The sequence below is a fragment of the Burkholderia sp. LFS061 genome, assembly GCF_047978125.1.
Taxonomy (GTDB): domain Bacteria; phylum Pseudomonadota; class Gammaproteobacteria; order Burkholderiales; family Burkholderiaceae; genus Burkholderia; species Burkholderia pyrrocinia_C.
In genome coordinates, this window is sequence record NZ_JBFPFS010000005.1 from 56500 (window position 1) to 114170 (window position 57671).

Annotated in this window: 35 protein-coding genes and 2 pseudogenes (2 of these 37 only partly in view); 16 read left to right on the plus strand and 21 right to left on the minus strand. The window is 66.4% G+C overall.

The genetic code is table 11. The features are described from left to right. The 9 genes from ACNQQL_RS06115 to ACNQQL_RS06155 form a co-directional block, all read right to left on the minus strand. Positions 1 to 1189, minus strand: partial view of a glycoside hydrolase family 3 protein gene (locus ACNQQL_RS06115; RefSeq protein WP_347063566.1) — the 5' portion only. It extends 758 nt beyond the left edge of the window; the window shows 1189 of its 1947 coding nt (coding positions 1-1189); the start codon lies at positions 1187 to 1189; its stop codon lies off the left edge, out of view. A 155-nt stretch (positions 1190 to 1344) separates the two neighbouring features. Further along, positions 1345 to 2340, minus strand: coding sequence for a porin (locus tag ACNQQL_RS06120; RefSeq protein ID WP_347063567.1), 996 nt, complete (start codon positions 2338 to 2340; stop codon positions 1345 to 1347). A gap of 810 nt (positions 2341 to 3150) precedes the next feature. Next, positions 3151 to 4041, minus strand: coding sequence for an alpha/beta hydrolase (locus ACNQQL_RS06125; RefSeq protein ID WP_347063568.1), 891 nt, complete (start codon positions 4039 to 4041; stop codon positions 3151 to 3153). A gap of 61 nt (positions 4042 to 4102) precedes the next feature. Next, positions 4103 to 4993, minus strand: coding sequence for an alpha/beta fold hydrolase (locus ACNQQL_RS06130; protein ID WP_347063569.1), 891 nt, complete (start codon positions 4991 to 4993; stop codon positions 4103 to 4105). 32 nt (positions 4994 to 5025) lie between these two features. Next, the gene (locus ACNQQL_RS06135) at positions 5026 to 5811 is read right to left on the minus strand and encodes a substrate-binding domain-containing protein (protein WP_347063570.1); all 786 of its coding nucleotides are present in this window, start codon (positions 5809 to 5811) and stop codon (positions 5026 to 5028) included. Between the two features lie 79 nt (positions 5812 to 5890). After that, on the minus strand, positions 5891 to 6727 hold the full coding sequence (locus tag ACNQQL_RS06140) for an amidohydrolase family protein (protein ID WP_347063571.1): 837 nt from the start codon (positions 6725 to 6727) through the stop codon (positions 5891 to 5893). Next, positions 6727 to 7554, minus strand: coding sequence for an SDR family NAD(P)-dependent oxidoreductase (locus ACNQQL_RS06145; protein ID WP_347063572.1), 828 nt, complete (start codon positions 7552 to 7554; stop codon positions 6727 to 6729). Before ACNQQL_RS06145 ends, ACNQQL_RS06140 begins: the two co-directional genes overlap by 1 nt. A 13-nt stretch (positions 7555 to 7567) precedes the next feature. After that, positions 7568 to 8128: a carboxymuconolactone decarboxylase family protein gene (locus ACNQQL_RS06150; protein ID WP_347063573.1), complete on the minus strand. Its 561-nt coding sequence runs from the start codon at positions 8126 to 8128 to the stop codon at positions 7568 to 7570. Between the two features lie 23 nt (positions 8129 to 8151). Then, the gene (locus tag ACNQQL_RS06155) at positions 8152 to 9474 is read right to left on the minus strand and encodes a cation:dicarboxylate symporter family transporter (RefSeq protein ID WP_347063574.1); all 1323 of its coding nucleotides are present in this window, start codon (positions 9472 to 9474) and stop codon (positions 8152 to 8154) included. A gap of 262 nt (positions 9475 to 9736) precedes the next feature. Here ACNQQL_RS06155 and ACNQQL_RS06160 point away from each other — a divergent pair, with 262 nt between their 5' ends. Both ACNQQL_RS06160 and ACNQQL_RS06165 read left to right on the plus strand, forming a co-directional pair. Next, positions 9737 to 10681, plus strand: a complete 945-nt coding sequence (locus tag ACNQQL_RS06160) for a LysR family transcriptional regulator (RefSeq protein WP_347063575.1) — start codon at positions 9737 to 9739, stop codon at positions 10679 to 10681. A gap of 81 nt (positions 10682 to 10762) precedes the next feature. Continuing rightward, a complete protein-coding gene (locus tag ACNQQL_RS06165; RefSeq protein WP_347063576.1) occupies positions 10763 to 11569 on the plus strand; it encodes an IclR family transcriptional regulator in 807 nt (268 codons plus the stop codon). A 10-nt stretch (positions 11570 to 11579) separates the two neighbouring features. Here ACNQQL_RS06165 and ACNQQL_RS06170 read toward each other — a convergent pair whose 3' ends face one another. Beyond that, positions 11580 to 12911, minus strand: a complete 1332-nt coding sequence (locus ACNQQL_RS06170; protein ID WP_347063577.1) for an MFS transporter — start codon at positions 12909 to 12911, stop codon at positions 11580 to 11582. A 267-nt stretch (positions 12912 to 13178) separates the two neighbouring features. On the opposite strand from ACNQQL_RS06170, the gene ACNQQL_RS06175 reads away from it, so the two are divergent. After that, a complete protein-coding gene (locus tag ACNQQL_RS06175) occupies positions 13179 to 13955 on the plus strand; it encodes an enoyl-CoA hydratase/isomerase family protein (RefSeq protein ID WP_347063578.1) in 777 nt (258 codons plus the stop codon). Between the two features lie 12 nt (positions 13956 to 13967). Continuing rightward, positions 13968 to 16061 carry an acetate--CoA ligase family protein gene (locus ACNQQL_RS06180; RefSeq protein ID WP_347063579.1) on the plus strand — a complete coding sequence of 698 codons (2094 nt, stop codon included), beginning with the start codon at positions 13968 to 13970 and terminating at the stop codon, positions 16059 to 16061. A gap of 64 nt (positions 16062 to 16125) precedes the next feature. On the opposite strand, the gene scpA is transcribed toward ACNQQL_RS06180, so the two are convergent. The 10 genes from scpA to ACNQQL_RS06230 are packed head-to-tail and all read right to left on the minus strand — an operon-like array spanning position 16126 to position 26069. Next, the gene (gene scpA / locus ACNQQL_RS06185) at positions 16126 to 18267 is read right to left on the minus strand and encodes a methylmalonyl-CoA mutase (RefSeq protein ID WP_347063580.1); all 2142 of its coding nucleotides are present in this window, start codon (positions 18265 to 18267) and stop codon (positions 16126 to 16128) included. Next, on the minus strand, positions 18264 to 19097 hold the full coding sequence (locus ACNQQL_RS06190) for a Pnap_2097 family protein (protein ID WP_347063581.1): 834 nt from the start codon (positions 19095 to 19097) through the stop codon (positions 18264 to 18266). The genes scpA and ACNQQL_RS06190 overlap by 4 nt, the downstream gene beginning before the upstream one ends. A gap of 5 nt (positions 19098 to 19102) precedes the next feature. Further along, positions 19103 to 20404, minus strand: coding sequence for an MSMEG_0569 family flavin-dependent oxidoreductase (locus ACNQQL_RS06195; protein WP_347063582.1), 1302 nt, complete (start codon positions 20402 to 20404; stop codon positions 19103 to 19105). Between the two features lie 56 nt (positions 20405 to 20460). Continuing rightward, a complete protein-coding gene (locus tag ACNQQL_RS06200) occupies positions 20461 to 20745 on the minus strand; it encodes an MSMEG_0570 family nitrogen starvation response protein (RefSeq protein ID WP_175819247.1) in 285 nt (94 codons plus the stop codon). Positions 20746 to 20754: 9 nt separating this feature from the next. Next, the gene (locus tag ACNQQL_RS06205) at positions 20755 to 21939 is read right to left on the minus strand and encodes an MSMEG_0565 family glycosyltransferase (protein ID WP_347063677.1); all 1185 of its coding nucleotides are present in this window, start codon (positions 21937 to 21939) and stop codon (positions 20755 to 20757) included. Then, the gene (locus ACNQQL_RS06210; RefSeq protein ID WP_347063583.1) at positions 21936 to 22922 is read right to left on the minus strand and encodes a sll0787 family AIR synthase-like protein; all 987 of its coding nucleotides are present in this window, start codon (positions 22920 to 22922) and stop codon (positions 21936 to 21938) included. The genes ACNQQL_RS06205 and ACNQQL_RS06210 overlap by 4 nt, the downstream gene beginning before the upstream one ends. Then, complete coding sequence (locus ACNQQL_RS06215; RefSeq protein WP_347063678.1) at positions 22919 to 23479, minus strand: MSMEG_0567/Sll0786 family nitrogen starvation N-acetyltransferase; 561 nt, start codon at positions 23477 to 23479, stop codon at positions 22919 to 22921. The genes ACNQQL_RS06210 and ACNQQL_RS06215 overlap by 4 nt, the downstream gene beginning before the upstream one ends. A 2-nt stretch (positions 23480 to 23481) precedes the next feature. Next, entirely contained in the window at positions 23482 to 24552 is a 1071-nt protein-coding gene (locus tag ACNQQL_RS06220) for an MSMEG_0568 family radical SAM protein (RefSeq protein WP_347063679.1), read from the minus strand. Then, positions 24545 to 25567, minus strand: a complete 1023-nt coding sequence (locus tag ACNQQL_RS06225) for a Nit6803 family nitrilase (RefSeq protein ID WP_347063584.1) — start codon at positions 25565 to 25567, stop codon at positions 24545 to 24547. Before ACNQQL_RS06225 ends, ACNQQL_RS06220 begins: the two co-directional genes overlap by 8 nt. Before the next feature lie 19 nt (positions 25568 to 25586). Continuing rightward, positions 25587 to 26069, minus strand: coding sequence for an MSMEG_0572/Sll0783 family nitrogen starvation response protein (locus ACNQQL_RS06230; protein ID WP_059599615.1), 483 nt, complete (start codon positions 26067 to 26069; stop codon positions 25587 to 25589). Between the two features lie 381 nt (positions 26070 to 26450). Here ACNQQL_RS06230 and ACNQQL_RS06235 point away from each other — a divergent pair, with 381 nt between their 5' ends. Further along, complete coding sequence (locus ACNQQL_RS06235; protein WP_347063585.1) at positions 26451 to 27842, plus strand: PLP-dependent aminotransferase family protein; 1392 nt, start codon at positions 26451 to 26453, stop codon at positions 27840 to 27842. 326 nt (positions 27843 to 28168) lie between these two features. Then, positions 28169 to 28413, plus strand: a pseudogene (locus ACNQQL_RS06240) (helix-turn-helix domain-containing protein); the annotation flags it as partial. A 2-nt stretch (positions 28414 to 28415) separates the two neighbouring features. Here the strand turns inward: ACNQQL_RS06240 and ACNQQL_RS06245 are convergent. Next, a pseudogene (locus ACNQQL_RS06245) lies at positions 28416 to 28675 on the minus strand (transposase); the annotation flags it as partial. Between the two features lie 363 nt (positions 28676 to 29038). On the opposite strand from ACNQQL_RS06245, the gene ACNQQL_RS06250 reads away from it, so the two are divergent. The 10 genes from ACNQQL_RS06250 to ACNQQL_RS06295 form a co-directional block, all read left to right on the plus strand. Beyond that, a complete protein-coding gene (locus tag ACNQQL_RS06250; protein WP_347063586.1) occupies positions 29039 to 29311 on the plus strand; it encodes a hypothetical protein in 273 nt (90 codons plus the stop codon). After that, on the plus strand, positions 29302 to 30021 hold the full coding sequence (locus tag ACNQQL_RS06255; protein ID WP_347063587.1) for a thioesterase II family protein: 720 nt from the start codon (positions 29302 to 29304) through the stop codon (positions 30019 to 30021). Before ACNQQL_RS06250 ends, ACNQQL_RS06255 begins: the two co-directional genes overlap by 10 nt. Before the next feature lie 153 nt (positions 30022 to 30174). Continuing rightward, on the plus strand, positions 30175 to 31125 hold the full coding sequence (locus ACNQQL_RS06260; RefSeq protein ID WP_347063588.1) for a UDP-glucuronic acid decarboxylase family protein: 951 nt from the start codon (positions 30175 to 30177) through the stop codon (positions 31123 to 31125). A gap of 198 nt (positions 31126 to 31323) precedes the next feature. Then, positions 31324 to 32634: a diaminobutyrate--2-oxoglutarate transaminase family protein gene (locus ACNQQL_RS06265; RefSeq protein WP_347063589.1), complete on the plus strand. Its 1311-nt coding sequence runs from the start codon at positions 31324 to 31326 to the stop codon at positions 32632 to 32634. 77 nt (positions 32635 to 32711) lie between these two features. After that, a complete protein-coding gene (locus ACNQQL_RS06270; protein ID WP_347063590.1) occupies positions 32712 to 33698 on the plus strand; it encodes a TauD/TfdA family dioxygenase in 987 nt (328 codons plus the stop codon). A 196-nt stretch (positions 33699 to 33894) separates the two neighbouring features. Then, positions 33895 to 38310: a beta-ketoacyl synthase N-terminal-like domain-containing protein gene (locus tag ACNQQL_RS06275; protein WP_347063591.1), complete on the plus strand. Its 4416-nt coding sequence runs from the start codon at positions 33895 to 33897 to the stop codon at positions 38308 to 38310. After that, positions 38307 to 41630 (plus strand): type I polyketide synthase, encoded by a 3324-nt coding sequence (locus ACNQQL_RS06280; RefSeq protein ID WP_347063592.1) that lies wholly within the window; start codon positions 38307 to 38309, stop codon positions 41628 to 41630. The genes ACNQQL_RS06275 and ACNQQL_RS06280 overlap by 4 nt, the downstream gene beginning before the upstream one ends. After that, entirely contained in the window at positions 41627 to 55030 is a 13404-nt protein-coding gene (locus tag ACNQQL_RS06285; RefSeq protein WP_347063680.1) for a non-ribosomal peptide synthetase/type I polyketide synthase, read from the plus strand. The genes ACNQQL_RS06280 and ACNQQL_RS06285 overlap by 4 nt, the downstream gene beginning before the upstream one ends. A 10-nt stretch (positions 55031 to 55040) precedes the next feature. Then, a complete protein-coding gene (locus ACNQQL_RS06290; RefSeq protein ID WP_347063593.1) occupies positions 55041 to 56657 on the plus strand; it encodes an MBL fold metallo-hydrolase in 1617 nt (538 codons plus the stop codon). Next, positions 56645 to 57671, plus strand: partial view of an amino acid adenylation domain-containing protein gene (locus ACNQQL_RS06295; protein WP_347063594.1) — the start only. 2888 nt of this gene lie beyond the right edge of the window; only the first 1027 of its 3915 coding nucleotides appear in the window; the start codon lies at positions 56645 to 56647; its stop codon lies beyond the right edge, outside the window. Before ACNQQL_RS06290 ends, ACNQQL_RS06295 begins: the two co-directional genes overlap by 13 nt.

Sequence of the window (57671 nt, forward strand, 5' to 3'; positions counted from 1 at the left end):
GCCCGGCCTTGTCGAGCGCTTCGACACCCCACGGCATCGCAATGTCGGAGAACTGCGGCTTCTCGCCGGGACTCGCGCCGTTCCGGCATACCCGCGTGCAGTCGTCGGTGATCTGCCAGTCGGACAGTACGACGCCGTCGAACCCCATGCGGCCGCGCAATACATCGGTCAACATGGCTCGGTTGAATCCCATGCCAACCGGATCGACCGGTTCGGCGCTGCCGCGCACGCGAAATGGCGCCGCAGGCATCCCGTACGAAGGCATCACCGCGCCGACCCGCGCGGCGAATGCGCCGGTAAACGGCATAATGTGCCGCTCGATGTTCGCCCCGTCGATATCGAGCAGGCGTCCGTAGTAGTTATGTGCGTCCGCCCCGTCGTTCATCGTCGCGCCATAGCCGACCCAGTGCTTGATGACCGACACGACGCTGCTCCGGTGAATCCCGGATTCGCCGTCCTGCATGCCGGTCACATAGGCGCGAACGAATCGCGCTGACGCCGCCGGATCGCTTCCAAACGTTCCGCTGCTGCGATGCCAGCGCGGATTGGCGGCCAGGTCGGCTTGCGGCGACAACGCCATCCGGATGCCGACTGCCAGGTATTCCCGGCGCACGCTGTCGGCGAACCGACGGACCAGTTCCGGATCGCCCGTCGCCGCCATGCCGGCGGGATCCGGCCATTTCGTGAAGGCGCCGGCGTCGACGCTTACACCCTGTGCATACGAGAACTGGCTGCGCGGATCGCTGCTGATCGTGACGGGGATCCCGAGGCGCCCCTGCTCTGCAATCGCCTGCAGCGCGTTTTGCTGATTCGCCAGGCTCGCCGGGTCGGCTTTGAGCCGGTTCAGAAAGAACGTCACGTGACGGTCGAGCACGAGGCGGCCGACGGCAGCCGTGTCCCATGCCGAGCCGGCTCCCGGCACGCCCGCCGCCTCTTTCGCCGGTGGATTCGCGTGCATCATCGCGCCGGCCTTTTCCTCGAGCGTCATTCTTGAAACGAGATCGGCAGCCCGCACCGCAGCGGGCCGGCGCCAATCCTTGTACGGCTCCAGCACGCCGCTGCGGTCCAGATCGCGGAACAGCAATCCGTCGGCGTGGATCAGCGGAATTGCACCGCCGGCGAGTTTGACCTGCTTCGAGGATTCCGGGCGCGAGGTTCCGCACCCGGCCACTGCCAGAATGGAGAGCAACAGTACGCCGACTACACCAGAGATGGATCTCGATCGAATCACCTGGGTTTCATCCTTTTCCGAAAGGTACTGAAGGAGAAATTCGCCGAAGTGAACTGCAACCTGCCAGTCGCTCCGGCACGATATGCGCCGCCTTTACAATCGATCGCCGTACTTCAGAAGCGATGGCTGACGCCGAGCTCCGCACCGACGAGCAGGCGCCCAACCGGCTGCGTGCCGAAGCCGAATGCATCGCCGCCCTTGTTGCTCAGTCGCACGACCGTTCCATACGTGCTCGTCCTCTTGGAAAGCGCGTACGTGTAGCCCACTGCGACCTGGGTGGCGTGATTTGCATCGATCGAGGTCTTGCCCAATGCACCGGATTCACTCACACGCGTGAAGTTGGCGCGAAAGGAAAGAAACGGATTAACGGGTACGATCACCCCGGCTTGCGCTATCAGCCGGGACGCTTCCAGATACTGGTTGCGCACCGCCGACCCCAGTAATGTCAGGTACTTGAGGTCATAGCTGACCGCAAAGCCGGTGCGCTTGAGCGGCCCCTGCAGACCGTCGAATACGCCGAATGCCGCCGTGACGTTGACGGCGTCGTTCGCATAGCCGACGCGGCCGCCTGCATACCGCTTCGCCCGCTCGCCTCCACCCAGCGCATAGGCAGCCTGCGCGTAAAATCCGCCGAGACGGGGCGGCGTGTAATACGCAATCATGTTGTCGGCACGAGCCCAAAGCCCGGTCGCCTCGATGCCACTGCCGAACGCCGTCGAATAGAATTTCCCCTGGTCGGCCAGACCGCTGACGCCGAACGTGTCGAACTCCCCGAACGACGTATAGCTCGGCGTCAGGTCGTGGCCCATTCGCAGTTCGCCATAGCGGTCGATCACGCTCAACGTCGAACGCCGGTTCCAGTAGCGGGACGGATTGCCCGTGCCGTCATTGAAGTTCACCGTGCCCTCCAGCCAGGCGCGCACCTTCGTTCCTCCTCCGATATCCTCGTCCGCCCGAAAGCCGAGCCGGCTCGCGGCAAGTCCCCCGCTTCCGATCGAATAGGCGGCATCCGCCCCGTTGCCTATCCGCCTGACCGACGCGTCTGCCACGCCGAAAAGTGTCGCACTGGATTGTGCGGCGGCAGCTCCTGAAATCATCAGCAGTCCCATTATCTCGATCCTTCGACTTCTCATCGACCATCCCCAGAAATTCGTATCGTTGTACTTATTGATCTGAGATCGCCAGCAGACATTTGAGGTCCGTGTGCCGACCCTGACCGGCCATGCCACTGCACCTGAGAGCGCAAGGGACATGCCATCTGCGCCCCATCGAATCCGATCACCATGCGATCAGGCCGGTGTCGCGCAGTTGCCGGCGCAAGCATCGAACTCTGCCGAAACGTCGCTCGCCCCTGCTCGTCGACTGCGTGCCCGTTCATGGTGCGACATCGGTTTCCGGAACGCCCGCTCCGCACCGCAATCCACCGAGATACCGGCGCGCAGCATATCTACAGTCCGCGGACGATACTCATGTCGAACTCGAACTGCATTTGCTGACAACCGCGGCACGAGTCAGAACGATAAACGATCCCTTATTTCTCTCAATGGTGCAGTTTCATTCCTTGAAACAACGGCATTGACTATTATGTAGTTGCGTAAATTAATCGGCGCCATGCGCACATCGCCGTCGCTTGCGCGTTCGACACACGAGATCAATGGCGACGCACGACATTCGATATGGAGACTTGACGGTGCTCCGCAGTGCCGCCCAAGGTCCGGCATCGCGCAACGTGACGACGCGGCGTCCCTGTCTCGGCAACAATCGAAATTAAGGAGGGGCAGCGTGACATGACACGCGAGGTCGTGTCGGGATGCGCATACGGACAGGTCCGCACACGTCAGGTGGAAAGCTTGCGGGGGAGCACGGCGCACTCCCCTCGATCATGCACGGCGGCTCGATGGAGCCGCCGTGCATGATCATCACTGCGCGGTCTTGATCTTCCGCGCAAAGGCTGCGATGGCGTCAGCCATTGCGGCCGGCTGTTCGGGTGCAAGCGCGTGGCCGGCATCCGGAATCCTCACGATCGTCACGCGATCGCCGAGCATCGACTTCAGCACGTTCGAGAACCGGCGGGGCGCAACGGCGTCGTGTTCGGCCTGCAGGTCGAGGATCGGCGCGGTGCCGGCCGCGAAATACGCGTCGACCGGCGTCGTCTCGCGCGCATGCGATTCGGCGTCGTGCGTGGCGGCATGCCAGCCGTCGAGCCAGACCCGCGGATCGTTGCCTGGTGCGAAGAATGCCTTCTTCAGGTATTCGATCCGCTTGGCTTCCGGCAGCGACAGGTCCCCGGCGCCGTCGATCGCCTGCCGAATCTCCGCGCTGATCGGCTTTTCCGTCGAACCGGGCGGCACCTTGCCCGCGGACGCGGCCGCGAGCACGACCCCGCGAACGAGATCGGGCCGATCGACGGCCAGCATGCGCGCGGGGAAATTCCCCCAAGCGTGGCCGACGACGATCGCCGGTCCGCGATGCTCGTTCTCGATCACCGTTGCTACGTCCGCCGCGAAATCATGGACCGACAAGTTTTCCATCGGCCCCTTGCTCTGCCCGATACCGCGCGGCTCGGGGCGCAGCACGCGAAAGCCGTCGGCCACGAGCCGCGCGGCGACGGCGTCGTAATCCCGGCCCGAGCGTCCGAGTGACGGCAGGATCACGATCAGCGGTCCTTGCCCCTGGCGCATCACCTCGATCTGCACATCGCCATGCCGGACGATTTCCCGATCGACCGCGGGGGCGGCGGACGATGCAAAGGCGGACGCCGCCCACCACAATACGCATGCGGCGACGATGCCGCGTTTCGATACCTTCATGTTCTGGACTCCAGATTGATTGAAAGACGCATTCATTTCTCTCGGCGCGTTCCGCGGCTGATCAGCTCGTGCCGTAGACCTTGCGCGCAAAGGATGCGATCGCATCGCTCATCGCGCGCGGCTGCTCGGGCGCCATTGCGTGACCGGCGTTCGGGACAACCTGCACGATCACGCGATCGCCGAGCCATGGCTTGAACACGTTCGGCACGACGACGGCGTCGTACTGCGCCTGCAGATCGAGCATCGGCACCGTGCCGCCACCGAAATACGCATCGATCGGCGTGACATTGCGCGCATGTGCCTGTGCCGTGTGTACCGCCGGATACCAGCCGGTCAACCATGCACTCGGGTCGTGCCCCGGTGCGAAGAACGCCTGCCGCAGGTAGGTCAGCCGCTGCGCTTCCGGCACCCGAGGATCGCCTGCGCCGTCGATCGCTTCGCGCAGGCGGCCATACGGTTTCTCGGTCGATCCGGGCGGCAACTTGCCCGCCGAAGCCGCGGCCATCACGAGGCCGCGCACGAGATCGGGGCGGTCGACCGCGAGCATGCGGGCGGGCTGGCTGCCCCACGCATGGCCGACGATCACGACGGGCCCCGTGTGCTCGTGATCGAGCACGAGCGCAACATCGGATGCGAATGCATGCAGGTCGAGGTCGCGCATCGGCCCCGTGCTGCGGCCGATGCCTCTCGGTTGCGGCCGCAATACACGAAATCCGTCGTGCGCGAGCATGCGCGCGACTTCGTCGTAATCTTCCGCGCCGCGTGCGAGCGACGGCAGGATCACGATCACCGGCCCGCGCCCTTGCGCAAGCGTTTCGATCTGGACATCGCCCTTCGAGACGAGCGTGCGTTGAACCGCGTTCGCGTCGGCAGGGGGTGCGGAGCAGGCGGCAACCGAGGTTGCCAGTGCGGCGGCAAGCACGAGCCGCGCCAGGATCTGGTTTGCTTTCATTGTCTCCTCATGAGTCGATACGGACCGTCGCCTCAAAGCGGATCGAGGCCGGTTTTCTGCAGAACGGCCACGGCGGGCGCCGTCTTCAGGAAAGCCGCGAACGCGCGCGATGCATCGGCGGCTTGCGCATTCACGGCGATCGCCGACGAGATCACGCTGGTCTTCTGCACGTCGGCAGGCAGCGGCCCCGCGAAGTCGATGCCCGGCGTCACCTTCAGTTCGCTGATCTGCTGCAGCCCCAGTTCGGCGTCGCCGCGCGCGAGTGCGGTGCCGACCAGTTCCTTGCCGCGAATGAGCACGCTCTTCGATTTCATCTGCTCGGCGATGCCGAGCCGCTTGAACAGCGTGCCGACGATATAGGTGCCGCTCGCCCCCTCGGAGAAAGCAACCGATTTGGCCGAGAGCAACGCGCGACGCAGCGCGTCGTCCGTACTGACGTCGGGCACGGCGATACCCTTGCGTACCGCGACGCCGATTCCGCTGGCGGCGATATCCGACAGCGTGGCCCGGTCGAATCGGCCGCCGTCGACTTCCTGCTGAAGCGCCGGCTTGATCATGAAGCAGATGTCGACCTTCTCGCCGTTGCGCAGGCGCATCGGCAATGACTCGTCCGACGTGCCGTACGACGGCCCCCAGGCAATCTCGAGACGATGTCCCGACGACTTTTCAAACATCGGCACCAGTTGTCCGAACGCGCCGTGCAGCGCGCCGGTTGCCAGCACGTGAATGTCGTCGGCATGCGCGCCCGGCGACGCCGCGCACAGCGTTACCCATGCCGCGGCGGCCACGCAAGCCCGCCAGCTCGATTTTTCCTTCATGTCTCCTCCTCGAGGTTCACCGCAAGTCGAATGCGTTTTTCGTTGGTCCGCCGGGCAGCGATTCGCCGACGGTTTCGGCTCAGCCATAGAGCCGCAGCGGATTGCCGGCCAGCACGGCATCGGCAAGCACATCGTCGCCGCACAGGCCGCGAACGAACGTCAGCAGTGCGAAGTCGTCCGGCGGCGCGCCTTCGATGTTCGGATGCGGCCAGTCCGATCCCCAGATCGACCGGTCCGGCGCGGCATCGAGCAGCCGGCGCGCGAGCGGCCGCGCATCGGGCCATGCGCGCGCGTCACCGCCTGCGAACCGATCCACTCCGGACAGCTTGATCCAGCGATAGGGATCGCCGAGATGCGCGAGCAACGCGTCGCGTTCGTCGTCGGTCCACGGTGTGTGCAACGACGGGCGCGCCATGTGGTCGATCACCATCGGAATGTCGACCCCGGCCCACTGGTCGAGCACCGGCAGCAGTTCGGCGAGCCGGCCGTGCAGCAGCACGTGCCAGCCGAGCGCCGCCACGCGCTCCGCGGTGCGCAGCAGCTTGTCCGTGTCGCGCTCGCCGGGCAGGTGCCCCATGAAGTTGAACCGGATACCGCGTACGCCGCCTTCATGAAGCTCGCGCAGCGTCCCGTCGTCCATCGTGTCGTCGACGAGCGCGACGCCGCGATAGGTGCCGCCGGTCGCGGCGATCGCCGCCAGCAACGCGGTGTGATCGTGCCGATAGCACGCGGCCTGGACGATCACGCCATGCGTGACGCCGAGCCGTTCGTGCAGCGCGAGCAGGCGTTTCATCGGCGCTGCCTCGGGCTGGTACGCGGCGTCGGCAGGCAACGGAAACCATTCCCACGGCCCGTAGACGTGCGTGTGGCAATCCCATGCGCTGCCTGCCGGGCGGCCATGTCGAGCTTGCTCCATCAATCGCACCGTGCCGTCATGCCGCCGTCCACGACGATTTCCGTCCCGGTGATGAAGCGTGCTTCGTCGGAGGCCAGGAACAGCGCGGCGTTCGCCGTGTCGCGGCCGTCGCCCATGAAGCCGAGCGGAATGCGGGCGAGCCGGCTTTCGAGCAGCTTGTCGACATCGCCGCCGGAGCGTTGTCCGGCGAGACGCGCCTCGACCATCGGCGTATGCAGCTGGCCCGGCACGACCGTGTTGACGCGGATGCCCTTCTTCGCGTATTCGACGGCCACCACCTTCGACAGCTGGATCACGCCGGCCTTGCAGGCGGCGTACGCGACCTGCGCGGAGCCGGTCCAGCGGATGCCGGAGGTCGACGCGGTGTTGACGATCGCGCCGGCGCCCTGCTGCTCCATCACCGGCAGCACGTGCTTGCAGGTCAGGTAGACGCTCTTCAGGTTGAACGCGACCTGCTTGTCCCATGCCTCTTCCGACAGCGCGACCGGGCCACCCGCAGACGAACCGCCAACGTTGTTGACGAGGATGTCCACTCGACCATAGGTTTCGCGGCATGCTTCGACCATCGCCGCGACGGCACCACTGTTCGTGACGTCGCACGTATGCGCGGTGATTTCGCCGCCGAGCTCGGTGACGCGACGTACCGTTTCCGCCATCGCGTCCATGTTGATGTCGACGGCGAAGATCTTCGCGCCCGCGGCGGCAAACAGCGCGGCAACCGCGCGGCCGTTACCCCAGCCGGGGCCGACGCAGCCCGCGCCGGTCACGATCGCGACCTTGCCTTGTAGGCGGCCTGCGCCTGCTTCATTGATGGATGTGTCGTTCATGATGTGGATGGATTCAACCGTGTGTTGCGGGAAGTTCGGGTGCCACGCCGGCCGGCGGCGGCACGTTGAAAACCTTGATCGTCATCGAGATCAGCGTGTAGTAGCCGGCAATGCCGACGAGATCCACGACCGCGCCTTCGCCCAGCGTGTCGACGAGCGCCGCATACAATGCGTCGTCGATCGCGTGCCGTTCATGCAGTTGCGTCACGAACGTGTGGACGAGCTTCTCGTCGTCGCGGACGAACGGCGGCTCGACGCCGTCGCGAATCGCATCGATCACGTCGATCGAGAGCCCGGCCTCCAGCGCGAACGGCTTGTGCGCGGCCCATTCGTACTCGGCCAGCCAGTGACGCCCCATCGACAGGATGACCAGCTCGGAGAGTCGCGGCGGCACGCTGCTGTCATATCGGCAGTACTGGCCGAGGGCCTGCGCGCAGCCGGCGAGCTTCGGGCGATGCAGCCAGACGGCCAGCGGACCGCGCACGCCTTTGCGGGGCCCGCTGGCGATCGCGTCGTACACCTGGCGCTGTTCGTCGGACAGTTGCTCGGGGGCGAGCGAAGAAATACGTTGCATGAATGAAATCACCTCGACAGAATTCAGTTCGCTTCGGCCGCGCCGCATTGTCCGGTTCGTGCATCGGCGGGCACGACGCGCGAGCGCAGCATCGAACGTCGCGCCGTGCGCCCGGTTTCGCGGTTGAACGCCGCGGCATCGAACAGCCCTTCCCAGCGGGCGATCGCGAATACCGCCATCGTGTTGCCGACCACGTTCACGAGTGCCGTCGCGGTCGCCATGATCCGGTCGATGCCGAACAGCAGACCGAGCCCGGCGAGCGGCAGTGAGCGGACCGACTGCAGCGTGGCGGCAAGCTTGACGAACGCGCCGCCGGCCACGGTCGTGCCGCCCTTGGACGTCAGGCTCAGAATCGCGAGCAGGCCCAGCTGCTGCCAGAGCGAGAACGGCGTATCGGTCGCCTGGGCGATGAAGCCGATCGCGATCGCCATGTAGATCGCGGTGCCGTCGAGATTGAAGCTGTAGCCGGCCGGCAGCACGAACCCGACCACGACCTCGTCGCAGCCGGCGCGCTTCATCTTTTCGACGAGGCGCGGAAACACCACTTCGCTCGATGCCGTACCGAGCGTCAGCAAGAGCTCGTCGCGAATCAGCCGCATGATCCCGGCGAACGGCAGGCCGATCGACCAGCTGATCGCGCCGAGCACACCGAACACGAAGATCGCGGACGTCGCGTAGTAGAGAACGATGACCTTGAACAGGTACAGCAGCGTCACACCGCCGTAACTTCCGACCGCGGCCGCCATCGCGCCGAACGCACCGAGCGGCGCGAGGCGCATGATGAACGCGAGCATCCGGAACAGCACCTTCTGCGTCTCGTCGATCCCGCGCAGCACCACCGAATCGGCACCGACCGATACGTTCAGCGCGAGCCCGGCCAGGATCGAGATGATCAGGACCTGCACGATGTCGCCTTTCGCGAACGCATCGACCAGCGTATGCGGAATGAGGCTCAGCAAATACGTGACGGCCGAGATCTCGCCGGCGTTCGACGTCGTCTTCAGCGCTTCGGCGCTCTCGGCGATGTTGGCGGCATGGAGGCCCGCTCCCGGCGGGAACGCGTTGACCATCACGAAGCCCAGCACCATCGCGATCGTGCTGACCACTTCGAAGTACACGAGCGATTTCACGCCCATTCGCCCCAGCATCCTGAGGTCCTTCACATGGGCCATGCCCTGCACCAGCGTGCAGAAGATGATCGGCGCGAGCATCATCTTCAACAGCGCGATGAACCCCTGCCCGAACGGCTTCATCGCAATCGCGGTCCTGGGCGCCAGCAGGCCCAGTACGATCGCGCACGCCAGCGCGATCAATACCTGGACGTGAAGTTTCTTCAAGCTTTTCATCAGTATTCCTTCCTATGTCGTTGTCGATAATTCGTCGGGCGAGCGGGAAAACGCTCAGCAGCGGCGCGGCGAAGCGACGCGGCGCAGCCGCGAACGAGGCGAATGAGGAATGGAATGGATGCGAGAACGGGATGGCATGGTGTCTCCGGAATCGTTATAGGTCGATTTGCTATCTGTTCTCAGCATAGAATCGGCCGACTTCTTTGACAAAGACCTTATAAACATGTATTTCTATGCCACGACGGCATAGCTCAAAATCGACATGGACATTCGAGAACTGCGCAGCTTCATCCACGTCGCCCGCGCCGGCAGCTTCAGCCGCGCGGCCGCGGAGCTGTATATCGCGCAACCGGCGCTGAGTCGGCAGATCGCCAAGCTCGAGGAAGAAATCGGCGTGGCGCTCTTCACGCGCTATGGCCGCGGCGTACGTTTGACGGCCGCGGGCTCGCGCCTGCTCGAGCATGCCGAAATGATCACGCGGATGGTCAGCGAAACGGCGGACCACGTACGCGCCAGCGCCGACGCCGAGCGTGGCTATCTCGCCGTCGGGCTGCCGCCGACGATCGGCCGGCTGATCGGCACCGATCTCGTTCGCGACTTTCACGCGCACTGGCCCGGCGTATCGCTCCACGTTCGCGAGGGGCTCAGCAACTCGCTGCAGGAATGGGTGCTCGACCGGCGCGTCGATCTTGCGGTGGTCTACAACCAGCCGCCGCTCGATGCATTCGATATCGTCCCGCTCTTCAGCGAGCCGTTGATCGTCGTCGCGCCGCCCGATGCGCCACCCGCGCGAAAAGCGTTGCAGATTCGCGACCTCGCGAACGTACCGTTGATCCTGCCCGGCCTGCCGCACAGCAACCGGCGGCTGATCGACCAGGCCGCCGTTCAGCACGGCGTCCGGCTGCGCGTCGAGTTCGAGATCGACAGCGTCGCGCTGACCAAGCAGCTCGTCCGCGCGGGCGTCGGCTATTCGCTGCTCACCTACGTCGCGATCCAGGAAGAACTGGCGCGGGGCGAGCTGAAGGCGATCGCGATCGAGCGGCCGGCGATCCGCTCGACCGTATCGATCAGCACGTTGCGCGAAAATCGTCAGTCGCGCCTCGTCGATGCGTGGATCCGCCTGCTCAAGGACACACTGTTCCGCTTTACGCGCGACCAGACCTGGAGCGATCAGGTCGTGTGGCTCGCGGCCGGCGTGGGCGAATAGCCCGCCCGACACGGTTGGACGGCCTTGCACGCGACACATTCGACACTCTCCCGATTCTCATCATCCCGAGCGACTGGAACCATGCGTGAACCTCGCCCCTCGCGTTCGTCCGACGCAACCGAACGCACCTCGACTTCGACGGTTTCGAACCGCTCCCTGGAGCGCGGGCTGGAATTGCTGCGCGCGTTCGGCTCCGGCGCGACCCTGCTCGGCAACGGCGACCTGGTCGAGTTGACCGGCCTGCCGAAGGCGACGGTCAGCCGGCTCGCGCGCACGCTCGTCGAAGCCGGCTATCTCGAACACGACGCCGTTCGGCGCGGCTATCGGCTCGGCCTGCCGGTGCTCGGCCTCGCGCAGGCCCTGCGGAGCAGCTCGACCGTGCTGCAGGCAGCCGCACCGCGCATCCGGGAAACGGCTCAGGCGCTGCATATCAACGTCGGCATCGCCGGGCCGGACCGCGACGACATGGTGTATCTCGAATCGATCCGCTACAGCCCTCGCGCGTCGCTGCGCACGGTGGTGAGCGGGCAGCGCGTGCCGATGGCGTTGACGTCGCTCGGACGCGCGTATCTCGCGTCGTTGCCTGACCCGACCCGTTCGAAGCAGCTCGCCGCGCTCAAACGCCATCGCCAGTCGTGGCCGCAGATCCGGGCGGAAATCGACGACGCGGTCGCGTCGGTGCATGCGCGCGGCTTTTGCGTGGCGAGCTGGCAACCCGAGGTCGTCGCGCTGGCGACCCCGCTCGAGATTGCCGGCCACCGGCCGCTCGTGCTCAATTTCAGCGTACGCACGCCGGATGCGCCGTCGTCGGTCGCCGAGCGCCTGTCCGCGCGGCTGCTCGAACTGCGCGACGAGATCGTCGTCGCGACGCTCCAGCTCGACAGCTGAGCACGCCGCGTCAGCGTTCGCGAATCGCGCGAGCCGGGATGCCGAGCACGACCGCGAGCCCGCCGAGGATCGACACCGCCGCGACCGTATACAGGCCGATCGCACTGCTGCCGAAATGGGTCGACGTGTAGCCGATCACCGAAGGCGCCGCGATGCCGCCGAACTGGCCGAGACTGCTGATGAGGCCGATGCCGCTCGCGGCTACCGTGCTCGACAGATACGCGGGCGGGATCGTCCAGAACAACGACAGCATCCCGAGATAGCCGGCCGTGGCGATGCTGAGCAGCACGATCAGCGCAGCCGGTTGCGAGTGGGCGGCAGGCAACAGCGCGACGCCGAGCGCCGCCATGACGGCACTGCCCATGAAATGCCAGCGGCGTTCGAGCTTGCGATCGGAATGGCGTCCGAGCCAGTACATCGCGACGGCGCCGAACACGTAAGGAATGGCCGACAGCAGCCCGATGTACCAGAAGTTCGTGATGCCGCTCTTGCGGATCACGCTCGGCGCCCACACGTGCACGACGATGCTCGCCCACGGCACGCTGAAGTACGCGAACGTCAGGAAATAGAACCGCGGTTCCTTCAGCGCGTCCCAGATCGAGCCATGCGCGTGCGAAGCCTTGAGCGCCGCATCGTGTTCCAGTTCGCGGCGCAGCAGCGCCTTCTCGTCCGCGCTCAGCCATTTCGCGTGCTCCGGGCGATCGGTCAGATAAACATATGCGAACAAGCCGGCCACGACGGACGGCAGCCCTTCGATCACGAACAGCCATTGCCATCCCCGAAGCTGAAACATGCCCGACAAGTTGTTCAGGATGAAGCCGGAAACGGGGCCGCTGACGATGCCGGACACACAGATCGCCGTCATGAAGATCGCCGTCACGCGGGCGCGGCGCGCCGACGGGAACCAGTACGTGAAGTACAGGATGACGCCGGGAAAGAAGCCCGCCTCCGCAGCGCCGAGCAAAACCCGCGCGATATAGAACTGGGTCGGCGTCTGCACGAACGCAGTGCCCGCGGACACGAGCCCCCAGAGCGCCATGATCCGCATCAGCGTCTTGCGCACCCCGACACGTGCGAGCCACAGATTGCTCGGCACCTCGAAAATCATGTATCCGACGTAGAACAGTCCGACACCGAGGCCGAACGACGCTTCCGTCAGACCAATGTCGCGCGAGAACTGTAGATGTGCGAAGCCGATATTGGCGCGATCGATGTAAGCGAATACATAACAGATGAAGAGGAACGGCAGCAGCCGTTTCGTCACCTTGGCATAAACCGCGTCGAGTGCCGGCCGGTCGGCGCCGCTTCGCTCGAGCGATTCCGTTGCAATGGCGGGTTGCATCTTGTCTCCAGTCTTGTAGGTCGCGCCGCGGCATCCGTTCGGTCCATCCAACCGGTGGCGGTGAGATCGATTATCGACGGCTCGCGCTCGTCCGCAACCACGTTGTTTCACTGGATGGAACAACCGGCGCAAACCTGACAGTTTCATTCAATGAAACGGGGGCGATGGCACGCGCGACGCGGCACGCTACGCTACCTGTGACCGGAACGCCGTGCCGACCGCATGGCGAATACGCCGGGCCCATTGCCTTCGACGCAGGAACCGACCATGCAAACCATCGACGTCACGATCCAATCGAATATCGCGACCCTTACCCTGAATCGCCCCGACAAGCGCAACGCCGTGAGCGACGCGATGCGTACCGAACTGATCGACGCGCTCGATTCGCTGGCGCGCGCACCGGACGTTCGCGCCGTCATCGTCACCGGCAACGGCAAGGGCTTCTGCGCGGGCGGCGACATCGCCGGCATGGCGCAACGGATGGAAGCACCCGCCGACGAAGTGGCGTTCAACGGCTGGTCGCGCCAGCAGCGCGTCCATCATGCCGTCTCGCTGCTGCACACGATGCCGAAGCCGACGATCGCGGCCGTCAACGGCGCCGCGGCCGGTCTCGGTGCGGACATGGCGCTGTCGTGCGATTTCGTGGTTGCGTCCGAAGCAGCGACGTTCGTGTGGAGCTACATCAAGCGGGGGCTGGTTCCCGATGGCGGCGGCCTGTATTTCCTGCCGCGGCGCGTCGGACTGGCGGCGGCCAAGGACCTGATCTTCAGCGGTCGCAAGGTCGACGCCCGCGAGGCGCGCGAACTGGGCATCGCCGATCGGGTCAGTGCACCCGACACGCTGCTCGCCGACGCCACGGCCTGGGCGCAGGAACTGATCAAGGGCTCTCCCACCGCGCTCGCGCTCGGCAAGACGCTGCTGAACCAGAGTTACGAACTGTCGGCTGCTCAAATGCTGGCGCAAGGCAGCCAGGCGCAGGCCGTCTGCTACACGAGCCGCGAGCACCGCAGCGCCGTACGTGAATTTCTCGACAACACGCGCTGACAGGAGCCTTCGATGAATGCCATCGCCAAACTGATGCGCCCGGCCAGCGTCGCGGTCATCGGCGCATCCGCAGACGCCGCGAAAACGGCCGGACGTCCCATCGCGTATCTGCAGAAGCACGGATTCAAGGGCGCGATCTATCCGGTGAATCCGCGCTATCAGTCGATTGCCGGGCTGCCCTGCTACGCGGACGTCGATTCCCTGCCGGCCGCACCGGACGTCGGCATCGTGCTGCTCGGCGCCGATCGTGCCCACGTCGCCGTCGACGCGCTGGCCAGGCGCGGCGCGGCCGCCGCGATCGTGCTTGCGAGCGGTTATGCCGAAACCGGCGAGGCCGGCGCGCGCCGCCAGGCGCAGCTGAAAGCGGCGGCAGGATCGATGCGCGTGCTCGGGCCCAACACGATCGGCGTCGTGAATCTGACGGACGGGGTCACGCTGTCCGCCAGCGGTGCGCTGGACACCGACGCTTTCACGGTCGGCGGCGTCAGCGTCGTGTCCCAAAGCGGCGGGATTCTCGGCGCGCTGCTGTCGCGCGCGGCGGACCGCGGCATGGGCCTGTCGAAACTCGTGTCGACCAGCAACGAGGTCGATCTCGACGTGAGCGACTTCATCGAATTCTTCGTCGACGACGCGGCCACGTCCGTGATCGCGCTGTACCTGGAAGGCCTGCGCGACCCGGCGCGCTTTCGCGCGGCGGCCCGCAAGGCAGCTGCAGCCGGCAAGCCGATCGTCGTCCACAAGATCGGCCGCTCGGAATCCGGCGCACAGTCGGCCGTGTCGCACACCGGCGCGCTGGCCGGCGAGGACCGGATGTACGACGCGCTGTTCCGCGATGCCGGCGTGATCCGCGCGCACACGTTCGGTGACCTGCTCGACATGCCGAATGCGCTGGCGTCCGGCCGCGTGCTGCGCGGCAAGCGGGTCGCGATTCTCACGTCGACCGGCGGCGCCGGCACGCTCGTCGCGGACAATCTGGGGCTGGCCGGATTCGACACGCCCGCACCGGATCCGGACACGGCTGCCGCGTTGCGCGCGCTGCAAACCGGCGATCATGCGGTGCTCGACCGGAACCCGATCGACGTGACGCTGGCCGGCCTGCAGCCGGACCTGCTGCGCCGCGCGATCCGCACGCTCGCCGACAGCCCGTCCTACGACGCCGTCGCCGTGATCGCGGGCTCGTCGAGTATCGGGATGCCGGACCTGATGGCAGGCGCCGTTCGCGATGCCTTGCCCGGTACCGACAAGCCGGTGGTCGCGTTCGTCAGCCCGCATGCGCCGGCGGTCGCGCGCGCGATGAACCGGCTCGGCGTCCCGGCGTTCGTGTCGCCGGAGAGCGTCGCCAGCGCGATGGTCGCGATGCGGGAGACCAGGTGCCGGCAGGTGCGCGCCGCGGCGGCCGAATCCGCCGGGCACGCAGGTGCGGTCGGCCTGGCCGACCTGCCGGCCGGGCCGCTCGACGAAGCGCAGGCCAAGGCGCTGTTCGCGCGCTTCGGCATCCCGCCCGCGCGGGAACGCATCGTCCGCACCGCCGCGGATGCAGAGCAGGCTGCGCGCGACTTCGACGATCGCGTCGTGCTCAAGCTTCTGTCGAACCGCATCGCGCACAAGAGCGATATCGGCGGCGTGGCGGTCGGCGTGGCCGCAGACGAGATCGGCGCGCGACTCACACGCATGCGCTGCGACGTCGAGACCGCGGCCGGCTTCGCGCCCGACGCGTTCCTCGTGCAGGAAATGGTTGCAGGCGGCGTCGAAATGATCGTCGGCCTGCATCGCGACCCGCTCGGCACGGCGATCCTGCTGGGCATGGGCGGCGTGACCGCCGAGGTGCTGAACGATACGGTCCTGCGCATGCTGCCGACCGACGCACCGTTGTCGCATCGGGACGCGTGCGAGATGATTCGCGAGCTTCGCACGTGGCCGCTGCTCGACGGCTATCGCGGCCGTCCGAAAGCGGATGTCGACGCGCTCGCCGCCGCGCTCGTGGCGTTCTCGCGGATGGCGCGTCAGCTCGGCGAGCGGCTCGTCGAAGCCGAGATCAATCCGCTGTTCGTGCTCGACGCCGGCCAGGGTGTGCGAGCGGCCGACGGCGTTGCCGTGCTCGCTTGACGCGGCTGCGGCCGATCGTTCGCGCGACGCAACCGCTGTCGCATGAACGACCGGCCGTCCCGCATCAGCTCGCGCCGTCCGCCGGATGTGCACGCCGAGCCCGCTCGATACATGCGCACAGCGCTTCGGCGATCGCGTCGAGCGATACGCCGGGCCCGAAAGTCGCCGCGACACCCTTCGCCTTCAGATGTCGCGCATCCGCGGCGGGAAAGATGCCGCCCAACACCACCGGAATCTCGGTGCGATGCGATGCCAGTTCGTCGAGCAGCCCTTCGACGAGCTCGAGGTGGGCGCCCGACAACGACGAAATGCCGACGATATCGGCGCCATGCGCCTGCGCGGCTGCCGCCACGGATGGGGGTTGCTGAAAAAGCGGCAGACGAAGGACGTCGAATCCGGCGTCCTCGAGCGCGGCTGCGACGACGGCCGCACCGCGGTCGTGTCCGTCCTGGCCGAGCTTGGCGATCACGATGCGCGGCCGGCGTCCCGCCCGTTTCGCCAGCCGGTCGACGCGGCCCTTCGCCGCCCGCCATGCGGCGTCGCCTCGCCGATGGTCGCCGTAGACACCCTCGCCGTCCGCTTCCACCGCCGCGGCATGCCGCGGCCATACCGATTCGAGCGCGCGCGTACACTCCCCGACGGTCGCACGTGCCCGCATGCAGTCGATCGCCAGTGCGAGCAGGTTTCCGGTGCCGTCGCGCGCCGCGTCGGCCAGCCGCCGCAACGCCGTCGCAACCCGCACCGGATCGCGCGAGGCCTTGACGGCTGCGATTCGCCGCGCCTGCCCGGCCCGAACATGACGGACGTCCATCTCGCGCACCATGAACGCGTCCGTCGGATCGCTCGCGACGAAACGGTTCACGCCGACCACGGTCCGGCGCCCGGAATCGACCTGCGCCTGCATCGCGGCCGCGGCACGCAGCAAGCGCCGTTTGACCCAGCCGGACTCGATCGCGGCGATCACGCCGCCCTGCGCGTCGATGGCAGCCAGCTCGGCGCGCACGCATGTCGCGATGCCGTCCGTCAGTGATTCCATCATGTACGAACCGGCCCACGGATCGACCGTGTCGCACAGTCCCGTTTCATGCTGCAGAATCAGCTGCGTGTTGCGAGCGAGGCGCGCTGCCGCCGCCGATGGCAGCGCAAGCGCTTCGTCGTACGCATTCGTGTGCAGCGACTGCGTGCCGCCGAACGCCGCGGCCATCGCCTGCGCCGTCACGCGAACGATGTTGTTTTCCGGCTCTTGTGCCGTCAACGACCAGCCCGATGTCTGGCAATGCATGCGCAGTGCGCACGCCCGGGGCGAACGCGCGCCGCACGCATGCGCGATCTCAGCCCACAGCAGACGCGCCGCGCGCAGCTTGGCGATTTCCGTATAGAAATCGCTGCCCACGCCGAAGAAAAAGCTCAGACGGGAGCACGCTTCATCCTCAGGCATGCCGCGTGCGGCCAGCGTGTCGACGTACGCACGCGCGTTCGACAGCGTCAACGCGAGTTCGAGCACGGCATCGGCGCCGGCTTCCTGGAAGTGATATCCCGACACCGACAGCGCATTGAAGCGCGGCGCATGCTCCGCCAGCCACAACGCGACGTCGGCAACGATCCGCATCGACGGCGCCGGCTCGAAGATCCACGTATTGCGGACCATGTACTCCTTCAGGATGTCGTTCTGAACCGTCCCGCCGATCCGGGCGGGCGGCACACCCTGCTCCTCGGCGGCCACGACGAACGCCGCCATGATCGGCAGGACCGCGCCGTTCATCGTCATCGACACGGTCGTGGCATCGAGCGCTATGCCGTCGAACAGCCGCACCATGTCCTCGACCGTATCGATCGCGACGCCGGCCACGCCGACATCGGCCCGCGCGTCGGCGCAATCCGAGTCGTAGCCGCGCTGCGTGGCCAGGTCGAAGGCCACGGACAGCCCCTGCGCGCCCTGCTCGAGTGCCGTGCGAAACGCGAGATTGGAATCGGTCGCGTCCGCGTGCCCCGTGTATTGCCGGATCGTCCATGGGCGATCGGTATACATCGACGCGTACGGCCCGCGCACATAGGGCCACGCGCCGGGCGTGCCGTCGAGATGCGCGACAGCTTCGAGATCGCGCTGCGTGTAGAGTGTCCGCAGCGGCACCGTGCGCGCGCCTCGGTCGTTCCGCGCGACGCTCTCCACGTCAGCGCCCGGCTCCATGATTGCCGCTTCGTTCATGCCCGGCTCCAGTGCTTTTGCGTGATCACGTCGGCAATCTTCGTCCCGTCGCTGTCGCGCACGATTTCGCTCCAGTGCAGCAAGCCACCCGCATCGGGTCGGGCACGCACGAAACGCACGGTCAACGCATCGCCGATGTCGATATTTCCGTGAAAGTACAGTTGACGCGCCGCCAGCACCGGTGCGTGCGCGAAGCGGTAATGCTGCCATTCCGCGCGGTCGACGAATGCCTGGAAGCTGGCGAAGTACAGCAGGTCCGCGCCGTTGAAATCCATGTTCGGGCACGGCACGAACGAGACGCTTGCGCCATCGCCCTCCGCGAGGCCGGCGAGCGCCGGCACGATCGACGCATCCCGCACCCGCAACTTCTTCGCCCGTTCCGCCATCGACAGCGCATCGGCCGGGACCGGTCCGGTGCGGCCGTCGACGCCGGTCATTCGCGCCTTCATCACCGAACGGTTGCTGCCGGCATGTTCGCGCGTCACGAACGTCGACATCATCCGCACGATTCCGGCTTCTTCGTCGCCGTGCCGGATCCGCTGTTCGCTGAAATGGCGAATCGGGCCGACCCTGTGAAGCGCGACATGAAGCGCGAACGTGTCGTTCTCGCGAATCGCGTGGCGGCGGTTCATGTCGACCCGCACGGCAACGAACGACGCATAGGCACGCCGCCCCTCATCGTCGAAGAACTCGGGCACGTCGCGGCCGCTATGCGCGGCCAGCGCGTCCCAGTGGCGTTGCCCGCACTCCTTGAGCAGCCAGTTTTCCGCGAGCCCCGTGTGCGCGAGTTGCGGCATGCCGGCCCGATAGCGATGGATGGCGGTATGCATCGGCGTCAGGCGGCCAGGCTTTGGGCCGAGCACCGCGCGGCCGTTATCTCGGCCTGGATCTGGTCGACGATATGGGCGGCATCGCGCGCAACCCCGGAGAATCGACCCGAACCCCACGTGTATAGCCAGGGCAGCCCGACGAAGTAGAGCCCCGAAACCGGTGTCACGCCGCGCCGGTGCGCGGGATAGCCGCGACCGTTGAAGACGGGCGCATCCAGCCAGCTGAAATCCGGGGTGAAGCCGATGCACCAGATGACCGATGCGATGCCGCTGGCCGCGAGATCGAGCGCCGTGCGCTCGCCGGCCGGACGCCACACGGGTTCGTACTGCGACGCAGGCGGCGCCGCGATCCCGTTCTTCTCGATATGGGCGTCGATGCCGGCATTGATCCGGTTGTACGTATCGTCCGCGCTGTCGAGCCGCGCCGACAGATCCGCGGAGAATCGCAACTGCCCGCCCGTGAAATCCTCCAGCCGGCCGTACAGTTCCATCCCTTCGACGGCAAAGCGGCGCAGATCGATATCGCGCCCGCCGTCGCGGCCGGTCACATAGTGGTTGGTGTTGTCGCGCACGCCTTCGCGCAGCGGATGCGCATCGACCGGCATGTCGTAGTACTGCATGTCGGCCAGCCAGTCGACGACGTCCCTGCCCCGGTAGAAACGGGCACAGCGAGGCGCATCGCCTACCGCGAGGAACACCTTTCGCCCGGCGAGGTGAAGGTCTTCCGCGATCTGCGCGCCCGACTGTCCCGATCCGACCACGAGAACCGGTCCGTCCGGCAAGGCGGCCGGATTCCGGTATTCCGACGACTGGATCTGCACGATCGTTGCCGGAAGCCGCTCGGCCATCCGCGGCACGATCGGCCGATGGTAGCCGCCCGACGCAACGGCGACCCGATCCGCCGTGTACGTGCCGCGTGATGTCGCGATGCGATAGCGTCCGTCCGCGTCGCGCGCCACGCGCTCGACCGCGGTATGTTCCAGCACCGGTGCATCGACGCTGCGGATGAATCCGTCGAGATAGTCGACGATCTCGTCCTTCGTCATGAAGCCGTGCGGATCGGCTCCGCGATACGGATAGCCCGGCAGCGCACACTGCCAGTTCGGCGTCACGAGACAGAACGCGTCCCAGCGCTGCTTGCGCCACGTGTGCGTCACGGTCTCCTTTTCGAATACGAGGTGATCGATACCTGCCTGCTTCAGGTAATAGCTGATCGACAGTCCTGCCTGCCCGCCGCCGATGACGGCTACGCCGAGATGGGAATCGATATCCGGGAGGCTGGATGAAACAACGGGTTCGCTTGACATGATGCAGTCCTGAATGTGTGTTGAAGACGACAATGGATTTCCGTGTGCCGGACGCCTCAAACGAGTTCGATGACGGTCACGGTCGCATCGCCCTGCGGCGCGAATCGCTCCGCGTGCGCTTCGATTCGTGCCAGCTCGTCCATCGCGGCCGAGCACGCGAACCCGTATTTCTCGCGTACGCGATCGGACGCGATACCCAGTGCGCGCCGGGCGCGCTCGACGAAGTCGTCGAGCGCGTATTGCGTGTCGGGCGTGAAAAATTCCGACACCACGGTCGAAGGCGAATAGCAATTGGTTTCCGACTGGTCGGGCCAACGGACCCGAAAATGCATGACCGGCATGATTCCTCCTCACTCGGCGGACGATGCTTGCGCACGCTGCGCCAGCCTGTCCTGGTAGATGTCCAGATGCCTGCGCGCACTCGCTTCCCATGTGAAGCGGTTCAGCAGCGCGGGGACGGCATGTGCGAAATCCGGAGCACGCCGTCCCGAGAACGCGTCGCACAGCGCGTCGGCGATCGAATCCACATCGGCGGGATCGGCCCACACACATGCGTGCTCGTCCAGATACTCGGTAAAGGGTTCGATTTCGGACACGACGACGGGCTTTCCGCAAGCCAGCCCCTCGAGCACGACCAGACCGAATCCCTCGCGGATCGACACCATCGACACCACATCGGCGCAGTGCATCAGCGCGACGAGTGCCGCATCGTCGAGCGGCCCCGTCGGCACGACGGGTTCGTCGACACCGATCCCCAGCCCGAGCGCGGCGGCGCGCGCGACGAAGCGGCGCGCGTATGCGTCGTGATCGAGCAGGCTCGCGCCGCCCCCGATCACGAGCCGCGCCTCGGGCATCGTGCCGTGCAGCCGTGCGAACGCCTCGAGCAACGCGATCGAGTTTTTCCGCTGCTCGATCCCGCCGATCGCCAGGACAACCGGCGCGCCGTGCAGGCCGAATCGCTGCCGCACCGCCTGCATGTCCGCCTGGTGCGCGCGAGCGAACCGGGCGACGTTCACGCCGTTGGGCACCACGCTTGCGTCGACCCCGAACGTGTTCCGCATCGTGGCCGCCCAGGCGGCGCTCACGCACAGCACCTGATCCGCCTCTCGCCACGCGCGCTCCTGCCAGCGTTCGAGCTGCGGGTCGTCGAATACGTCGAGGTGATGCACGGTCCGTACGAATCCGTCTATTGCGCCTGACTGCCTCAGCTCGGCCAGCGCATTGCCCGTGATGCTGTCCTGTGCATGCAGAACGTCGAACCCGCTTGCGTCGTGCTCCAGCAAGGTGTGCTTGATCGCGGAAATTCGCGCGCGCACCATTTCCGCGACGCTGCGCGGATGGCCATCGACGCGTGCCAGCACGACGCGGCACGGGACCTCGCGGAACATCGCCTCGCCCGGCGCGGCCGGCGCGAACACGGTGACGTTGCTTCCCGCTTCGTGCAGCGCACTGGCGAGTTCAAGTGCGTGCACGACACCGCCGCGCGGATTGACCGAGTGGGTCAGCAGCGCGATGCGCAACGTATCGCCGCTCATCGCACACCTCCGCCGACGCCGGTCATGAACGGTTCCATCCGGAAATCCCACAGCACCGCCGTTTCGCCCGCTTCTTCGACGACGACCGCGCGCGTTGTATCGATATCGCCGATCACGGCGCACGCGAGCCCGCGCGCCGCGAAGCGTTCCGCGATCGCGTCGGCATGCGCCGGCCGGGCCGACATCAGGAATCCGTAGCTCGGAAAGGCCGTCAGCCAGCGATCGAAGTCGACGCCGGGCGGACGCGGGATCGCGTCGAGTTCGATGCGCGCACCGACGCGCGAGCATTCGACGAGCATCAGCGCCGTACCGAGCACGCCCGCCATCGAGATATCCTTCGCGGCATCGCACAGCCCGTCTTCAGCCAACGTCGGCAGAATCTCGAGATCGCCACGCAGCCGGGCCGGCGGCGCGCCGGCCGACGCATTCCAGAACGGATACGGCTCCTCGAATGCGCCGCGCAGGTCGACCGCCATCATCAGGCGATCGCCCGGCCGCGCGCTGAAGCTCGACAGCAGCGCGCGCGCCCGGCCGAGGATCGATACGGCCAATTGCCCCTGCGCGCTGCGCGTGTTGCTGTGGCCGCCGACGATCGGCACGCCGTACGCCGACGCAGCCGCGGCCATCCCGGCGAGCACCGGCCGCGCGGTGTCGATTCCGTCGCTCCACAATGCGTCGACAACGGCGATCGGCCGCCCACCCATCGCGTAGATATCGCTGACATTCGCCATCACGCCGCTGTACCCGGCGAACCACGGCATCGACTCGACGAAATCACCGACCATGCCCTCGATCGCAAACAGCAGGTAGCCGTCCGCGTCGGGAATCGCCGCGCAGTCGTCACCGAGTGCAACAGCCTGTGCGAGATCCCGTTCGCCGTTCGGCAATGCCGCCGCGAGCGACGCAACCACGCCGGAGATGTCGTGCTTGTGCTGGAAGCCGCGGCTTGCGCGCAGCGTTGCGATGCGATCTTCGACACTCATTGCCGCCCCTCCGAGCGCAGGACGAAACCCTCGAACGGCGTGCCGCACGGCGGATAGTGTTCAAGCTGGGCCTGCATCAGTTGATGAGGACGTCCGAACAACGTTTCTTCACCGAGCGCATCCCAGTGAAGCCGACGAAACAGCGGCACGTTCTGCGCTTGCACGTGCGCGACGAAGGTCCGGCAACCTTCGGTATGCGCGCTGCTGACGGCCAGCGCGATCAGCATCGAGCCGATCCTGCCCTGCCTGCGAAACGCCGGATGCACCGCGAGCCGCGAACCCATCCAGGTTCCGGGCACGGTTTCATGAATCCGCACCGTGCCGACCACCTGCTCCGGCAGCCCGGCGCAGCAGCTGACCGCAACCAGCAATTGCGCGTGGCGATCGATATCGTCTCGATCGTCGCCGACGAAGATCCCCTGCTCGATGCAGAATACGGCCCGGCGCAGCTTGTGCGCTTCGTCGATTTCCCAGGGAAGCTCCGCCCATTTGATCCGGTATTCGGCAGGCCGATACGTGTCGCGGCTATCGGCCAGCCCCATCTCTACGCAGTACATGGTCATGCCTCGTAGGTCGAAAGCGACGAGCAGGCGCCGCATTTTCCGCAGCCTGCCTTGATGTCGGCGGAGCGCATTCCGGCGTCGCGCAGCATGGCGCCGAGCGGTTCGAGCACCGCCCGCATGAAGTCCGGTGACGGCGCGGGATGACTCTCCAGCGGCGTGCCGCTGATCGGGACGAACGGCACCACGAACGGATACACGCCCAACCCGATCAGTTCGCGCGACATGTCGAGAATCGCCGTCGCGCTGTCGCCGAGCCCGGCGAGGATGTAGGTGCTGACCTGTCCGCGGCCGAACACCGCGACAGCCGCGCGGAATGCCGCCAGGTACCGGGACAGCGGCACGCTCGCCTTGCCCGGCATGATCCGTTCGCGCACGTCCGGCGTCACGGCTTCCAGATGCATGCCCAGCGTATCGATCCCGCTTGCCTTCATCCGCTCGAACCAGCCGTCGTCGTCGGGCGGCTCGCATTGCGCCTGGATCGGGAGATCGACGGCCGCCTTGATCGCAAAGGCGCTTTCGCACAGTACGCGGGCGCCGCGATCCGGTGTCGGCGGTGTGCCGGTCGTCAATACCATGTGCTTGACGCCGTCGAGCAGGACCGCCGCTCGCGCGACCTCGGCAAGTTGTTCAGGCGTCTTGCGGGCGATCGTCCGGCCGGCTGCCAGCGACTGACCGATCGAGCAGAACTGGCAGGTCTTGCGCCGGCTCTCGTAGCGAATGCAGGTCTGCAACACCGTGGTCGCCAGCACGTCGGCACCATGCAGCGTCGCGATGTGCGAATACGGCACGCCCTCCAGCGTCTGCAATGCGTAGAAGCGCGGATTCAACGGAAAGCTGATACTCGCGATCGGGATGGTGCCGCGCGAGAGCAGGCTGACGCCTTCCGCGTCGGGCTCCGCCGCGACGAACGGCGATTCCCACGCGGTGCTCGTGTGCACCGGCACCATGATGGTCACGCCGTCGACCGTCACGGCCTTGTGATCGGACGGCCCCGCGCCGCCGCGCCGGCTCGCGGCGCCAACCCGGGGGTCCGCGAGGCGCAGCCCGACCGACTGCAGTTCAGTCATCAATTGCCGGCTCTGCACCGACGGTTTCGCGTTCGCGCTCATGGCAGTTTCCCTCGAAGTCGCGTGCAGCCGACCCGCTGACCCCCATCGGGGTCACCGTCGTCGCCGGCCGATCGTTGATGGCAAGACTCAGCAGCTCCGGCCGCGCATAGTGGCCGACCGAATCCATCATTCGCTTCCGCTTGGTGATCAGCGACATGTCCAGGTCGGCGATCACCATCCCTTCGCCCGAGCGCAACGGCTCGGCCAGATGCTGGCCCTCCGGGGACACGATCGCTGTATTGCATCCACCGCGCAGGGCTTTCTGCAGATTTGGATCGCCCGTGATCGACTCGATCTGGGCATCCGTCAGCCAGCCGGTCGCGTTGACGACAAAGCAGCCCGATTCCAGCGCGTGGTGACGGATCGTGACTTCGATCTGCTCCGCGAAGATCGGGCCGACCAGCGATCCGGGGAACTGGCTGCAATGAATTTCCTCGTGCTGCGTCATCAGCGCATAACGGGCGAGCGGGTTGTAGTGCTCCCAGCACGCGAGCGCACCGACCCGTCCTACGCCGGTCTGCGCAACCTTGAGTCCGGCCGCGTCGCCCTGTCCCCAGATCATCCGCTCGTGAAACGTCGGCGTGATCTTGCGGCGCTTCACCGCGAGGCGCCCGTCGACGTCGAAGATCAGCTGCGTGTTGTACAGGCTGCCGTGGTCGCGCTCGTTCACACCGAGCACGACCACCATCCCGTGCAGCCGTGCGCGCTCGGCGACCGCATGCGTCACGGGGCCGGGCACCGCCACGGCCTGCTCGTAGAGCCGCATGTGATCGGCGCCGGATGCGACCGGCGCCCGCACGAACGAGAAGTACGGGTAGTACGGCACGAATGTTTCGGGGAAGACGATCAGCTGGACACCGTTGCCGGCGGCCTCGTCGATCGCCGCACAGACCTTGTCGAGCGTCCCGCCGGCGCGTTCCAGATCGGGGGCGATCTGGACGGCTGCCGCCCGGACGATGCGTTTGTCGGACATGATGGCACCCGTCGTTCGATCAAACGGTCCAGGTGTGGATGATCAGCGCGTTCTCCTTGCGGTGAAGCAACTGGATATCCAGCACGTCGAGCGGATTGATCGGTCGGATGCCCTCGATCAACGATGCTTCGCCGTGCCCGTACAGCGCCTGAAGCGCAAAGCGGCACGCGTAGACCTTCCCGCCCTCTTCCATGAACTTGACGAGTTGCTTGTTGAAGTTCAGGTGACCGGGGAACGCCTCGTCGCCGAGCGTCGGAAACCCGCGCTGCAGGCCGAGCGTCACGCCGGGGCCGTAGAGCAGCACCGACGTCTCGAATCCTTTGCGTTGCAGGCGCGTCGCCTGCAGCAGGTTCACGAAGCCGATCGATCCTTCGAACGCAACCGTGTGGAACGTCACGAGCGCCTTCTCGCCCGGCTCCGCCTTGACGTCTTCGAATACTTTTTCCTCGTAGTCGACGAGGAAATCTCCTTTCTTGTGCAGAGGCTGATTGACTGCGGGCATGGCACGCTCCGTTTGCAAATGAGTTGAACGATGTTCCCGAACGTTTTCGAATCCGGGCGAGCTCATTAACGCAACGCATATGCCAACCGGTCCCCGACCTGATGCAATCACTCTCCAATCATTCAATCGATAAATGTCTCTGCCGTCGGTCCGATCCTTGCGTGATCCGATCGGGCTCGGACGGGAAACGACCGTCCAGCGCGCGCACGCGCACCGGACTGATGCAGCGCGAAGGGGTTCGTGCGCATCGACCGTGCATCGATGCATCAGTCCGATACACGATGCGATCAATGCAATCATCTGCCCGTAGAGGGGCAATATATATATTTACGATTAATGCATGATGCTAACGTCGTGCGGAACGATTAACCGGAAACAGGTATGGACAACGCAATCCGCCATTGGTCGAAGCGACTATTGGAAAGCAGGAAACCGGCGTACCTGCTGATCCCCGACCTCATCGAGGAAGATCTCGCCGCGGGCCGTCTGAAACCACGCGACCGCCTGCCCGGGCTGCGCGATCTCGCCAGTGCGCTGAACCTCAACTACACGACGGTGGCCCGCGCTTATGCGGAAGCTCGCCGGCGCGGCTTGCTCGATACACGCGCGGGAAGCGGCACATTCGTGCGCGGCCCGACGCGAACGATTCCGCTGTCGGGCGGGAGCAGCATCGAAATGTCGATGAACATGCCGCCCGAGCCGCCCGAGATGGCCAGGCGGCTGCAGCAATCGGCTGCGGCATTGTTCGATGCAGCGGATCCTTACCAGCTGATGCGATACCAGGATTTCGGCGGCACACCGGCGGATCGCGCCGCCGGACGCGCATGGCTGGCCAATCGCCTGCCCGGCTGCAGCGGCGACGCCGTACTGGTCTGCCCGGGTATCCACAGCGCCCTTGTCGCGCTCATCTCCAGGCTTGCGCGCCGCGGCGATTCGATCTGCCTCGATTCGCTCGCTTACCCCGGCATCAAGGCTATCGCGTCACAATTGGGCGTGCAGTTGCAGCCGCTGCCACGGGACGACGACGGACCGTTGCCGCATGCGTTCGAATCGCTCTGCAGAAGCGGACGGCCTGCCGCGCTGTACTGCAACCCGACCCTGCAGAACCCGAGCACGCTCACGATACCGTTCAGACGCCGCGAAGCGCTGGCCGATATCGCGACGCGCTACAACGTGCCCATCATCGAGGACGACGCCTACACGATGTTGCCACGGAGCGCGCCGCCGCCATTGGCGTTGCTGGCGCCGGAGCTGACCTACTATGTGACTGGCATGTCGAAGAACCTCGGCGCCGGGCTGCGAATCGCGTACCTGCTGGCGCCGACGGTGCGCGAAGCACAGCGCATTGCCGGAGCATTGCGTGCCACGACCGTGATGCCGAGCCCGTTCACGATGCTGCTGTCCACCCAATGGGTCAACGACGGCACGGCGCGCGAGATGCTGGCCGCGATTCGATCCGAGGCGCATGCACGGCAGGCGATCGCAGGCCGGATTCTCGGCGCGTGGCCTTTCGATGCGCATCCCGACGGTTTCCATCTGTGGTTGCCGATTCCGCGCGAGTGCCAGTGGACTGCGCCCGACCTGGCACAGCATCTGCGGAGCCGGAGCGTCGCCGCTGTCGCAAGCACCGCGTTTTCGACGGACGGAAACCCGCCGGCCGCGATTCGCATCTGCCTTGGCGGCCCGCAGGATCGGGAGAGCTGCCGCGACGGCTTGCAGCTCGTCGCCGACGCACTGACCGACGCACATCATCTTTACAGTGCGGCAATGTAGCGGCCGATCCGGACTCGACGGCACGAAAACTCGAACTTCAGACCTGTCCGTGTGGCCCGCCACCGTTTCAACCCGGAACCCTGTGGCAATCGGCAAAGCGCGGACCGTCTCTTTCGCCGGCAGTGCGTGGCAGCGCCCGCTCACATCTGCTCGGTCGGCGAGCGTCTTCGCATCGGCGCAACCGACACGGCGTCGACCGAGGCCGCGGCGCCCTGGTTTCCGAACGCCGGACGATCTTGCAAAACCGCCGCCCACTTCACGCGGGCGGTAACGACCAAGGGTTGCGCGGATGCATGCAACGCCAGTACGGTAGTCCCTGCAGAATCATGCAAAATGCTCCGCATCCGAGATGCAGAGACTTGCCCGCGGGAATCAACTTCGATTTGAACGACTTGCAAGCATTGCGCGCGGTAGTGGAAACGGGAAGTTTCCACAAGGCCACGGAGACGGTCAGCATTTCCCCGCCCGCCTCGAGTCGCCGGATCGACAAGCTCGAGGAGCGCTCGGCGTACGCCTCTTCGAACGCACCACGCGTCGCGTCACCCTCACCACGGTCGGTCGCGTGTTCGCACAGTTGGTCCGACGCAATTCTTTGACCTCGCGCTCCAGGGTCTTGATACGTTCACGCTCGGCCGTGCTCACGCCATCGCGTTCCCCACGGTCGACCTCGTCGCATTTGACCCAATCCAGAAGCGTCTGCGGCGTGCAGCCGATCATCGGTGCAATCGATTCGACTGCCGCCCACATCGATGGGTGTTCACTACGCTGCTCGCGTACCAAGCGCACTGCGCGCGCTCGGACTTCCGGGAAAACTTGCTTGGCTTCCTGTTCATGGCTCCATTCTCCCAAGAGTTGGAGCCTTCACAAAACCCGGGGCGGTTCAGATCTTTTCGTGCTTCGCGCGCCAGATCGGATTGATGGGGCGGCAATCGTGCGTCGAAATTCGTTATGGCCGCACCAGCCCGCGCATGTGCTTGCGCGTCAATTTGCCAGGCGCAGACCTTCGATACTGCGTAATGCTTAAAACGAGGAAAAAAACGCAACAAAACCAGCCTTAATTTAGGTGTGAAATCAGGGGACGACATTTTCGACTACGCGCGTCCCCTTTTCCTACGACATACATCCACGCGGCCTCATGTTTAACTCATGCCAAACCGGATCGGGCGTATTCCGAATCCGAGCGGCGCGCATCTTGAATGTTCACGAAGCAAATCAATGCTTCCATGACTTCCGGTGTGCTTCACGCACTGCCTTTGTACCGCGATGACGAACCGGCTATCGACGTGCGAACCGCGGCGCCTGGCTGTCGCGCCCGTTTCTCTCCAAGTGAAGATTGCCGATGCATCGCCATGGCAATCATGACCGGAACTTTAATGGTGAAAAACACCGAACACGTGAATTTCCGCAGCGCGATCTCCTGTGCGCCAGTAACAAGCGAGCCGCTCGAGTACCCGCTCGCATGCGTCTGATCTGTTTCCCCTATGCGGGCGGCTCGGCCGCCGTTTATCGTGGTCTGCAAGCCTTGTTGCCCGGCATCGAAGTGTGCCGTCATGAACTTGCAGGCCGAGGCAGCCGCCTGTCCGAGCCTGCCGTACGAGACATGTCGACGCTGATCGACGTGTTGCTGTGCGACCTGGACAACTGCTTCGATCGTCCCTTCGCACTGCTCGGACACAGCATGGGCGCGGCTATTGCCGTCGAACTGGCACTGCGGCTTCCCGCCCAGGCGCAACCGAACCTGCGGCATCTGTTCGTGAGCGGGCGCGCCGCACCGGGCAAGGAGCGACCTGTTCGACGCATGCAGGCGCTGGACGACCGCGCCTTCCTCGATGCACTGCACGAGATGGGCGGCACGCCGAAGCCGGTACTGGACAACAGCGAACTGATGGCGCTGCTGATGCCGGCGCTGCGGGCGGATTTCACGATGATCGAAAACTACCGGCCCGTGCCCGGGCGCAGGCTGGCGGTGGACATCACCGCGTTCGCGGGCCGGGCGGATGAACAGGTCCCCGTTGATTCCGTTGCAGGCTGGGGCGCCGAGACGACCGGGCGGTTCGATTTTCACGTCATCGAAGGAGATCATTTCTTCATGAGAAGCGAAATGCGGGCGATGGCCGGCATCATCGCGGCGCGCCTGCGGCGCGCGGAACACGTTGCGTCGAGCGCACTGCAGGCATGACGGGCCGATCCTCGCGATCGGCGTGCCGACCGGTGCCGTGTCGAATGAAGAGGCTCGTGCGCCCTATCGGCTTCCATGCCGGAGCCGCGGGCCGGTCAAGCATGCCTGGAGGCCGCGCGTCGCTTCCTTGCGCGCGATACTTGGAGTGCAATTGTGCAACGTAATCGAAAGCGAATCCTCGTAACAGGTGGCGCGGGTTTCCTCGGTTCGCATCTTTGCGAGCGCCTGGTCGAACTCGGTCACGACGTATTGTGCGTCGACAACTATTTCACCGGCACGAAGCAGAACGTGGCTGCGCTGCTCGGCAACCCGAGCTTCGAGGCGCTGCGCCACGACGTGACCTTTCCGTTGTACGTCGAGGTGGACGAGATTTACAACCTCGCCTGTCCGGCTTCGCCAATCCACTATCAATTCGATCCCGTGCAGACCACCAAGACCAGTGTGATGGGCGCGATCAACATGCTGGGGCTCGCCAAGCGCACGCACGCACGCGTTCTGCAAACCTCGACAAGCGAAGTGTACGGCGACCCCGATGTGCATCCGCAACCGGAGAGTTACCGGGGCAACGTCAACCCGCTCGGGCCGCGCGCCTGCTACGACGAAGGAAAACGTTGCGCGGAGACCCTGTTCTTCGACTATCACCGCCAGCAAAACGTGCGAATCAAGGTAGTACGCATCTTCAACACGTACGGGCCGCGCATGCATCCCAATGACGGCCGCGTGGTTTCCAACTTCATCGTGCAGGCGCTGCGCGGCGAGGACATCACGCTGTATGGCGACGGCAGCCAGACCCGGGCGTTCTGCTATGTCGACGATATGGTCGACGGTTTGATCCGGATGATGGCCACGCCCGCGGACCTCACCGGCCCGATCAATCTCGGCAATCCGCACGAGATCGCGGTCAGCGAACTTGCGCAGATCATTTTGCGCCTGACGGGCTCGAAGTCGCGGCTCGTATTCCGTCCGCTGCCGAAGGATGATCCGACACAACGTTGCCCCGATATTGGCCTCGCACGCACCCACCTCGATTGGGAGCCGACGGTCGGGCTCGAAGCGGGGCTCCGGCGGACCATCGACTATTTTCGCGCGACCATGCCGGCTTGACGCCGCGTCCGGAAACCACGCTTCGATGATCGGGATGCGATGGCATGACGTAGTGACGTTGCATCGCCTGTGTCCCATTTTTACGTGACAGACGCGATATGGACTACATGCTCCAATCAGGCCGTACCGTTACGCCATTGGCCAGGATGAAGCAATGCCAGTGTCCATCAATCCGCCTCGCAAGCCAGATCTCCTCGCATGGAAAAACTTGAGTATCTGAAGCATGTCGAATCGAAGGCGCGAACCTACGCGACATCTTTCCCACGGCTGTTTACCCATGCCAAAGGCATACGGGTACGCGACTCCGAGGGGCAGGAATACATCGACTGTCTGTCAAATGCAGGTACGCTCGCGCTCGGACATAATCACCCGGAAGTCAATGAAGCCGTCATGCGGTTTCTGTCGTCCGATCAAATTCAACAGGCACTCGACCTGGCGACGCCGGCAAAGCACGCGTTCGTCGAGCAGCTTTTCTCGCTTTTGCCCAACAAGATCGCCGAATCCGGCAAGATCCAGTTTTGCAGTCCCAGTGGGGCGGATGGCGTCGAAGCGGCTATCAAGCTGACCAGGCACCATACGGGCCGCTCGACGATCATGGCGTTCCACGGCGCCTACCACGGCATGACGGCCGGCGCACTCGCCGTGTCGGGAAATCTCACGCCGAAATCGGCCGGCGGCAATGGACGCGACGTTCATTTCCTGCCTTATCCCTATGCTTTTCGCTGCCCGTTCGGCACCGATGGCTCGGCGACCGATCAACTCAGCATCAACTATATTCGGACCGTCCTGTCCGATCCCGAGAGCGGGATAACGAAACCGGCGGCAATCATTGTCGAAGTCGTGCAAGGCGAAGGGGGTTGCATCCCCGCTTCCGACGCCTGGTTGATCGAGTTGCGCAACCTGACGCTGCGGCATGAAATCCCGTTGATCGTCGATGAAGTGCAGACCGGACTCGGTCGAACCGGCGCGCTGTTCGCGATCGAACATTCCGGCATCCAGCCGGACGTACTGGTGTTGTCGAAGGCATTCGGCGGCGGCTATCCATTATCGGTGGTGGTCTATGACAAGCGCCTCGACACCTGGCCGCCCGGCGCGCACGCCGGCACCTTTCGAGGCAACCAGATCGCGATGGTGGCCGGCTTGTCGACCATGCGCATCGTCGAACGAGACGGTCTGTCGGCGCACGCTGACAGAGTCGGAAAACTACTGGTTGCCGGCCTCGAAGCGGTTGCCGAACGCTTCCCCTGTCTGGGCCAGATACGCGGCCGCGGCCTGATGATCGGCGTTGAAGTCGTCATACCCGGCCCACATGGCCAAACAGGCCCAACCCATGCAGAACGGGCAAAAGCCATCAAGCTGAACTGCCTGCGAAACGGACTCGTCATCGAAACCGGCGGCCGCAACGGCGCGGTACTCAGGTTCCTGCCGCCGCTGATCGTTTCGGAAGCGGATATCCACGAGATTCTCAATCGCTTCGAGCATGCGGTGGAAACGGCTTGCCGTGCATAGCCGCACCGCGGCGCGACCATGCAGACCGACCGGTTCGGGTTTCGCCGTGATCCACGTTCAGAAAAGGACTATTGACCATGCTGGGCATGACGGAACGCAAGCTGCTTGTCGACGGGAGTTCTCCGTGGCTGCTGGAGCCTGCGTCGAACGGGCGCGATATCGTGCTGGCGGTGAACGACAACCGGGTGGAGCTGGAATCCCGGCTTCTCGAACATGGCGCGCTCCTGTTTCGTGGCTTCGACGTTTCATCCGTGGGCGGCTTCGAAGCGTTTGCTGACGCGATTTCGGCCCATAAGTCCGACTACGTCTATCGTTCCACTCCGCGCACCTCGATCGGCAATGGCATATTCACCGCAACCGAGTATCCGCCGAGCGAGACAATCGCACTTCATTGCGAAAACGCGTATCAACGAAGCTGGCCGCTGAGAGTGGCATTCTGTTGCCTTGCTCCGGCCACGACCGGCGGCGAAACGCCGATTGCCGACATGCGCGAGGTGAGCCGCAGGATCGGACCGCGCATCCTGCAGAACTTCGAGGCGAAACAGGTCCGCTATGTCAGGCACTACCGGCGGCACGTCGACATTCCGTGGGAAACCGTCTTTCAGACCTGCGACCGCAGCCAGGTTGCGGCCTTCTGCGCGGACAACGGCATCGAGCTCGAATGGCTCGACGACGACACGCTACGCACCGCACAGATCAGCCAGGGTGTGGCTTACCATCCGGTAACCCGCGACAGGGTGTTCTTCAATCAGGCACATCTGTTCCATATCTCGAACCTGGAAGCATCGCTCGCCAGTTCGATCGTCAGCCTGTTCGGCAATGACCGTATTCCGCGCAACGCTTTCTATGGCGACGGGAGTCCATTCGATCTCGCCGACATCGAGCAGATCCGCAACGCATTCCGCGACTGCGCCATCACGTTTCCATGGCAACGAGGCGACGTCCTGCTGGTCGACAACATGCGCTTCGCGCATGGCCGCAACCCATTCGAAGGCGAGCGCAAGGTCGTCGTGTCATTGCTGGACCCGTACTCCCCCGACAGTGAAGAAATGGCCGACCGTTAGCCAGCGCGAGCGTACGAATTAATAAAAATCCATATTGATCAAGTGCGCGAAACGCCATGTCCATGGATTACGGGGCAGACGTCGGATTAGAGCGATGCTCTAATTTCAATACCATCCAATTCAACAAGCAAGCTTGGCGGGATCGCCGCAACTGGTCCTGATGAATTCAACGTTTGGCAGACAACGAAGGTTGAGTATGCTTCCCGATACAAAATTCAGGACTGTTACGGAAATATTGATATTTCGCGGCAAGGTCGAACCGGAGAAGACGGCATTCATTTTTCTCGAGAACGGCGAATCGGAACTGACTCGGCTCACGTTCGGCGACCTGGACAAGCGGGCTCGCGGCATCGCCGCCAGGCTGCAAGGCATGGCGCAACCGGGCGATCGCGTCCTGCTGGTCTATCCGCCCGGACTGGAATTCATCTGCGCATGGGTGGGATGCCTGTACGCCGGCCTGATCGGCGTGCCTGCCTATCCTCCGCGCAGGCATCGTCCCGCGGATCGTCTCAAGGCCATCGTCGCCGACGCCGGGCCGGTCGTCGCGCTGACCGACGCAGCCACGCTCGACGGCATGGTGCATCGCGCGGACGGCTATTCCGACACGCTGGAACTGAAGATCCTGGCGACGGACCGGAGCTTCGACGCACCGGCCGAACAATGGCGCGCACCGGAAATCACGCCGCAGACGCTGGCGCTTCTGCAATACACGTCAGGCTCCACCGGTACGCCAAAAGGCGTGATGATCAGCCACGCGAACATCCTGAGCAATATGGCTGTCATCGCCGAGGCGAGCGATGCCGATGCGTCGGCGGTGTTCGTCAGCTGGCTCCCGGTGTTTCACGACATGGGTTTTTTCGGGAAGGTGCTGCTGCCGATCTATCTCGGTGTGCTGTCGGTGCTGATGGCGCCCGCGGCGTTCGTGCAGAAGCCCATCCGCTGGCTGCAGGCAATCACGAAGTATCGCGGCACGCATTGCGCCGCGCCGGATTTCGCGTATGACCTGTGCGCGCGCAAAATATCCGATGAAGCCCGCGCGCAGCTGGATCTGAGCAGCTGGCGGGTCGCATTCAACGGCGCGGAACCGGTGCGCGCGGAGTCGGTGGCACGTTTTTCGCGCGCATTCGCCGCGTGCGGCTTCCACGCGCAAACCATGCGCCCCGTCTACGGCATGGCCGAGGCGACCTTGTTCATCTCCGGTCAGCCGGCACGCTCGCTGCCGCTCGTGGCGGACTACGACGCCGACGGCCTGGCACAAGGCGTGGCGACGAGAAGCGACCGCGGCAAGCGCCACGCGCTGGTCTCATGCGGTCGGACCTGGGCGGAGCACCGCCTGCAGATCGTGAATCCGGATACCGGTGAGCACTGCCCGCCCGACCGGATCGGCGAAATCTGGTTGACGGGCCCGAGCGTCGGCGTCGGCTACTGGAACCGCGTCGAGGAAACGGAGCACACCTTTCGCGCGAAGCTGGATGGCGATGACGCGCGTTACCTGCGCACCGGCGATCTCGGCTTCGTCGAGGGCGATAACCTCTTCGTCACCGGCCGCTTGAAAGACCTCATCATCGTCGCCGGCCGCAATCACTACCCGCAGGATCTCGAGCAATCCGCCGAAGGAAGCCACCCCGCGCTGGCGCCCAACGCGTCGGCGGCTTTCTCGATCAACGTCGATGACGTGGAGCGGGTCGTTATCGCATGCGAAGTGCGCCGGGAAGCGCTCAACACCCTGAACGCGGAAGCCGTCGCAGCGGAGATCCGGCGCAAGCTCGCCGAAGAGCATGACGTCGATCTGTATGCGGCGATCCTGTTGAAGCCCGCCACGATCCTGCGCACGTCCAGCGGAAAAATCCAGAGGAGCCGAATCAGACAGGCATTCCTCGATGAACAGGGGCTCGCGATCGCGGGCGAGTGGCGGCGTTCGTTTTCCCCGGAGGTCGCGCCCTCCGCGACAGCGGCACGCGACACGCAAGCGCTGGTGCAATGGTGCGTCGAGCGTGTCTCGCGTCTGTCGGGAATCGATTCCGGCAAAATCGACCCCGACGCGCCGTTCAGCATCTATGGGCTCGATTCGAAGGACGCCATCATGCTCTCTGGCGAGTTGCAGGACTGGCTCGGGCTGCCGGTTTCCCCTACCGTCGTCTACGATTTTCCGAGTATTTCCCTGCTCGCGCGCCATTTGAGCGGCACCGGGAATGCCATGCCGGACCAGGCGCCCGGTTCGGCCGAAGCACGCGCGGATATCGCCATCGTCGGCATGGGATGCCGTTTCCCCGGCGCCAGTCATCCCGACGCATTCTGGCAGCTTCTGCAGGAGGGCCGGGACGCGGTCGGCGCGTCGCAGCAGCGCGCCGGCGGCCTTCCGCCCACCGGACTGCTGGAACAGGTCGATCTGTTCGATGCGGCGTTCTTCGGCATCAGCGCCCGCGAAGCCGAATCGATGGATCCGCAGCAGCGTCTGCTTCTCGAGGTTGCGTGGGAGACGCTCGAGCATGCGGGGATCGCGCCCCGGAGTCTCGCCGGCGGACGCACCGCGGTCATCGTGGGCATCAGCAATTCGGACTACATCCGTCTGGCGCAGGAAGAAGTCGCGGATGTCGGCCCTTATGTCGCGACCGGCAATGCGCTCAGCGTCGCCGCCAACCGCATTTCCTACACGCTCGATTTGCGCGGCCCGAGCTGGGCGGTCGATACCGCGTGTTCGTCCTCGCTCGTCGCGGTTCATCAGGCGTGCCGCGCGCTGCAGCGCGGCGAGTCCGATGCGGCGCTTGCCGGCGGGGTCAACCTGATTCTGGCGCCGCAATTGAGCGCCTCCTTCACGCAATCGGGCATGCTTTCGCCGGACGGCCGATGCAAGGCGTTCGATGCGGCAGCCAACGGTTATGTGCGCGGCGAAGGCGTGGGCATGGTGCTGCTCAAGCGGCTCGACGATGCGCTCGAGAACGGCGACACCGTGTTCGCCGTGATCCGCGGCTCCGCGGTGAATCAGGATGGACGCAGCAATGGCCTGACCGCGCCCAATGGCCCGGCCCAGCAGGCCGTGATTCGCAGTGCGCTGCGCGATGCCGGCGTACGCGCGCAGGACATCGGCTTCGTCGAAGCGCACGGTACGGGAACGCCGCTCGGAGACCCGATCGAGTTGAACTCGCTGGCGGCGGTCCTGGGCGAATCTCGTCGGCCGGACGATCACTGCTGGATCGGTTCGGTCAAGACCAACATCGGCCATCTGGAGTCGGCGGCGGGCATCGCCAGCCTGATCAAGACCGCCCTTGCGCTACACCATCGTGCCATTCCGCCGAACCTCCATTTCCGGTCGATCAATCCTCAAATCGCGCTCGACGGCACGCCCTTCCGTATTCCGCAGCAGGTCACGCGCTGGCATTCGGAACACGGGCCGCGCATGGCCGGCGTGAGTTCGTTCGGCTTCGGCGGCACCAATGCGCACATGATCCTATCCGAAGCGCCACGGCCCGGGGAGATCGAAGCCGACTCGGCGGCGCCCGCGGCGCACGTCGTGACGCTCTCCGCGCGCACGCCCGAAGCGTTGCAAGCGCTGGCGGCGTCCTATGCGGCGTATCTCGACGCCCATCCCGAGGCCCGTGTGCGGGATGTCGCGTTCACGGCAAATACCGGGCGCACCCACTTCACGCGGCGAGCGGCCATCGTCGCATCGAGTCTCGATACGTTGCGTTCGCAACTGGACGCCGTTTCGGCCGGCGAGCCCGCCGAAACACCGCCTGCGGTGACCTTCCACTTTTGCGCCGACGACGGCGGCAGCGCCGACGCGGTTCGGCAATTGCGTTCAGCCAGCCCCGCCTTCGGCGCGCTGATGCAGCGGCAATCCGACGCGCCCGGGCACGTCTCCACCGAGGCCGGGTTCACGGCATTCCAGCGCGCGCTGGCGCAACTGTGGATGTCCTTCGGCATTACGCCGCTCGCCGTCAGCAGCACGGGCGACGGGCATCGCGCCGCAGCCTCGCTGGCGGGCGTGCCGCAGGCGCCGGACGGCGGTGCGGCGGGAAATCACGACATCGTGATCGAAATCGGCGCGCACACGGCCGCGTGGGACACGATCCTGCACACGCTCGCCGAGCTCTACGTACGCGGCGCGTCCATCAACTGGGATGCCGTGGAGCAGGACACACCGCGCCGCCGGCTCGCCCTGCCGACCTACCCGTTCGAGCGTCGCGGCTTCTGGATCAGTCCACGCGCGCCTCGGCATCCGTTGCTCGGGCGCCTCATGGAGCCGCACGCGCATGCGCCGGCCACGTGGATCTGGCAGTCGCGTCTCGACGCTCCGGCAACCATCTTTCTCAGCGGTCATCGCGTCAAGGGATCGCCCGTGCTGCCCTATTCCGCCTACGTGGAAATGGCGCTGGCGGCAACTTCGGAAATCGGCGCCGCCAGCCATACCACGTTGAAGGACCTCGCACTGCATGCGCCGTTGCCGCTGCATCCGCATGAATCGTGCACCGTGCAGACCGTGCTGAGTCGCCAGTCCTGGGGACCGTTTTCGTTTGCCGTCTATCACCGGATCGAGGACACCAGCGCCGCCGCGACATGGCAGATGTGCGCGAGTGCCGAAATTCACGAATCGGATCGGAGCCACGCATGAAATTCGGCCTGATGTTCTTCGCCAGCAGTGAAGAGGCGCTGTCCGGCAACAAGTACCAGCTCGTGATGGAAAGCGCGCGTTTCGCCGATGCGAACGGGTTTTCCAGCGTCTGGGTGCCGGAGCGCCATTTCACCGAATTCGGCTCGCTGTACCCGAATCCCGCTGTCCTGCACGCCGCGCTTGCCGCTGCCACCCGACGCGTGAAGCTGGTCGCAGGCAGCGTGGTCGCAGCGCTGCACAACCCGATCCGGATCGCGGAAGAATGGTCCATGGTGGACAACCTGTCGAACGGCCGCGTGGGCGTGTCGTTCGCGTCCGGATGGAATCCGGACGACTTCGTGTTCGCGCCGGACAAATACGCGACCCGGCAGGACGACATGCTGACCACGATGCGCGCCGTCCAGCATCTGTGGCGCGGCGGGTCGCTGGATGCGAAGAACGGCGTCGGCAAGCCGGTGCAGTTGCGCATCTATCCGACGCCGGTGCAGCCGGAACTGCCCGTCTGGGTGACTGCCGCGAGCAATCCGCAGACCTTCGTGCGCGCCGGCGAAGTCGGCGCCAACCTGCTGACCCACGTGCTCGACCAGGATCGGGACCAGCTCGCGCACAAGATCGCCCTCTACCGCGACGCGCGCGCAAAGCATGGCTTCGATCCGGCGGCCGGCACCGTGTCCGTGATGCTGCACACGTTCGTCGGCGACGATGCGGCGCGGGTGCGCGAGCAGGCGCGCGCGCCGTTCTGCAACTACATCCGCAGCAATATCGGACTGTTGAACGGGTTGGCGCAGAGCCGCGGCCAATCGGTGGACGTGCGCGCGATGGGCGCGCGCGAACTGGACGAGTTCGTCGAGTTTCTCTATGAACGCTTCGCGCAATCGCGCGGCCTCATCGGCACGCCGGAAACCTGCGTCGAACTGGTGCGGGATCTCGAGTCGATCGGCGTGGACGAAGTGGCCTGCCTGCTCGATTTCGGTCCGCCGGTCGAGCTGATCCTCGGCAATCTTCCGCAGTTGCGTCGACTACGGGAGATGTGCGCCCCCAGGCGATCCGCCGCGCCGACGAGATTCGATGCCGCCGAGGTGCAGGCCCGCTGCACCGAAACGACTTCGGGCGCCGACTTCAATGGCGAAATCCGGCAGCACGGCGTGCAGATCGACGGCGTGTTCAACGCAATCCAGCAGATCTGGCGCACGGCCGGTGAGGCGCTGGGGAAAATCAGCCTGCCGGCGGACGCGCTGGCATCGTCGCAATACCAGGTGCACCCCGCTTTTCTCGACGCGTGCAGCCGCGTGCTCGCCGCCGCTATCGATCCGGACGCGCTGGAGGCAGGCGACCTGTACCTGCCCAGTTCGATCGGCGCGGTACGGGTTCATCAGCCGCCGTCGTCAGCGGATGCGTGGAGTCACGCCACGCTGCGCAAGCCGAGCGGGCAAGGCGCGCTGGAGGGCGATATCCGCGTCCACGACCTCGCCGGGCGACTGCTGATCGAGATCGATGCGCTGCGGTTGCAGCATGTGCGTTCCGGGCGAACCGTCGAGCGGCACGACTTGTCCGCGCTGCTTTATCGGCGCGTCTGGAGACCGTCGAGCGTCGACGCGGCAACCGGCGGTTCGGCGCAGGGCGAGTGGCTGATTCTCGCGGACCGTGGCGGCGTCGGCGCGCAACTGTCGGCTCTGCTGGAAAGCGCGGGCGATACGTGCACGCTGCGCTTCGCCGACGCGACGCCGGAACTGTCCGCGCTCGACCGGCCGCTGAAGGGCATCATTCACCTGTGGAGTCTCGATCTCGCGCCCGCCGACATCGCGTCGCGACGGCGTGCCAGCGCGAGCGTGCTGCAACTGGTCAGGGCGCTCGCGTCACGCGCACCGGCAGCCCGGCAGGCGCGTCTGTGGCTGGTGACGTCGGGTGCGATGAATGTGCTGGACGGCGAATCGACCGCCGTCGCGCAGGCCCCCCTGTGGGGATTGGGCCGCGCGATCGCCGTGGAGCATGCGGCGATGTGGGGCGGGCTGGTCGACCTCGATCCCGCACAGCCGTCAGCGGCGCACATCGTGCAAGCGGTACAGGCCGGCGGCCGTGAAGACATGATCGCGTTTCGCCGCGGACAGCGCTACGTCGCGCGTATCGCCCGCGACGATCGCGAATTCGTCAGCCACCGGCCGATCCGGTTCCACCACGACGCGACCTATCTGGTGACCGGCGGGCTCGGCGGGCTCGGCCTGCGGCTCGCGTCCTGGCTCGCCGACAACGGCGCCGGCAAAGTCGTACTGCTCGGGCGCGGCGCGCCCTCCCCGGCAGCCGAGAAAATCCTGCAGACGCTCGACGCGCGGTTCGTTCGCGCCGACCTGTCGCGTCGCGAGGACGTCGCGCAAGCGCTCGGCGAAATCGCGCATTCGATGCCGCCACTCAAGGGGGTCTTTCACCTCGCCGGCGCGCTCGACGATGCACTGCTGACGCGCCAGGACGACGACTTCTTCCATCGCGCCGGAAGCGGCAAGGCCGACGGCGCCTGGTATCTGCACGAGCTGACGGCCGACTTGCCGCTCGACCATTTCGTCCTGTTCTCGTCGATGGCCGCGCTGATCACCATGCCGGGCCAGGGCAACTACGCGGCGGCGAACAGCTTCCTCGACGCCCTCGCGCAGCATCGGCGCGCGCAGGGGAAACCAGGGCTCAGCGTCAATTGGGGGCCGTGGGCGGACATCGGCCACGCCACGACCGACTACGGACGCCGCGCGCACGAACAACTGGCTGCGCTCGGCGTCGGCACGCTGCCGCCCGAACTGGCCATCGCGACGCTGGAACGGCTGATGGCGTCGGGCGTCGCCCAGTCCGGGGTGGCGCGCATCGACTGGCCGACCCTGTTCCGGGTCGATGCGCCGGCCGCCGGGTCGGCGCTGTTTTCCGAACTGGCGCAACCGGCCGCGCAGCCTGCGCAGCAAGAGACGGCATTGCTGCGCCAGTTGCATGCGTGCGCGCCGCGCGAGCGGATCGAGCTCATCGCCGACACGCTCGCGAAGATGCTGGCCGAGACGCTGCGGCTCTCCGGCCCCGACGCCATTGCGCCCGAGCAATCGCTGCTCGATCTCGGCCTGGATTCGCTGATCGCGCTCGAACTGACCGACCGCCTCACCAAGGTGTTCGGAAGGCCGTTTCGCGCGACGCTGTTCTTTTCCTATCCGAACCTGCAAACGCTCGCCCGGTTCGTTCTCGACGAACTGTCGCCGTCGCTCCCCGCGCCTGTCGTCGACAAAGCATCCGACGACCTCGACGAGGACGACCTTTCCGAACTGATCGCCCAGGAGATAGGCGCCCCATGAACGCCAAGGCCACGCATGCACTGAAAGCCGCGCTCGACGAACTGCGCCTGCGGCGCGCCGAAATCGCGGCGCTGCGTTCGGACCGCAACGAACCGATCGCCGTCATCGGCATGGCTTGCCGCTTCCCCGGCCGCAGCGATACGCCGGACGCGTTCTGGCAGTTGCTCGATGACGCGCGCGATGCCGTCACCGAAGTGCCGGGCGAACGCTGGGACATCGATCGCTATTACGACCCCGATCCGTCCACGCCCGGCAAGATGGCGACCCGCCACGGCGCCTTTCTCGAACGCGTGGATCAATTCGACGCGGCGTTCTTCGGGATCGCGCCGCGCGAAGCGACCTACCTCGATCCGCAGCAACGGCTCCTGCTCGAAGTGGCCTGGGAGGCGCTCGAGAACGCCCATCTCGCGCCCGAGCGCTTCCGGCAGTCCGCCACGGGCGTGTACGTCGGCATTACCTGCTTCGATCATGCGATCCAGGTGTCCAATGCGTCGATGCCGTCGAGCAGCTACGCCGGCACGGGCAGCGCGCTGAACATGGCCGCGGGCCGGCTGTCGTTCGTGCTGGGCCTCACCGGCCCGAGCATGGCGATCGATACCGCCTGCTCGTCGTCGCTGGTCTGCCTGCACCTGGCCTGCGAAAGCCTGCGCTCGCGGGAAAGCAACATGGCGCTCGCGGGCGGCGTCAACCTGATGCTGTCGCCCGAGGTGATGGTCAGTTTCTCGCAAGCGCGCATGCTGTCGCCGGACGGACGCTGCAAGACCTTCGACGCGGCGGCGGACGGCTATGTGCGCGGCGAAGGGTGCGGCATGGTGGTGCTCAAGCGCCTCGCCGACGCGCTCGCCGACGGCGACCGGGTGCTCGGCATCGTGCGCGGCACGGCGGTCGACCAGGGCGGCGCGGGCGGCGGGCTGACCGTTCCGAGCCGCGATTCGCAGGAACGGGTGATCCGCCGCGCACTGAACCAGGCCGGCCTCGCGCCCGGCGACGTCTCCTATGTCGAGGCCCACGGTACCGGGACGTCCCTCGGCGACCCGATCGAGGTCGAAGCGCTGGCCGGCGTCTACGGCCCCGGGCGCGCGGCGACCGAGCCGCTCGTGATCGGTTCGGTCAAGACCAATATCGGGCATCTGGAATCGGCCTCCGGCATCGCCGGCCTGATCAAGGTCCTGCTGTCGTTCGAGCACGACCGGATTCCGGCGCACCTGCATTTCACGCAGCCCAATCCGCATACGCCGTGGCAGGACATTCCAATCCGTGTCGCGGCCGATCCGGTCGCATGGCGGCGCGGGGAACGCAGGCGAATCGCCGGGGTGAGCGCGTTCGGGTTCAGCGGCACCAATGCCCACGCGATCGTCGAGGAACCGCCCGTCGCGCCGGCGCACGCCGCGCAGCGCGGGCTGCTGCTGCTGTCGGCCAAATCCGAAGCGGCGCTGGCAGCGCTCGCGCAACGCTACGAGCGCGCGATCGCCGGCGCGCCGCCGCGGGAGCTGGCCGCCATCTGCCGCGCCGCCGCCACCGGACGGAGTCACTATCCGTTTCGAGCGGCCTATGTGTCGGGCGTGAGGGAAGCGTCGGCGGCCGCGGCGCGCACGGGCAAGGCGTTGCGCATGGGCTTCCGGTTCGGCGCGCCGGACACCGGCGTCGCGCGCGAGCTCCACGCGTCGGAACCGCTGTTCCGCGACGCGTTCGCGCGTTGCTCGGTGCCGCTGGAGGCACTCGATACCGACGCGGGCCGTTTCGCGATCCAGTTCGCGTGGGCGGAACTGTGGAAGGGATGGGGCATCCGCCCGTCCGTCGTATCGGGCCACGGCGTCGGCGAATATGTCGCGGCCTGCGTGGCGGGCGTCGTGAGCGTTGCCGACGCGCTGCGCCTCGTGGCCGCCCGGTCGGATGCCGAAGCGTTGCGCGCCGCGCTTCAGGACACGCCGCTCGCACGGCCGTCGGTCCGCCTGATCTCCGGCTGCCTCGGTGCCGAAGTGACCGACGAGGTGACGCATCCGCAGTACTGGCTGCAGCTTGCCGGGGCGTCGGAGCAAGCCGACGCGCCGCACACGCCGGAGGGGCTCGTCGACGGCTGGCTGCCGCCGCCATGCGCCGGCGATGCACTGGAGCGCGCACTCGCGGTGCTGTACGTGCAGGGCTGGCAGTTCGACTGGAGCGCGCTGTTCCCGGCGCCCGCCCAGCCCGCCACGACCTTGCCGAACTACCCGTTCGAGCGGCAGCGCTTCAGCCTGGAGAAGATCCAGCCGCCGATCGTTGGCATGGATGCCGGCAGCATCGACGAAGCGTTGCGGCACCTCAAGTCGTCGGGCAAGTACTCGGAGGACGTGCTGAACGCCTTTCCGGACCTGCTCAGGACTGCGTTCGCCCCCGCCGAAACCGCCGCCCCGACCGCACACCCGCTCTATCACGTGGTGTGGGAGCCGCAAGCCGCGTTGCCGGCGGCCCGGTTCGCCGCCGACGCGTCGCCGTGGCTGATCTTCGCGGACGAGAGCGGTGTCGGCGAACGGCTCGCGGCGCTGCTGCGGGAGCACGGCGCATCCTGCTCGCTGGTGCGCCCCGGCCCTGACCATGGCGCCGGCGCGGAAGCGGGCCGGCAGATCGCGCCCGAGCGGCCGGACGATTTCGTCCGCTTGCTGAACGAGACCGCCGCCCCCGGCCAGCGCATCGTCTTTCTATGGGCGCTGGACGAAGCCGTCGGCGAGACGCGCATGTCCACTGCCCTGCTGCATCTCGTGCACGCGCTGGTCGGCAGCGAGCGCGAGTGGACGCCTTCGACCCGGCCCAGGATCTGGGTAGTCACGCGCGACGCGGTGGAAGCCGGCGCAGCGCCGCACGTATCGGGGTTCGCACAGGCTGCGCTGTCGGGCCTGGCACGCGGGGCGATGATCGAGCATCCGGAATGGTTCGGAACCGCGATCGATCTCGATCCGGCCGCGCCGGAAGACGAGACGCAGGCGCTGCTTCAGGAGATGCTCGGCGAGAGCCGCGAAGAACAGGTGGCGTTGCGGCACGGCGCGCGCCATGCCGCGCGCCTGAGCCCGCTCGCGCAAGCCGAAACGGCCGCGCTGCGGGTCGAACCGGACGCGGCCTACCTGATCACCGGCGGATTCGGCGCGCTCGGGCTGCACACCGCCCGGTGGCTGGCGGCGCGCGGTGCAGGCACGCTGATCCTGGTCGGCCGGCAAGGCGTCGCGAGCGACGAGAGCCGGCGGGCGATCGCCGAGCTGCGCGAGCGGAACGTGTCGCTGCGCTGCGAGCGCCTCGATATCGCCGACCCGGTGGCGGTCGCCGATTTTTTCGCCGCGCTCCGGCGCGATGGCGTGCCGCTGCGGGGCATCGTGCATGCGGCCGGCATCGTCGGCTACAAGCCGATCATGCAGGTCGAGCGCGAGGAGCTGGACGCGGTCCTGCAACCCAAGGTCGCCGGCGCGTGGCTGCTCCATCAGCAAAGCGAGCACTTCCCGCTCGATTTCTTCATCCTGTTTTCGTCGATCGCGTCCGCGTGGGGTTCGCGTGAGCAGGCGCACTACAGTGCCGCGAATCGATTCCTCGACGCGCTCGCGCATCATCGCCGCAGCCAGGGCCTGCCGGCCCTGAGCGTGAACTGGGGGCCCTGGGCGCAAGGCGGCATGACGTTCCCCGAGGCGGAAGCGCTGCTGCGGCGTGTCGGCATCCGTTCGCTGGCGGCGGATCGCGCGCTCGACGTGCTGGATCACCTCCCCGCCGTGCCACAGGTGGCGGTCGTCGATATCGACCTGGCACTGTTCCAGGGCTCCTACGAGGCGCGCGGACCCAAGCCGTTCCTCGACCGCGTGCGGGTGGGCGGAAGCCCGCCGAGCGCGCCGGCGATGCCGGCGTTGAGCGGCTCATCGCCGCGCGAGCGAAAGCGCCTGCTGGCGGACAGCATCGATCGCGCGGTTGCCCAGGTGCTCGGCTACGGAGCGGGGACGCTGGATCGCGACCTCGGCTTCTTCGAGATGGGCATGGATTCGCTGATGGCGCTGGACGTGCGCACGCACCTCGAAAAAGCGCTGGGCATCCCGTTGTCGGTCGCGCTGTTGTTCGATCATCCGACGGTCAACGCCCTCGCGGATTTCCTGGCGGAACAGTCGTCCGGCGCCGCGCCGGACGCGGACGCGCACGCGGCGCCGACGCAGGCCGTGCCGGCGCAGCCGCGGCCGGTCGCGCCGGCCATCGAGGCCCGCGAGGCCGGCACGCCGGAACCGATCGCCATCGTCGGCATGAGTTGCCGGTTTCCGGGCGCCGCGCACGATCTCGACGCCTATTGGCGGCTGCTGAACGACGGGGTGGATGCGATCTCCGAAGTGCCGCGCGAACGCTGGGATGTCGACGCGTACTACGATCCGGATCCGGAAGCGCCGGGGCGCATGGTTTGCCGCTTCGGCGGTTTTCTCGACGACGTCGATCAGTTCGATCCGGCCTTTTTCCGTATCACGCCGCGCGAAGCGGCCGCGATGGACCCGCAGCAGCGCCTGTTGCTCGAAGTCAGTCACGAAGCGCTGGAGCATGCCGGCATTCCCGTCGACAGTCTCAAGGGCAGCCGGACCGGCGTCTTCATCGGCATCACCACCAACGATTACGCGAACCTGCAGCTTCGCAACGGCGGCGGCAGCGGCATCGACGGCTATTTCTTTACCGGCAATCCGCTCAACACGGCGGCCGGCCGCATCTCCTATGGGCTGGGCGTGCAGGGGCCGAGCATGGCGATCGACACCGCCTGCTCGTCGTCGCTCACCGCGATCCATACCGCCAGCCAGAATCTGCGCACCGGCGAGTGCGATCTCGCGATCGCGGGCGGCGTCAATCTGATCCTGTCGCCGGACAACTCCATCGCCGTCTCGCGCACGCGGGCGCTGGCGCCCGACGGCCGCTGCAAGACCTTCGACGCGGCGGCGGACGGCTTCGTGCGCAGCGAAGGCTGCGGCGCACTGGTGCTCAAGCGCCTGTCCGATGCGCTCGCCGCGGGCGATCGCGTGCTGGCCGTGCTGCGCGGCTCGGCCGTCAACCACGACGGCGCGTCGAGCGGCTTTACCGCGCCGAACGGACGCGCGCAGGAAGCCGTCATCCGCCAGGCGCTGGGCGGGCTTCCCGCCGCGTCCATCGATTACGTGGAAGCGCACGGCACCGGCACCCCGCTGGGCGATCCCGTCGAGGTGCAGGCGCTGGCAACGGTGTTCGGCGAAGGCCGCGACGGGGGCCGGCGGCTGCGCGTCGGCTCGGTGAAAACCAACATCGGCCACACGGAATCCGCCGCCGGCATCGCGGGGGTCATCAAGGTCGTGCTGTCGCTGAACCACGACCGCCTTCCCGCCCACCTGCATTTCCGCCACCCGAGCCCGCTGGTGCAGTGGGACGCGCTGCCGCTCGAGATCTGCGCCGAGGCGAGCGCGTGGCCGCGCGGCGAGCGGCCACGGCGAGCCGGCGTCAGCGCGTTCGGCGCGAGCGGCACCAATGCCCACCTGGTGCTGGAAGAAGCACCCGCGCCGGCGCGGCCGGCGACGCCGTCGAAACACAAGGTGCATCCGCTGGTGCTGTCGGCCAAGACGCCGGCGGCATTGCGAGAGCTTGCCGGGCGCTATCAGCGGCGGCTCGAAGCCGAACCCGGTCTCGATATCGCGGCCGTGGCGTTTTCGGCGGCGACCGGCCGCTCGCATTTCGCGCATCGGCTGGCGCTGCCGGTGACGTCGCTCGAGGACGCCATCGACAAGCTGCGCGCGTTCCAGGCGAAGGAACCCGCCGGCGCGGCGCAGCCCGCCCCCCGCGTGAAGATGGCATTCCTGTTCACCGGCCAGGGCTCGCAATACGCCGGCATGGGCCGCCGTCTGTACGACGCGTATCCGGTGTTCCGCGACGCCATCGACCGCTGCCGCGCGGTGGCCGATCCGCTGCTCGACAAACCGTTGCTCGAGGTGCTGTCCGCCCAGGGCGAGGAGATCCACCAGACCGGCTACAGCCAGCCGGCCCTGTTCTCGCTTCAGTTCGCGCTCACCACGTTGCTGGCGTCGTTCGGCGTGGTGCCCGACGCCGTGATGGGCCACAGCGTCGGCGAGTACGCGGCGGCTTGCGCGGCCGGCGTCTTCTCGCCGGAAGACGGCCTGCGGCTGATCGCCGAACGCGGCCGGCTGATGCAGGCGTTGCCCCGCGACGGCGAGATGGCGGCCATTTTCACCGACCTCGCGACGGTCGAACGCGCGATCGAGGCCTATCCGCACGATGTCGCGGTGGCGGCCGTCAACGGTCCGGCGAGCATCGTGATCTCCGGCAAGCGCGAGCGCATCGCGATGCTGGTCGACGCGTTCGCCGCGCAAGACATCCGGTCCGTGCTGCTCAATACGTCGCACGCGTTCCACTCGCCGCTGGTCGAGCCGATGCTGGACAGCTTCCAGGCCGTCGCGAAAGCCGTGCGCGTCGCGCGCCCGGCGATCCCGTTCTATTCGAATCTCACGGGCGCCGTGATGGACGAGGCGCCCACCGACACGTACTGGCGCCGTCACTGCCGGGAGCCGGTGCAGTTCGCGAGCAGCGTCGAGCGCCTCGCCGAAGCCGGTTTCAACGTGCTGGTCGAAATCGGCCCCAAGCCGGTGCTCGTCAACCTGGCCCGCGCGTGCTGTGCGCCGGACGCCGGGATCCAGTTCCTTGGCCTGCAGCGGCCGCAAGTCGAACAGCAAGCGCTGGTCGAAACGCTGTCGAGCCTGTATGCCCGCGGCGTCGATGTCGATTGGGCCTCGACCGAAACACCCGCGCCCACGCGCGTCGCATTGCCGTCCTATCCCTTCCAACGCAGCCGTACCTGGTTCCAGAAAGCGGACACGTCCATGACTCAGACAAGCGCATCACCCATCGCCGCAACGCCGGCGCACAACCGTAGCGGCGAGGTTCTCGAATGGCTTCGCGGCAAGATCGGCGAATTGATCCAGGCCGATCCCGCCACCATCAACATCGACCTGCCGTTCCTGGAAATGGGCGCCGACTCGATCGTGCTGATCGAGGCCATCCGGCACATCGAGAAGCAGTACGGCGTGAAGCTGGCCATGCGCCGCTTCTTCGAAGACCTGGCGACGGTGCAGGCGCTCGCCGAGTATGTCGCGGACAATCTGCCGGCGGCCGCCGCGCCGTCCGGGGCCGAGTCCGTCGCAGGGCCGTCCACGGTCGCGGTCGCGGTCGCGCAGTCCGCGGAGGTGCTTGCGCCGCTCGCCGCCGCCCCGGCGGAATGGGTGGCGGCCGAAGGCGGCTCCACGGTCGAGCGCGTGTTGCGGGAGCAGAATCAGTTGCTGTCCCGCGTGATGAGCCAGCAGATGGAACTGCTGCGCACGTCGCTGACCGGCCAGGCCGGCGTCCGGCCGACGACGGTCGCCGCACAAGCCGTCGCGAGCACGGCGAGCGTCGCGCCCACGGCCGCGATCGCGGTCCCGGCCGCCGCGCCCGCAACGAAGCCCGCGCCTGCAGCTGCCGCCGCGGCGAACGATCGGCCGCCCAAGCCGATGATGCCGTGGGGCAGCCCGGTCGAACAGCGGGCGCGCGGCTTGTCCGCCGTGCAGCAGGAGCATCTCGAAGCGCTGATCGTGCGCTACACGACGCGCACCCGGAAATCGAAGGACTCGGTGCAGGCGTCACGCCCGGTGCTGGCCGACAGCCGTGCCACGGTCGGCTTCCGCTTTTCGACCAAGGAGATGCTGTATCCGATCGTCGGCGATCGCGCGGCCGGTTCGCGGCTGTGGGATATCGACGGCAACGAGTACATCGATTTCACGATGGGCTTCGGCGTGCATCTGTTCGGCCACACGCCGGACTTCATCCAGCAGCAGGTCACCCGCGAATGGCAGCGCCCGCTCGAACTGGGCGCGCGCTCCAGCCTCGTCGGCGAAGTGGCCGCGCGCTTTGCCCGCGTCACCGGCCTCGATCGCGTGGCGTTCTCGAACACCGGCACCGAGGCCGTCATGACCGCCATGCGGCTCGCGCGCGCCGTGACCGGGCGCGACAAGATCGTGATGTTCACGCATTCGTATCACGGCCATGCCGACGGCACGCTCGCCGCGGCGAACGCGGAAGGCGTGACGGAAACCATCGCCCCCGGCGTGCCGTTCGGTTCGGTCGAAAACATGATCCTGCTCGACTACGGCAGCGACGCCGCGCTCGAGGCCATTCGCGGCATGGCGTCGACCCTCGCCGCCGTGATGGTGGAGCCGGTGCAGAGCCGCAACCCGTCCCTGCAGCCCGTCGCGTTCCTCAAGGAATTGCGCCGCATCACCGAGGAGGCCGGCGTCGCGCTGATCTTCGACGAAATGATCACCGGCTTCCGCGTCCATCCGGGCGGCTCCCAGGCCATGTTCGGCATCCGGGCCGATCTCGCGACGTACGGCAAGATCATCGGCGGCGGCCTGCCGCTGGGCGTCATCGCCGGCACCAGCCGCTTCATGGACGCCATCGACGGCGGCATGTGGACCTACGGCGACCATTCGTTCCCCGCCGCGGACCGCACCGCGTTCGGCGGCACGTTCTGCCAGTATCCGCTCGCGATGGCGGCCGCGCTGGCCGTGCTGGAGAAGATCGAACAGGAAGGTCCGGGGCTGCAGGCCGCGCTCAACGAACGGACCGCGCAAATCGCCGGGACGTTGAATGCGTTCTTCGCGGAGGCCGAGGCGCCGATCAAGGTCACGTGGTTCGGCTCGATGTTCCGCTTCGAATTCACCGAGAACCTCGACCTGTTCTTCTATCACATGCTCGAAAAGGGCATCTACATCTGGGAATGGCGCACCTGCTTCCTCTCCACCGCGCATACGGATGCCGACATCGACCGGTTCATCCGGGCGGTGAAGGACAGCGTCGCCGACCTGCGCCGGGGCGGTTTCATCCGGCCGCACTCGAAGCACGGCACGGTGGCCGCGCTGAGCGAAGCGCAACGCCAGCTGTGGATCCTGTCGGAAGTCGATCCCGAAGGATCGCTGGCCTACAACGTCAACACCACCCTCGAGCTGAATGGCCGGCTTGACGAGGCCGCCATGCGCGCGGCCGTCCAGGGCCTGGTCGATCGGCACGAGGCGCTGCGCACCACGTTGACGCCGGACGGGTCGGGCCAGATCGTGCATCCGTCGCTGACACTCCAGATTCCGCTGATCGACACGGACCAGGACGCGTGGCGGGACCACGAAAGCCGCCAGCCGTTCGACCTGGTGAGCGGTCCGCTGTTTCGCGCCGCGCTCGTGCGCCTGGACAGCGAGCGTCACCTGCTGGTGATGACGGCCCATCACATCATCTGCGACGGCTCGACGTTCGGCATCCTGCTCGAGGATCTGGCCCGCGCTTATGCCGGTGCTGCGCCGGCCGCGGCGCCGCTGCAGTTCCGCGAGTACCTGAAGCAGCTCGACGGCCAGCGCCACAGCCCGGAAACGAAAGCGAATCGCGCGTACTGGCTCGAGCAATGCGCGCGCCGGGCCGAACCGCTGAATCTTCCGTTGGACTACCCCCGGCCCGCGGTGAAGACGTTTCACGGCGAGCGCGTGTCCCTGCATCTGGACGCGGCGGAGGCCGGGTCGCTGCGCGCCGCCGCCCGTCAGAACGGCTGCACGCTCTACATGATGCTGCTCGCGGGCTTCAATCTGTTCCTGCACCGCATCGCCGGCCAGCAGGAGATCGTCACCGGCATCCCGGTGACCGGCCGTTCCGTGGCCGGCAGCGATCGCCTCGCCGGCTACTGCACGCATCTGCTGCCGCTGCGCTCCACGCTGCCCGAGCAGGCCACCGTGGCCAGTTTCCTGGCCGGCACCCGGCAGAACCTGCTCGACGCGCTCGAGCACCAGGATTATCCGTTCGCCGAGCTGGTCCGCGAAATCGGCGCGCAGCGCGATCTCAATGCCGCGCCGCTGGTATCGGCGGTCTTCAACCTCGAACCCGTGTCGGCACTCCCCGAACTGCCCGGCCTGACGGTCGGCCTCGTGGCCCCGCTGATCCGCTATACCGCGTTCGATCTGAACGTCAACGTGCTCGACGCGGGGCAGGAACTCCTGATCGATTGCGACTACAACACCGATCTGTTCGACGAAAGTACGGTGCAACGTTTCCTCGCCATTTACCGGACCTTGCTGATGCGTCTCACGGACGATGCGTCGGCTGCCGTTGCCCGGCTGCCGTTGCTGAGCGATGCGGAGCGGGATCTGCTGACCGTCGAATGGAACCGGACCGAGATGGATTTCGGCGATGACGCCGCGCAACCGCTGCATCGGCTGTTCGAACAGCAGGTCGAGCGCACGCCCGATGCCGTCGCCGCCGTCTGCGACGACGCCTCGCTCACCTACGCCGAACTCAACCTGCGCGCCAATCGCCTCGCCCATCGCCTCATCGAACTCGGCGTCGTTCCCGATTCCCTCATCGGCGTGGCGATGGAGCGCTCGCTCGACATGATCGTCGCGCTGCTCGCCATCCTCAAGGCCGGCGGCGCTTACGTCCCCGTCGATCCAGACTACCCCGCCGAGCGCGTGCGCTTCATGATCGACAACGCACAGTTGCGCTGGCTCCTCACCCAGCAGCATCTGCTTGCCGCGCTGCCCGACACCGACGCCCGCGTGATCGTCGTCGATCGCGACACGCTCGACCTCGACGCCGCGCCCGCGTCCAACCCCGCGCCTGCGCTGAGCGGCGACAACCTCGCCTACATGATCTACACCTCCGGTTCGACCGGCAGGCCCAAGGGCGCGCTCAACACCCATCGCGCGATCACCAACCGCACCCTGTGGATGCAGCACGCCTACACCCTCGGCGCCGACGATGCCGTGTTGCAGAAAACCCCGTTCAGCTTCGACGTCTCGGTCTGGGAATTCTTCTGGCCGCTCATCGTCGGCGCGCGCCTCGTGTTCGCCCGCCCCGGCGGCCAGCGCGAGACCGACTACCTGGTCGAACTCATCGAGCGCGAACGGATCACCACGATCCATTTCGTGCCGTCGATGCTGCGCGCCTTTCTCGATCATCCGGACCTCGACGCGCACTGCGCGTCGCTGCGCCGCGTCGTGTGCAGCGGCGAGGCCCTGCCGTTCGATCTACAGCAGCGTTGCCTCGCGCGCCTGGACACCAAGCTGTTCAACCTCTACGGCCCCACCGAGGCCGCCGTCGACGTGACCGCTTGGGAATGCCGGCGCGACGACCCGCACCGCATCGTCCCGATCGGCCGGCCCATCGCCAACACCCGCCTCTACATCTTGGACGCGCAGTTGCAGCCCGTGCCGGTCGGCGTGGCGGGCGAGCTGCTGATCGGCGGCACGCCGGTCGGACGCGGCTACCACGGCGAGCCCGAACTGACCGCCGAGAAGTTCATCGCCGATCCGTTCTCCAACGACCCGCACGCACGCCTCTATCGCACCGGCGATCTCGCGCGCTACCGGCCCGACGGCAACATCGAGTTCCTCGGCCGCATCGACCATCAGATCAAGCTGCGCGGCCTGCGCATCGAACCCGGTGAAATCGAGGCGGCGCTGACTTCGCACCCGCTGGTCGACGCCGCCGTCGTGGCGCTGCGCGGCGTGGACGACGGCGCGCGACTCGTCGCATGGCTGCGCTCGTCGCACCCCGAAGCCGAACTGATCGAAGCGGTGCGCGGCCACCTGCGGCAGCGGCTGCCGGATTACATGGTGCCGTCCGTATTCGTCGTCGTGCCCGCGTTCGAGCATCTGCCCAACGGCAAGCTCGATCGCGCCAGGCTGCCCGAACCCGGCGACGGCCTGGACCACGTTGCGCCCGACAACGCGCTCGAAGCGCAGTTGACGGCAATCTGGCAGGAAGTGCTCGGCAAGGCGCGGATCAGCACGACCGCCAATTTCTTCGAGCTGGGCGGCAATTCGCTCTCCGCGACGAAGGTCGTCGCGCGCATCCGTCGCGATCTGCATGCGAAGCTGGAAATCCGCAGCCTGTTCGCGCACCCCACCATTTCGAGCCTCGCGAAGCGCATCGCCGATACGCAGCCGATCGATTACGCGCCGGTGACGCCGCTGCCGGTGCAGACGCACTACGAACTCTCTCCCGCCCAGACGCGGCTGTGGGTCCAGGATCGCCTCAATGCGGCGCAAGCCGGCGGGCCGCTGCCCACGTCCCTGCTGTTCGAGGGCGTGCTGGACGTGGACGCGCTCGTGCGGGCGTTCCGCGCGTTGAGCGAACGTCACGAGATCTTGCGCACGCGCTTCGTGCTGGCAGGCAATCAGCCGGTCCAGCAAGTGCTGCCGCCCGGCGAGGCCGCCTTCGCGGTCGAGGTCGTGGATCTGCAGGATGCCGAGGACCGCGATGCGCAGGCCATGTCGATCCAAGCGAGCGAACGGCTCGCGCCGATGGATCTCGCCACCGGTCCGCTCTTCCGCGTCAAGCTGCTCAGGCTCTCCGAAGTCCGTCACGTCTGCATCTGCACGATGCATCACATCGTGAGCGACGGCTGGTCCACGGAGGTGCTGCTCGACGACCTGTCGAAGATCTATGACGCGTTTGTCCAGCGTCGCGACAATCCGTTGCCCCCACTCCCGATCCAGTACAAGGATTACGCCGGCTGGCTGAACCGCCTGCTCGCCGGGCCGGACGGCAAACGCATGAAGGAATACTGGCTGACCAAGCTGGGCGGCGGCCTGCGCGCGCTGGAACTGCCGGGCGACCTCGAGCAGCCGGCCGCGCCGAGCTGGAAATCCTGGCAATTCGAACTGCCCGCCGCCGAGACGACGGCGCTGGAATCGCTCGGCAAGCGCCACGGTGCGACCTTGTTCATCGCGCTGCTGTCCGCCATCAAGGCGCTGTTCTACCGCCGTTCCGGCCAGGAGGACATTGTCGTCGGCACGCCGGTCGCGGGCCGCGAGCTGCCCGAACTCGAGTCGCAGGTCGGCCCCTACCTGAACGTGCTGGCGCTGCGCGATCGCGTCGCCGGCGACGATCGTTTCGACACGCTGCTGACCCGGGTGCGGGACACCACCCTCGAAGCGTTCTCGCACCCGCTGTATCCGCTGGATCGCTTGCTCGACGAGCTGCACATCAAGCGCGTTGCGGGGCGCAATCCGCTCTTCGACATCGGCCTGACGCTGCAGAACCAGCGACAAGGCGCCGTCGATCGCTACGCGGGACAAGTGCACATCGCCGAGCTGCCGGACCACGACCCGCAGGGCGCGGACGCGGAAGCCGCGACGGACTTCTGGTTCCTGGCCGAGCCGCGCGCCGAGGGCCTCGCGATCAGCGTCGTCTATCACGCAGGGCGGTTCAGCGAGGCCCTGGTGCAAGGCCTCGCCAACGAACTGACGTCCGTCATCGGGGAAGTGCTTGCCAATCCCGGCGTTCGCATCCGGAACCTGACCTTGGGACAACGCGCGCTGCACACCGAAGCCCGCCAGCCCACCGTCGAACTCAGCGCATTCTAAGGAGCCTTCGTTGACCATTTCGTCCAACACGCAGGTCTACCTGCGACAAAACATCCAGTTCGAACCGCTGATCAACGGCTGGTACGCGTGGTTTCACACGCTTCCGCCGTTGACCGCCGCCCTCAACGTGGCCGAGCGGTTCCTGCCGCTGATGAAATCCTATGCCGCATCGCCGATGATGCATGCGGCGGCCTGCAAGGATCCGGCGATGCGCGGCGGCCCGTTCCTCGACCTGGGCGGCAAGCGCGTCGACGAAATCCGCGCGCTGATCGAGCAGACCACCCGGCGCGCGACCCGGCAACTGGAGCTGGCGAAGGCCTACAAGGCGTTCTCCACGCTGCTGCTGGAACAGGCGAAGGGAATGGCATCGGACCCGCTCTACCCCCAGATTCCGGAGGTGTTGAAAGGCTATGTCGAGATCTATTACGACCTGAACCACAACCCGTCCTTCCGGGTGTTCGAAAGCCTGCTGTACGCGAGCCCGCTCTATGCGCGCGATGCGCAGAGCATCGCGCTGTCGGCGATCGAGGAGAACACGCCCCGGCCATTCATTCTCAGCACGCCCCGGCTCAGCGACGAGCGCACGCTGTTCAGCAACATGGCCTTCGACGATCGCGCGCTCGACGCGCTGTTCCGCATGCGCGACACGCCCGGCAGCTACGCGAAAATCGTCGACCTGATGCGCGTGGAGGAGAAGGACGAGCCGCTGTTCCGCTCGTTCTTCGTCGAGGAGGCGCCGGAACCGAAACCGGATCGTTCGTTCGACGGCGACGACATCCGCATCCGCTACTACGGCCACGCGTGCCTGCTGGTCCAGAGCCGGGGCGTGAGCATCCTGATCGATCCGGTGATCAGCTACGGCTACGACACCGCGCTGCCGCGCTATACCTTCGCCGACCTGCCGGACCAGATCGACTACGTGCTGATCACGCACAGCCATCACGATCACATCGTCATCGAAACGCTGCTGCAGCTTCGACACAAGGTCAAGACCGTGGTGGTCGGCAGGAATCTCGACGGCTTTCCGCAAGATCCGTCACTGGAACTGGCGTTGCGCAAGCTCGGCTTCGACGACGTGCGGGAAGTTCGGGATGCTCAGGAAATCAAGGTGCCCAACGGGGCCATCACCGCCATTCCGTTCCTGGGCGAACACAATGACCTGGCGATCCAGAGCAAGCAGAGCTTCATGATCCGCTTCGGCACGCGCTCGGTGCTGTGCATCGCCGATTCGTGCAACCTGGACCCCGCCCTTTACGAGCATGTCTTCCGCCTCGCCGGCAAGCCGGACACGCTGTTCGTCGGGATGGAGACCGAGGGCGCGCCGCCGTCCTGGGTCTATGGCCCGCTGTTTCCCAACGCGCTGCCGCGCGACATCGATCAGTCGCGGCGGGCGCGGGGCTGCCAGTTCGGCGAGGCCGCCGCGCTGGTGGACGACTTCGCGTTCAACGCGGCGTACGTCTATGCGATGGGTCAGGAGCCGTGGCTGAACCACCTCCTCGACAACACCTTCGACGAAAACTCGCCCAGCCATATCCAGTCCACCCAGTTCGTCGCGCACTGCAAGGCCAAGGGCATCGCTTCCGAAATCCTGTACGCGACGAGGGAGATCGTGCTTTGTCAGAACTGAATTTCAACGCGCTCTCGACCAGCGGGCAATACCAGGAACACATGGCGTTCTGGAGCGATACGCTCGGTCGCATCGACGAAGACTTCCGTCTTCAGCAGGCATGGCAGGCGTATGCACTGCCGCTCGGCCCCGCGCCGGAACTGACGTTCGCGCTCGACCGCGACGCCGCGCAGGTGCTGGAGAAGCTCGCCGCCGGCAACGAGCTGGGCGCGTTCGTCGTGCTGCTGGCGGCGCTGTTCCGCGTGCTGGGGCGCTACAACGGCGCGGCCGGCCTGTTCGTGGAGTCGCCGCGCCTGATCGTCGAACCCGCGAGCGGTCCCGCCGATCGCGTCCCGCTGCTCGACGCCATCGAGCCCGGCCCCACAGTTCGCGCGTATCTGAACCAGGTGCGCGACAGGGTGCGGCGCAGCTATTCGTATCAGGATTTTCCGGTCGCCGCCCTCGCGCACAAGCTGCATGGCGAGCGGCGCACGACCAACGTCGGCGTGCGCTTCGACGGTCTGCACGAAGCCTGGGCGTCGGCCGACTACGACCTGTCGATCGAGATCCGCCATCGCGAGCGCTACGAGATCGTGCTGACGGGCCGGCCGACGGTGTTCACGCTGCATTATCTCCAGCATGTCGCGCGACACCTGCGCAACGTGCTGGCCGGCTTCGGCACGCTGGACGCTCCGCTCGACACCGTCTCGCTGCTCGACGACGAAGAACGCGCGCGCCTTCGTTCGCATGCGGCGCCCGTCGCGGTACATGGAACCTTCCTGGAGCAGTTCGCGCAACGGGTCGCGGCCGCGCCGGACGGCATCGCCGTGGTGACCGCCGATGCATCGCTGACCTATGCCGAACTGGACGACCAGGCGTCCCGGCTGGCGAGCTTCCTGCTCGCGGAATACGCGATCGAACGCGGCGACGTGGTGGGCGTGGTGGCCGACCGTTCCGAGCGCTGGATCGTCGGCATGCTCGGCGCCCTCAAGGCGGGCGCGGTGTATCTGCCGCTCGACCCGGAGTTTCCGCGGG

Excerpts from the sequence above, each read along its gene's own strand:
- scpA (WP_347063580.1), bottom strand. The coding sequence starts at position 18,267 with ATGAACGAAGCGGCAATCATGGAGCCGGGCGCTGACGTGGAGAGCGTC.
- ACNQQL_RS06190 (WP_347063581.1), bottom strand. The coding sequence starts at position 19,097 with ATGCATACCGCCATCCATCGCTATCGGGCCGGCATGCCGCAACTCGCG.
- ACNQQL_RS06235 (WP_347063585.1), top strand. The coding sequence starts at position 26,451 with ATGGACAACGCAATCCGCCATTGGTCGAAGCGACTATTGGAAAGCAGG.
- ACNQQL_RS06150 (WP_347063573.1), bottom strand. The coding sequence starts at position 8,128 with ATGCAACGTATTTCTTCGCTCGCCCCCGAGCAACTGTCCGACGAACAG.
- ACNQQL_RS06180 (WP_347063579.1), top strand. The coding sequence starts at position 13,968 with ATGAATGCCATCGCCAAACTGATGCGCCCGGCCAGCGTCGCGGTCATC.
- ACNQQL_RS06255 (WP_347063587.1), top strand. The coding sequence starts at position 29,302 with ATGCGTCTGATCTGTTTCCCCTATGCGGGCGGCTCGGCCGCCGTTTAT.
- ACNQQL_RS06155 (WP_347063574.1), bottom strand. The coding sequence starts at position 9,474 with ATGAAAAGCTTGAAGAAACTTCACGTCCAGGTATTGATCGCGCTGGCG.
- ACNQQL_RS06285 (WP_347063680.1), top strand. The coding sequence starts at position 41,627 with ATGAACGCCAAGGCCACGCATGCACTGAAAGCCGCGCTCGACGAACTG.
- ACNQQL_RS06220 (WP_347063679.1), bottom strand. The coding sequence starts at position 24,552 with ATGACTGAACTGCAGTCGGTCGGGCTGCGCCTCGCGGACCCCCGGGTT.
- ACNQQL_RS06120 (WP_347063567.1), bottom strand. The coding sequence starts at position 2,340 with ATGGGACTGCTGATGATTTCAGGAGCTGCCGCCGCACAATCCAGTGCG.
- ACNQQL_RS06210 (WP_347063583.1), bottom strand. The coding sequence starts at position 22,922 with ATGAGTGTCGAAGATCGCATCGCAACGCTGCGCGCAAGCCGCGGCTTC.
- ACNQQL_RS06175 (WP_347063578.1), top strand. The coding sequence starts at position 13,179 with ATGCAAACCATCGACGTCACGATCCAATCGAATATCGCGACCCTTACC.
- ACNQQL_RS06270 (WP_347063590.1), top strand. The coding sequence starts at position 32,712 with ATGCTGGGCATGACGGAACGCAAGCTGCTTGTCGACGGGAGTTCTCCG.
- ACNQQL_RS06195 (WP_347063582.1), bottom strand. The coding sequence starts at position 20,404 with ATGTCAAGCGAACCCGTTGTTTCATCCAGCCTCCCGGATATCGATTCC.
- ACNQQL_RS06135 (WP_347063570.1), bottom strand. The coding sequence starts at position 5,811 with ATGAAGGAAAAATCGAGCTGGCGGGCTTGCGTGGCCGCCGCGGCATGG.
- ACNQQL_RS06205 (WP_347063677.1), bottom strand. The coding sequence starts at position 21,939 with ATGAGCGGCGATACGTTGCGCATCGCGCTGCTGACCCACTCGGTCAAT.
- ACNQQL_RS06170 (WP_347063577.1), bottom strand. The coding sequence starts at position 12,911 with ATGCAACCCGCCATTGCAACGGAATCGCTCGAGCGAAGCGGCGCCGAC.
- ACNQQL_RS06230 (WP_059599615.1), bottom strand. The coding sequence starts at position 26,069 with ATGCCCGCAGTCAATCAGCCTCTGCACAAGAAAGGAGATTTCCTCGTC.
- ACNQQL_RS06145 (WP_347063572.1), bottom strand. The coding sequence starts at position 7,554 with ATGAACGACACATCCATCAATGAAGCAGGCGCAGGCCGCCTACAAGGC.
- ACNQQL_RS06160 (WP_347063575.1), top strand. The coding sequence starts at position 9,737 with ATGGACATTCGAGAACTGCGCAGCTTCATCCACGTCGCCCGCGCCGGC.
- ACNQQL_RS06125 (WP_347063568.1), bottom strand. The coding sequence starts at position 4,041 with ATGAAGGTATCGAAACGCGGCATCGTCGCCGCATGCGTATTGTGGTGG.
- ACNQQL_RS06140 (WP_347063571.1), bottom strand. The coding sequence starts at position 6,727 with ATGGAGCAAGCTCGACATGGCCGCCCGGCAGGCAGCGCATGGGATTGC.
- ACNQQL_RS06280 (WP_347063592.1), top strand. The coding sequence starts at position 38,307 with ATGAAATTCGGCCTGATGTTCTTCGCCAGCAGTGAAGAGGCGCTGTCC.
- ACNQQL_RS06265 (WP_347063589.1), top strand. The coding sequence starts at position 31,324 with ATGGAAAAACTTGAGTATCTGAAGCATGTCGAATCGAAGGCGCGAACC.
- ACNQQL_RS06225 (WP_347063584.1), bottom strand. The coding sequence starts at position 25,567 with ATGTCCGACAAACGCATCGTCCGGGCGGCAGCCGTCCAGATCGCCCCC.
- ACNQQL_RS06165 (WP_347063576.1), top strand. The coding sequence starts at position 10,763 with ATGCGTGAACCTCGCCCCTCGCGTTCGTCCGACGCAACCGAACGCACC.
- ACNQQL_RS06215 (WP_347063678.1), bottom strand. The coding sequence starts at position 23,479 with ATGTACTGCGTAGAGATGGGGCTGGCCGATAGCCGCGACACGTATCGG.
- ACNQQL_RS06275 (WP_347063591.1), top strand. The coding sequence starts at position 33,895 with ATGCTTCCCGATACAAAATTCAGGACTGTTACGGAAATATTGATATTT.
- ACNQQL_RS06130 (WP_347063569.1), bottom strand. The coding sequence starts at position 4,993 with ATGAAAGCAAACCAGATCCTGGCGCGGCTCGTGCTTGCCGCCGCACTG.
- ACNQQL_RS06250 (WP_347063586.1), top strand. The coding sequence starts at position 29,039 with ATGTTCACGAAGCAAATCAATGCTTCCATGACTTCCGGTGTGCTTCAC.
- ACNQQL_RS06200 (WP_175819247.1), bottom strand. The coding sequence starts at position 20,745 with ATGCCGGTCATGCATTTTCGGGTCCGTTGGCCCGACCAGTCGGAAACC.